The organism is Mesorhizobium sp. YR577 (genome assembly GCF_900116595.1).
Lineage (GTDB): Bacteria > Pseudomonadota > Alphaproteobacteria > Rhizobiales > Rhizobiaceae > Mesorhizobium_M.
This window is the reverse complement of the sequence record NZ_FPBI01000025.1, coordinates 1-56,115: the sequence shown is the minus strand read 5'-3', so window position 1 is coordinate 56,115 and position 56,115 is coordinate 1. Positions and strand designations below refer to the sequence as shown.

56 protein-coding genes and 1 riboswitch (1 of these 57 only partly in view) are annotated in these 56,115 nt (G+C 59.8%); of the genes, 21 read left to right on the top strand and 35 right to left on the bottom strand.

Features of this window, described 5'->3' with window-relative positions; genetic code table 11:
- Window positions 1-1,069, top strand: partial view of a 3-hydroxyacyl-CoA dehydrogenase NAD-binding domain-containing protein gene (locus tag BM413_RS26780; protein ID WP_091917920.1) — the 3' end only. The gene continues 1,154 nt to the left of window position 1, outside the view; only the last 1,069 of its 2,223 coding nucleotides appear in the window; its start codon lies off the left edge, out of view; its stop codon occupies window positions 1,067-1,069.
- A gap of 21 nt (window positions 1,070-1,090) precedes the next feature.
- Complete coding sequence (locus tag BM413_RS26775) at window positions 1,091-1,633, top strand: thioesterase family protein (protein WP_091917919.1); 543 nt, start codon at window positions 1,091-1,093, stop codon at window positions 1,631-1,633.
- Between the two features lie 11 nt (window positions 1,634-1,644).
- On the opposite strand, the gene BM413_RS26770 is transcribed toward BM413_RS26775, so the two are convergent.
- Window positions 1,645-2,223, bottom strand: a complete 579-nt coding sequence (locus tag BM413_RS26770; RefSeq protein ID WP_091917918.1) for a Fic/DOC family protein — start codon at window positions 2,221-2,223, stop codon at window positions 1,645-1,647.
- Between the two features lie 357 nt (window positions 2,224-2,580).
- On the opposite strand from BM413_RS26770, the gene BM413_RS26765 reads away from it, so the two are divergent.
- Window positions 2,581-3,228 (top strand): S24 family peptidase, encoded by a 648-nt coding sequence (locus BM413_RS26765; RefSeq protein WP_091917937.1) that lies wholly within the window; start codon window positions 2,581-2,583, stop codon window positions 3,226-3,228.
- A 10-nt stretch (window positions 3,229-3,238) separates the two neighbouring features.
- Window positions 3,239-4,159, top strand: coding sequence for a thermonuclease family protein (locus tag BM413_RS33265; protein ID WP_175544451.1), 921 nt, complete (start codon window positions 3,239-3,241; stop codon window positions 4,157-4,159).
- Here BM413_RS33265 and BM413_RS26755 read toward each other — a convergent pair.
- On the bottom strand, window positions 4,122-5,774 hold the full coding sequence (locus BM413_RS26755; RefSeq protein ID WP_091917917.1) for a lysine--tRNA ligase: 1,653 nt from the start codon (window positions 5,772-5,774) through the stop codon (window positions 4,122-4,124). The two genes, BM413_RS33265 and BM413_RS26755, sit on opposite strands and share 38 nt — an antisense overlap.
- A gap of 150 nt (window positions 5,775-5,924) precedes the next feature.
- On the opposite strand from BM413_RS26755, the gene BM413_RS26750 reads away from it, so the two are divergent.
- Together BM413_RS26750 and BM413_RS26745 are read left to right on the top strand one after the other, a co-directional pair.
- Entirely contained in the window at window positions 5,925-6,338 is a 414-nt protein-coding gene (locus BM413_RS26750; RefSeq protein ID WP_091917916.1) for a tellurite resistance TerB family protein, read from the top strand.
- A gap of 13 nt (window positions 6,339-6,351) precedes the next feature.
- A complete protein-coding gene (locus BM413_RS26745) occupies window positions 6,352-7,167 on the top strand; it encodes a sterol desaturase family protein (protein ID WP_091917915.1) in 816 nt (271 codons plus the stop codon).
- A gap of 1 nt (window position 7,168) precedes the next feature.
- Here BM413_RS26745 and BM413_RS26740 read toward each other — a convergent pair whose 3' ends face one another.
- A complete protein-coding gene (locus tag BM413_RS26740; RefSeq protein WP_091917936.1) occupies window positions 7,169-8,011 on the bottom strand; it encodes a transporter substrate-binding domain-containing protein in 843 nt (280 codons plus the stop codon).
- A 317-nt stretch (window positions 8,012-8,328) separates the two neighbouring features.
- On the opposite strand from BM413_RS26740, the gene BM413_RS26735 reads away from it, so the two are divergent.
- Both BM413_RS26735 and BM413_RS26725 read left to right on the top strand, forming a co-directional pair.
- On the top strand, window positions 8,329-9,861 hold the full coding sequence (locus tag BM413_RS26735) for a glycosyltransferase family 2 protein (protein WP_091917914.1): 1,533 nt from the start codon (window positions 8,329-8,331) through the stop codon (window positions 9,859-9,861).
- Window positions 9,862-10,695: 834 nt separating this feature from the next.
- Window positions 10,696-11,670, top strand: coding sequence for a hypothetical protein (locus tag BM413_RS26725; protein WP_210188980.1), 975 nt, complete (start codon window positions 10,696-10,698; stop codon window positions 11,668-11,670).
- A gap of 211 nt (window positions 11,671-11,881) precedes the next feature.
- Here the strand turns inward: BM413_RS26725 and BM413_RS26720 are convergent, their stop codons facing one another.
- The 8 genes from BM413_RS26720 to BM413_RS26675 all read right to left on the bottom strand — a co-directional run bounded on the left by BM413_RS26720 (window position 11,882) and on the right by BM413_RS26675 (window position 16,632).
- The gene (locus BM413_RS26720; protein ID WP_091917912.1) at window positions 11,882-12,232 is read right to left on the bottom strand and encodes a helix-turn-helix domain-containing protein; all 351 of its coding nucleotides are present in this window, start codon (window positions 12,230-12,232) and stop codon (window positions 11,882-11,884) included.
- Entirely contained in the window at window positions 12,210-12,605 is a 396-nt protein-coding gene (locus BM413_RS26715) for a type II toxin-antitoxin system RelE/ParE family toxin (RefSeq protein ID WP_091917911.1), read from the bottom strand. The genes BM413_RS26720 and BM413_RS26715 overlap by 23 nt, the downstream gene beginning before the upstream one ends.
- Before the next feature lie 451 nt (window positions 12,606-13,056).
- Window positions 13,057-13,269 carry a hypothetical protein gene (locus tag BM413_RS26710; RefSeq protein ID WP_091917910.1) on the bottom strand — a complete coding sequence of 71 codons (213 nt, stop codon included), beginning with the start codon at window positions 13,267-13,269 and terminating at the stop codon, window positions 13,057-13,059.
- Between the two features lie 496 nt (window positions 13,270-13,765).
- Window positions 13,766-14,023, bottom strand: a complete 258-nt coding sequence (locus tag BM413_RS26700) for a hypothetical protein (RefSeq protein WP_139238663.1) — start codon at window positions 14,021-14,023, stop codon at window positions 13,766-13,768.
- Window positions 14,020-14,679, bottom strand: a complete 660-nt coding sequence (locus BM413_RS26695) for a hypothetical protein (RefSeq protein ID WP_091917908.1) — start codon at window positions 14,677-14,679, stop codon at window positions 14,020-14,022. Before BM413_RS26695 ends, BM413_RS26700 begins: the two co-directional genes overlap by 4 nt.
- A complete protein-coding gene (locus BM413_RS26690; protein WP_091917907.1) occupies window positions 14,676-14,996 on the bottom strand; it encodes a hypothetical protein in 321 nt (106 codons plus the stop codon). The genes BM413_RS26695 and BM413_RS26690 overlap by 4 nt, the downstream gene beginning before the upstream one ends.
- On the bottom strand, window positions 14,993-15,331 hold the full coding sequence (locus BM413_RS26685; protein ID WP_091917906.1) for a hypothetical protein: 339 nt from the start codon (window positions 15,329-15,331) through the stop codon (window positions 14,993-14,995). Before BM413_RS26685 ends, BM413_RS26690 begins: the two co-directional genes overlap by 4 nt.
- 365 nt (window positions 15,332-15,696) lie before the next feature.
- The gene (locus tag BM413_RS26675; protein WP_091917904.1) at window positions 15,697-16,632 is read right to left on the bottom strand and encodes a hypothetical protein; all 936 of its coding nucleotides are present in this window, start codon (window positions 16,630-16,632) and stop codon (window positions 15,697-15,699) included.
- A gap of 553 nt (window positions 16,633-17,185) precedes the next feature.
- Between BM413_RS26675 and BM413_RS26670 the strand changes: the two genes are divergently transcribed.
- The gene (locus tag BM413_RS26670) at window positions 17,186-17,854 is read left to right on the top strand and encodes a hypothetical protein (RefSeq protein WP_091917903.1); all 669 of its coding nucleotides are present in this window, start codon (window positions 17,186-17,188) and stop codon (window positions 17,852-17,854) included.
- Window positions 17,855-18,139: 285 nt separating this feature from the next.
- Here BM413_RS26670 and BM413_RS26665 read toward each other — a convergent pair whose 3' ends face one another.
- From BM413_RS26665 to BM413_RS26645, 5 genes are all read right to left on the bottom strand, one after another.
- Window positions 18,140-18,472, bottom strand: coding sequence for a hypothetical protein (locus BM413_RS26665; RefSeq protein ID WP_091917902.1), 333 nt, complete (start codon window positions 18,470-18,472; stop codon window positions 18,140-18,142).
- 262 nt (window positions 18,473-18,734) lie between these two features.
- Entirely contained in the window at window positions 18,735-21,173 is a 2,439-nt protein-coding gene (locus tag BM413_RS26660; RefSeq protein ID WP_139238662.1) for a hypothetical protein, read from the bottom strand.
- The gene (locus BM413_RS26655; RefSeq protein ID WP_139238661.1) at window positions 21,170-22,495 is read right to left on the bottom strand and encodes a hypothetical protein; all 1,326 of its coding nucleotides are present in this window, start codon (window positions 22,493-22,495) and stop codon (window positions 21,170-21,172) included. Before BM413_RS26655 ends, BM413_RS26660 begins: the two co-directional genes overlap by 4 nt.
- A 10-nt stretch (window positions 22,496-22,505) precedes the next feature.
- Entirely contained in the window at window positions 22,506-23,255 is a 750-nt protein-coding gene (locus BM413_RS26650) for a hypothetical protein (RefSeq protein WP_091917899.1), read from the bottom strand.
- A gap of 2 nt (window positions 23,256-23,257) precedes the next feature.
- The gene (locus tag BM413_RS26645; protein ID WP_175544450.1) at window positions 23,258-23,413 is read right to left on the bottom strand and encodes a plasmid mobilization protein; all 156 of its coding nucleotides are present in this window, start codon (window positions 23,411-23,413) and stop codon (window positions 23,258-23,260) included.
- A 348-nt stretch (window positions 23,414-23,761) separates the two neighbouring features.
- Here BM413_RS26645 and BM413_RS32770 point away from each other — a divergent pair, with 348 nt between their 5' ends.
- A complete protein-coding gene (locus BM413_RS32770) occupies window positions 23,762-24,112 on the top strand; it encodes a DUF6932 family protein (RefSeq protein WP_139238660.1) in 351 nt (116 codons plus the stop codon).
- A complete protein-coding gene (locus tag BM413_RS26635; protein ID WP_091917896.1) occupies window positions 24,109-25,059 on the top strand; it encodes a hypothetical protein in 951 nt (316 codons plus the stop codon). The genes BM413_RS32770 and BM413_RS26635 overlap by 4 nt, the downstream gene beginning before the upstream one ends.
- Here the strand turns inward: BM413_RS26635 and BM413_RS32765 are convergent.
- The 6 genes from BM413_RS32765 to BM413_RS26610 form a co-directional block, all read right to left on the bottom strand.
- Window positions 25,049-25,255 carry a MerR family transcriptional regulator gene (locus BM413_RS32765; protein ID WP_139238659.1) on the bottom strand — a complete coding sequence of 69 codons (207 nt, stop codon included), beginning with the start codon at window positions 25,253-25,255 and terminating at the stop codon, window positions 25,049-25,051. The two genes, BM413_RS26635 and BM413_RS32765, sit on opposite strands and share 11 nt — an antisense overlap.
- Before the next feature lie 266 nt (window positions 25,256-25,521).
- Window positions 25,522-25,986 carry a hypothetical protein gene (locus BM413_RS26630; RefSeq protein WP_139238658.1) on the bottom strand — a complete coding sequence of 155 codons (465 nt, stop codon included), beginning with the start codon at window positions 25,984-25,986 and terminating at the stop codon, window positions 25,522-25,524.
- 220 nt (window positions 25,987-26,206) lie between these two features.
- The gene (locus BM413_RS26625; RefSeq protein WP_091917894.1) at window positions 26,207-26,503 is read right to left on the bottom strand and encodes a winged helix domain-containing protein; all 297 of its coding nucleotides are present in this window, start codon (window positions 26,501-26,503) and stop codon (window positions 26,207-26,209) included.
- A 529-nt stretch (window positions 26,504-27,032) separates the two neighbouring features.
- The gene (locus BM413_RS26615) at window positions 27,033-27,209 is read right to left on the bottom strand and encodes a helix-turn-helix domain-containing protein (RefSeq protein ID WP_091917892.1); all 177 of its coding nucleotides are present in this window, start codon (window positions 27,207-27,209) and stop codon (window positions 27,033-27,035) included.
- Between the two features lie 169 nt (window positions 27,210-27,378).
- Entirely contained in the window at window positions 27,379-28,170 is a 792-nt protein-coding gene (locus BM413_RS32760) for a hypothetical protein (RefSeq protein ID WP_139238657.1), read from the bottom strand.
- 195 nt (window positions 28,171-28,365) lie between these two features.
- Window positions 28,366-29,622, bottom strand: a complete 1,257-nt coding sequence (locus tag BM413_RS26610) for a tyrosine-type recombinase/integrase (protein WP_175544449.1) — start codon at window positions 29,620-29,622, stop codon at window positions 28,366-28,368.
- A gap of 123 nt (window positions 29,623-29,745) precedes the next feature.
- Between BM413_RS26610 and BM413_RS26605 the strand changes: the two genes are divergently transcribed.
- The gene (locus BM413_RS26605) at window positions 29,746-30,243 is read left to right on the top strand and encodes a hypothetical protein (RefSeq protein WP_139238656.1); all 498 of its coding nucleotides are present in this window, start codon (window positions 29,746-29,748) and stop codon (window positions 30,241-30,243) included.
- 167 nt (window positions 30,244-30,410) lie between these two features.
- Here BM413_RS26605 and ppk2 read toward each other — a convergent pair whose 3' ends face one another.
- On the bottom strand, window positions 30,411-31,331 hold the full coding sequence (gene ppk2, locus BM413_RS26600; protein WP_091917889.1) for a polyphosphate kinase 2: 921 nt from the start codon (window positions 31,329-31,331) through the stop codon (window positions 30,411-30,413).
- A gap of 103 nt (window positions 31,332-31,434) precedes the next feature.
- Between ppk2 and BM413_RS26595 the strand changes: the two genes are divergently transcribed.
- Complete coding sequence (locus tag BM413_RS26595; protein WP_091917888.1) at window positions 31,435-32,712, top strand: ATP-binding protein; 1,278 nt, start codon at window positions 31,435-31,437, stop codon at window positions 32,710-32,712.
- Window positions 32,713-32,810: 98 nt separating this feature from the next.
- Here BM413_RS26595 and BM413_RS26590 read toward each other — a convergent pair whose 3' ends face one another.
- From BM413_RS26590 to BM413_RS26575, 4 genes are all read right to left on the bottom strand, one after another.
- Window positions 32,811-33,284 carry a hypothetical protein gene (locus BM413_RS26590; protein WP_133304777.1) on the bottom strand — a complete coding sequence of 158 codons (474 nt, stop codon included), beginning with the start codon at window positions 33,282-33,284 and terminating at the stop codon, window positions 32,811-32,813.
- Window positions 33,274-33,939 (bottom strand): acyl-homoserine-lactone synthase, encoded by a 666-nt coding sequence (locus tag BM413_RS26585; protein WP_091917886.1) that lies wholly within the window; start codon window positions 33,937-33,939, stop codon window positions 33,274-33,276. Before BM413_RS26585 ends, BM413_RS26590 begins: the two co-directional genes overlap by 11 nt.
- A gap of 89 nt (window positions 33,940-34,028) precedes the next feature.
- Window positions 34,029-34,754 carry a helix-turn-helix transcriptional regulator gene (locus BM413_RS26580; protein ID WP_091917885.1) on the bottom strand — a complete coding sequence of 242 codons (726 nt, stop codon included), beginning with the start codon at window positions 34,752-34,754 and terminating at the stop codon, window positions 34,029-34,031.
- A gap of 185 nt (window positions 34,755-34,939) precedes the next feature.
- The gene (locus BM413_RS26575) at window positions 34,940-36,718 is read right to left on the bottom strand and encodes a chloride channel protein (protein ID WP_244538039.1); all 1,779 of its coding nucleotides are present in this window, start codon (window positions 36,716-36,718) and stop codon (window positions 34,940-34,942) included.
- Between the two features lie 262 nt (window positions 36,719-36,980).
- On the opposite strand from BM413_RS26575, the gene phoU reads away from it, so the two are divergent.
- Window positions 36,981-37,706: a phosphate signaling complex protein PhoU gene (gene phoU / locus BM413_RS26570; RefSeq protein ID WP_091917884.1), complete on the top strand. Its 726-nt coding sequence runs from the start codon at window positions 36,981-36,983 to the stop codon at window positions 37,704-37,706.
- 97 nt (window positions 37,707-37,803) lie between these two features.
- Window positions 37,804-38,811 (top strand): magnesium and cobalt transport protein CorA, encoded by a 1,008-nt coding sequence (locus BM413_RS26565; protein ID WP_091917883.1) that lies wholly within the window; start codon window positions 37,804-37,806, stop codon window positions 38,809-38,811.
- Between the two features lie 110 nt (window positions 38,812-38,921).
- Here BM413_RS26565 and BM413_RS26560 read toward each other — a convergent pair whose 3' ends face one another.
- On the bottom strand, window positions 38,922-39,440 hold the full coding sequence (locus tag BM413_RS26560) for a GcrA family cell cycle regulator (protein ID WP_091917882.1): 519 nt from the start codon (window positions 39,438-39,440) through the stop codon (window positions 38,922-38,924).
- A gap of 357 nt (window positions 39,441-39,797) precedes the next feature.
- Here BM413_RS26560 and BM413_RS26555 point away from each other — a divergent pair, with 357 nt between their 5' ends.
- The 3 genes from BM413_RS26555 to BM413_RS26545 all read left to right on the top strand — a co-directional run bounded on the left by BM413_RS26555 (window position 39,798) and on the right by BM413_RS26545 (window position 43,125).
- Window positions 39,798-40,982 carry an aspartate aminotransferase family protein gene (locus tag BM413_RS26555; RefSeq protein WP_091917881.1) on the top strand — a complete coding sequence of 395 codons (1,185 nt, stop codon included), beginning with the start codon at window positions 39,798-39,800 and terminating at the stop codon, window positions 40,980-40,982.
- Window positions 40,983-41,009: 27 nt separating this feature from the next.
- Complete coding sequence (gene argF, locus BM413_RS26550) at window positions 41,010-41,927, top strand: ornithine carbamoyltransferase (RefSeq protein ID WP_091917880.1); 918 nt, start codon at window positions 41,010-41,012, stop codon at window positions 41,925-41,927.
- Window positions 41,928-42,132: 205 nt separating this feature from the next.
- Window positions 42,133-43,125, top strand: a complete 993-nt coding sequence (locus BM413_RS26545; protein ID WP_091917879.1) for an Hsp33 family molecular chaperone — start codon at window positions 42,133-42,135, stop codon at window positions 43,123-43,125.
- Window positions 43,126-43,274: 149 nt separating this feature from the next.
- Here the strand turns inward: BM413_RS26545 and apaG are convergent, their stop codons facing one another.
- Window positions 43,275-43,667 (bottom strand): Co2+/Mg2+ efflux protein ApaG, encoded by a 393-nt coding sequence (apaG, locus tag BM413_RS26540; RefSeq protein ID WP_091917878.1) that lies wholly within the window; start codon window positions 43,665-43,667, stop codon window positions 43,275-43,277.
- A 140-nt stretch (window positions 43,668-43,807) separates the two neighbouring features.
- On the opposite strand from apaG, the gene BM413_RS26535 reads away from it, so the two are divergent.
- A complete protein-coding gene (locus tag BM413_RS26535) occupies window positions 43,808-44,413 on the top strand; it encodes a CDP-alcohol phosphatidyltransferase family protein (RefSeq protein WP_091917877.1) in 606 nt (201 codons plus the stop codon).
- 182 nt (window positions 44,414-44,595) lie between these two features.
- On the opposite strand, the gene BM413_RS26530 is transcribed toward BM413_RS26535, so the two are convergent.
- The gene (locus BM413_RS26530) at window positions 44,596-45,786 is read right to left on the bottom strand and encodes an O-succinylhomoserine sulfhydrylase (protein ID WP_091917876.1); all 1,191 of its coding nucleotides are present in this window, start codon (window positions 45,784-45,786) and stop codon (window positions 44,596-44,598) included.
- A gap of 44 nt (window positions 45,787-45,830) precedes the next feature.
- Window positions 45,831-45,908: riboswitch (SAM riboswitch) on the bottom strand.
- 76 nt (window positions 45,909-45,984) lie between these two features.
- Here BM413_RS26530 and BM413_RS26525 point away from each other — a divergent pair.
- Window positions 45,985-47,079, top strand: a complete 1,095-nt coding sequence (locus BM413_RS26525; RefSeq protein WP_091917875.1) for a 2'-deoxycytidine 5'-triphosphate deaminase — start codon at window positions 45,985-45,987, stop codon at window positions 47,077-47,079.
- A gap of 41 nt (window positions 47,080-47,120) precedes the next feature.
- Here the strand turns inward: BM413_RS26525 and BM413_RS26520 are convergent, their stop codons facing one another.
- The 5 genes from BM413_RS26520 to BM413_RS26500 form a co-directional block, all read right to left on the bottom strand.
- Window positions 47,121-48,413, bottom strand: a complete 1,293-nt coding sequence (locus tag BM413_RS26520; protein ID WP_091917874.1) for an HlyD family type I secretion periplasmic adaptor subunit — start codon at window positions 48,411-48,413, stop codon at window positions 47,121-47,123.
- Complete coding sequence (locus BM413_RS26515; RefSeq protein ID WP_175544448.1) at window positions 48,410-50,119, bottom strand: type I secretion system permease/ATPase; 1,710 nt, start codon at window positions 50,117-50,119, stop codon at window positions 48,410-48,412. Before BM413_RS26515 ends, BM413_RS26520 begins: the two co-directional genes overlap by 4 nt.
- A 298-nt stretch (window positions 50,120-50,417) precedes the next feature.
- The gene (locus tag BM413_RS26510) at window positions 50,418-51,782 is read right to left on the bottom strand and encodes a DUF2793 domain-containing protein (protein WP_091917872.1); all 1,365 of its coding nucleotides are present in this window, start codon (window positions 51,780-51,782) and stop codon (window positions 50,418-50,420) included.
- Window positions 51,783-52,020: 238 nt separating this feature from the next.
- Window positions 52,021-53,424 carry a mannose-1-phosphate guanylyltransferase/mannose-6-phosphate isomerase gene (locus tag BM413_RS26505; RefSeq protein ID WP_091917871.1) on the bottom strand — a complete coding sequence of 468 codons (1,404 nt, stop codon included), beginning with the start codon at window positions 53,422-53,424 and terminating at the stop codon, window positions 52,021-52,023.
- A 107-nt stretch (window positions 53,425-53,531) separates the two neighbouring features.
- Window positions 53,532-54,422: a glycosyltransferase gene (locus BM413_RS26500; RefSeq protein WP_091917870.1), complete on the bottom strand. Its 891-nt coding sequence runs from the start codon at window positions 54,420-54,422 to the stop codon at window positions 53,532-53,534.
- A 221-nt stretch (window positions 54,423-54,643) separates the two neighbouring features.
- Between BM413_RS26500 and BM413_RS26495 the strand changes: the two genes are divergently transcribed.
- Window positions 54,644-56,002 (top strand): phosphohexomutase domain-containing protein, encoded by a 1,359-nt coding sequence (locus BM413_RS26495; protein ID WP_091917869.1) that lies wholly within the window; start codon window positions 54,644-54,646, stop codon window positions 56,000-56,002.
- Window positions 56,003-56,115: the final 113 nt, after the last annotated feature.

Genomic DNA, 56,115 nt, shown 5'->3' with positions numbered 1-56,115 from the left:
GGAAGACAAGGACAGACTGCTGTCGCTCATCACGCCGACGGCCGACTATGCTGATCTCGACGGCTGCGATCTCGTCGTCGAGGCGGTGTTCGAGGATTCCGAGGTCAAGAAGGGCGCGACCGAAAAGGCCGAAGCCGTGCTGAAGCCTTCGGCGGTGTTCGCTTCCAACACCTCGACCATTCCGATCACGTCGCTGGCGCAGAATTCGAAGCGGCCGAAGAATTTCATCGGCGTCCACTTCTTCTCGCCTGTCGACAAGATGCTGCTGGTCGAGATCATCCTGGGCAAGAAGACCGGCGACAAGGCGCTGGCGGTCGCGATCGACTATGTCCGCGCCATCAAGAAGACGCCGATCGTCGTCAACGACACGCGCGGCTTCTACGTCAATCGCTGCGTGCTGCGCTACATGTCGGAAGCCTTCAAGATGCTGATCGAGGGCGTGCCGGCACCGATGATCGAGAATGCCGCGCGCGCTGCCGGCATGCCGGTCGGGCCGCTGGCGCTGACCGACGAGACGGCAGTCGACCTCGCCCAGAAGATCATGAAGCAGACCATTCGCGATCTCGGTGAGAAGGCCGTCGATCCCGAGCAGATGAAGCTCATCAACACCATGGTCGACGACCATGGCCGCTTCGGCCGCAAGAACGGCAAGGGCTTTTACGATTATCCGGCAAAGCCCGCCAAGAAGAAGCTGTGGCCGGGCCTGAAGGACCTCTACAAGCAGCGCAACCCCGACAAGATCGACTTCGAGGAGCTGAAGCAGCGCTTCCTCGTCGTGATTGCGCTGGAGGCGGCGCGCGTCATGGAAGAGGGCATCGTCACCGACCCGCGCGAGGCCGATGTCGGCTCGATCCTCGCCTTCGGTTTCGCGCCTTATACCGGCGGTACGCTGTCCTATATCGATGGCATTGGCGCCCAAAAGTTCGTCAAGCTCGCGAAGTCGCTGCAGAAGAAATATGGCGTCGAGTTCAAGGCGCCCAAGCTGCTGCATGACATGGCCGAGAAGGGCGAGACGTTCTATGAGCGCTTCGATCCTTATGCCAAGGCGGAGGCGAAGAAGGCGGCCTGACGGCCGCTTTCAGCGAAAAGCATGTATGTCTGGGCACGGCTTCTAAAGACCGCGGTGACGGCGCGTCGCCGCGGCATCTATCGCATGGGCAATGAAAGCAGGCTGAGCTTTCGCTGCCTGCCCACCGACATCGACACCAACATGCACCTGAACAATGCCCGCTACATGATGCTGGCCGATCTTGGCCGCATCGATATCTTTCTGCGCGCAGGCCTGATCGGGTTGGCGCGCAGGAATAGCTGGGCGCCGATGATGGGCGGGCTCCAGTCCGTCTTCGTGCGCGAAATCAGGCTGTGGCGGCAGTTCGATGTCGTTTCCACGGTCGAGACCTGGGAGGGAACCCAGGTCATAGGCCGTCATGAATTCATCCTCGACAATGGCGTCACCGCAGCGCTGGTGCTGACGACCGCCGGCGTCTACGACGCCCGCAACCGCCGCTTCCTCGAAATCGACGAAGTGATCGCAGCACTCGGCAGCGAGGCGAAAGCCCGCGCGCCGAACGAAGCCGAGCGCATCTTCATGCAATCCCACGACGGCCTGCGCTCGCTGGCGAAGAAGGGCTGAGGGAGCGCCCTTCAGGGCGATACGATATCTCGGATCAGATCGGATAGCGGCGCTTCGTTTCCCGAAAAACTGTCGACCATCGCCTGGATCACGCGGTCGCGGTCAAGCTTGTCGTCATCGAAGGGGAAGCCCGCATGCTCGGCGAGAATTGACAGAAGCGCCAGTTGAGTGCGGCCGTTGCCTTCGCGGAAAGGGTGCACTGCATTGATTTCGGCCAGGACATGCGCAGCCGCTTTGGCAAATTCATCGACAGATAGGCCGATCAGGTGGTTCTTGTCCGATAGAACTCCAAAAACGCGATCCATCTCCTGGTCGATATAGTCCGGATAGCAAAACCAGTTGCCGTTTTTGCCTATGCGAATCGTGCGTCGCTTGCCCGCCCATTCATAGACATCCTGAAAAAGGTGATGATGCAGGGCCTTGTAGTGTTCGTAATCGAGTTGTCCCGTCGGCCAGTCCTCATCGGCGCGCGTCAGGAACACGGCGAGTTCGTACTCGTCCAAATCTGACTGGCTTCGAATATCGAGCTTGTTCTTGAGAACGGTTGTACCCGGATAGCAAAGCGGGTCGTGCTCTGCCGTATAACTCACGCTCAGCCAGTTTTTTTGCTGGTGAATGCGGCCCGGATGAGGGCGCGGCTTTCTTCGCCGCTCAGACCATTGCGCTCCGCATGTGCCAGGATTCCACTCATACGCGACGACAGCGCCAAGCCCTCGACTGCGCTGATTTTTTCCCCCCGCAAGCGGGTCAGCTTACCGGGTTGGAGCTGTTGAGACGCGGGGCGGTGAGTGTTCTTCATAGGCGTAAAAGTATCATGGTTGGGATAATTGGGGCAAAGCGAATTTCGTCCGAGATAATAGGCTTGCTTCGAGCATCGATCGTCTGGACAACCTCTCGCACCCGCGCTAGAACATAGAGGTATTTTTTCCTGTTTCGGGACCATGACGATGCTTTCGCACGACCGGGTCTGGGCCGCCATCGATGCGCTGGCCGAACGATACTCGCTCTCGGCTTCCGGGCTGGCGAAGCGGGCAGGGCTCGATTCCACTGCCTTCAACAAGTCGAAGCGTGCTTCCGCCGACGGTCGTCCGCGCTGGCCTTCGACCGAGTCGCTGGCAAAAATCATCGAGGCGACGAATTCCTCGCTGGACGAGTTTCTCGGGCTCGTCGAGGGACGATCCAAGGATGACCGGCCGCTACCGGTGCAGAAATCCTCGGTGCCGCTGCTTGGTTTTGCGCAGGCCGGTGCTGGCGGCTTCTTCGACGATGCCGGCTTTCCGGCCGGGCAGGGCTGGGACCTGATCGAACTGCCGGCGCAGTCGACCGAGAACTCCTACGCGCTGCAGGTGCAGGGCGATTCCATGCTGCCGCTCTACCGCAATGGCGACGTGCTGATCGTCGAGCCGGGCGCGACGGTGCGCAAGGGCGACCGCGTGGTCGTCAAGACGCAGTCCGGCGAGGTCATGGCCAAGGTTCTGGTACGCCGCAGCGCGCAGGAAATCGAGCTTTTGTCGATCAACCCCGAACACCCGGTCCGCAACATAGCGATGGGCGATGTCGATTGGCTCGCCCGCATCGTCTGGGCAAGCCAGTAGGCGCCGCCTGATGCGTCCCGGCATATTCGCGCTGACGGTGGCTGCACTTTTCGGCCTGAGCTTCGCCATCGTTGCCGGCGGGCACGCGATCACGGCGAATGATGCAGCCTACGATCCGTCGAAGATCGAAGTGCCCGACGAAACCGATCTCCCGCCGATGGATGAGGATTCCTCCCCCTCCGACGACACGCAGCAGAGCTCACCGGCCGACGACAGCGTCTTGCCGGTCGCTCCGGAATCCCCGACGCCTGCGCCGGAAAACAACGCCGCGCCATCGACCAAATCCGGCGAGCTGGAGCGCATCGCGCCGCGCGAGCCGCTGAGCCAGCTCGGCCTCGCACTGCCGCCCAAGCCGCCGAAGCCGGTAGCCCCCGAAGACTGGAAGGGCACGCCGCTTTACCAGCCGGTGGCGAGTTCGGCCGGGCAGATCGAGGCCAAGGGCTATTCGATAGCCATTGCCGGCATCGAACCCGTGCCGGCGAGCGACGAGTGCAGCTTCGAGGGCACGTCGTGGCCATGCGGCGCGCGGGCGCGCACGGCGTTCCGTTCCTGGCTGCGCGGCCGCGCTGTCACCTGCACGGTTCCGCCCGAGCCCGACCGCGCCGTCATTTCCGCCGATTGCCGCGTTGGCAAGGAGGATGTCGGCGCCTGGCTGGTGGCCAATGGCTGGGCGCGCGCCGCCACCGGCGGCCCCTATGCGGAGGCCGGCGAAAAGGCCCAGTCGGACAAGAAGGGCATATTCGGTCCGCCGCCGGCGCGCGTCAGCGTGACGCTTTCGCCCTCGACCACAAGCGCCTTGCCCGCGCCGCTTCCGCCGCCGGATGAGTCACCGGTTATCCCGGTCGAGCCACAGGAAACTGTTCCAGTGGCTCCTGGCGCTTTCCCGCCTGCGCCTACGCCGCCAACTGGCCAGCAAGCGCCTTTGCAATGAGCGCGCGCGTCTCGGCAATGCCGTAGAGCGCGGCAAACGAGCCGAAGCGCGGGCCGCGTTCCTGGCCGATCAGCACCTGATAGATCATCTGGAAGAAGGCGACCGAAACGCCGGGCCCGCCTTCCGGGCTCTGCTTGGAATGATCCTGATAGCGCTCGATCTTGCGGGCGACATTGAGCGATGCGTTCTGGATCGCCTCGCTGCTTGCATCCGCCGGCAACTGGCCGAGCGCGTCCGACAGCGCCTGAAGCGCTGCGTTCTCGACCTCGTCCGGGCTCCGGAAGGACTTCGTCGGCTTCACGAAATCGTCGAAATAGCGCACCGCATAGGCCGCCAGCCGGTCGAGCTCGGGATGCGACTTCGGCGTGACATCCTTGGCGTGGCGCGAGATGAAGCCCCACAGCACATCCTTGCTGTCGGCGTTCGAAGCACTCACCAGATTGAGCAGCAGCGCAAACGTCACCGGCATGTCGATCGCCGGCGGGTTGCCGTCATGCATGTGCCAGACCGGATTGCCCAGCCGCTCCTTCCACTCCTGCTTGGGGTAGGCGGAAAGGAAGGCGTAGTATTCGTCCACCGCCTTGGGAATGACGTCGAAATACAGCTTCTTGGCCTGGCGCGGGCGCTGGAACATGTAGAGGCCGAGGCTCTCGGTCGGCGCATAGGTCAGCCATTCGTCGATGGTCAGGCCGTTGCCCTTCGACTTCGAGATCTTCTGGCCGTTCTCGTCGAGGAACAGCTCGTAGACGAAATGCTCCGGCGCGCGGCCGCCAAGGATGACGCAGATGCGGTCGTAGATGGTCTGGTTGGTCTGGTGGTCCTTGCCGAACATCTCGAAATCGACATTGAGGGCGGCCCAGCGCATGCCGAAATCCGGCTTCCACTGAAGCTTCACGCGCCCGCCGGTCACCGGCAGGGTGGTTTCCTGGCCGTCCTCGTCGTCGAAGGTGATGGTGCCGGCCTTGGCGTCGACATTCTTCATCGGCACGTAGAGCACGCGGCCGCTCTTGGGCGAGATCGGCAGGAACGGGCTGTAGGTTGCCTGGCGCTCTTCGCCCAGCGTCGGCAGCATCACCTTCATGATGTCGTCATACTTGGCGGCGGCGCGCAGCAGCACCTCGTCGAAGCGGCCGGCCTTGTAATATTCGGTGGCGCTGGCGAATTCGTAGTCGAAACCGAAGGTGTCGAGGAAACGGCGCAGCATCGCGTTGTTGTGGTCGCCGAAGCTGGCATAGTCGCCGCCGAACGGATTTGGCACGGCGGTCAGCGGCATGTGCAGATAGGGCTCAAGCGCGGCGCGGTCCGGTACGTTCTCGGGGATCTTGCGCATGCCGTCCATGTCGTCGGAAAAGCACAGCAGCCTGGTCTTGACCTTGTCCTGCGTCAGCACGCGGAAGGCGTGGCGCACCATGGTGGTGCGCGCCACTTCGCCGAAGGTGCCGATATGCGGCAGGCCGGACGGGCCGTAGCCGGTCTCGAACAGGACGGTCTCGGGAAAATCGCGACCTTTATAGCGCGCGACGATTTTGCGCGCCTCCTCGAACGGCCAGGCTTTGCTTTCCGTCGCGGCCGCCAGAAGTTCGGGGTTGAGATCGATGATGTTTGATCCCGTCATGTCGCCATTCCTGCATAATTTGCCGGCACAGTCCGGCGATGCCTGCTCTAAGGCGCGCGGCAAGAAGCGTCAACGATTGCGGGCGTTTTTCCTTGCGGTATGGGTGGCGCCTTCCTAACTTCGAAGCCCATTGCAACCCAAGGACAGCAAATGCCCGGCCCCACCGCCCATGAAGCCCTGATCTACCTGATGGTTGTTACCTCCGCTTCCGATCGCGACATGACCGATCTCGAACTTGCGCGCATCGGCGACGTGGTTCGCTCCTGGCCGGTGTTCGAAGGGTTCAACGACCAGAAACTCGTCCGCATCGGGCAGGACTGCCAGAAGCTGCTGCACGAGCAGGAAGGTCTCGACGGCGTTCTTGCGGCCGCCGCCAAGGCCATACCAAAGCGCCTCCACGACACGGCCTACGCCGCCGCGCTCGAAGTCGCCGCCGTCGATCTCGAAATGCGGCTGGAGGAGGTGCGCGTGCTGCAGCTTCTGCGGCGTCATCTCAGCGTCGAGGAAAAGATGATTTCGGCGATCGAATGGGCGACCAAGGCACGCCACCGCATGCTGACGTGACCGGCAGCATGTGATGGGCGATGCCGCAGGGTCCGAGGCCTTCGTCCGCACGGCCGCCTTCCTGGTGATCTTCCTCGCCATGGCGCTGTTCGAACTGTGGTCGCCGCGGCTGGAACGTCAGGAAATGGCCGGGGCGCTGAAATCGCGCCGCTGGTTCGCCAATCTGTCGATGCTGGTCATCTCGTCGCTGATATTGCGTGTGGTCTTTCCGGCTGCAGCTGTCGGTGCGGCAGCCTTTACCGAGATGAAAGGCTGGGGGCTTTCGCGCGCTGCCGGCCTCGACGGCGTGCTCGGCGGCATCATCGCCTTCGTCGCGCTCGATTTTGCAGTCTGGCTGGAGCATGTCGCCAGCCACAAACTGCCGGTTCTGTGGCGCATCCACCGCGTCCACCATGCCGATACGGGCTTTGACGTCACCACCGGCCTGCGCTTTCACCCCCTGGAGATAATGCTGTCCATGGTTTGGAAGGCAGGTGTGGTGATAGCGCTTGGCGCGCCGGTGTTGTCTGTGCTGGTGTTCGAGATCGTACTCAACGGCTCTGCGATGTTCAGCCACTCGAACGTTCGGATTTCACCCTCGGTCGATCGCTGGCTGCGCAAGGTGATCGTCACGCCGGACATGCACCGCGTTCATCATTCAACAGACCGGCCTGAGACCGACTCCAACTACGGCTTCAACTTCTCGTTCTGGGATCGGCTTTTCAGGACTTACGTCGGCCAGCCGAAACGCGGCCATGACGGCATGGCGATCGGCCTCGAGGAGTGGCGCGATGAAAGACCGTCGCGGCTTGGCTGGCTGCTGGCGTTGCCGTTCAGGGCAGGGCGCTGACTCAGTAAAAGCCAACCGGAAAATAGCGCAGATACAATTCGGCGAAGGTGCCCTTCACCGATATTTCGTGCAGCGCATAGTTCAGGGCATCCGCCAGTTGCGGATTGTCGGCCTTGGTGGCGATTGAAAGCCCGGTGCCGAGATATTCAGGGGCGAGATAAGGGCCTCCGGCGAAGCGGCAGCAGCCGGCGGCTTCCGATCCGCCCAGCCAGAAGCCGAAGCGCATGCCGTCGCCGAAAGCGCCGTCGAGCTTGTTGGCCTTCAGATCGTCGAACAGCCATTCCTGCTTGGCATAGGTCACCGCCTTCACGTCCGGGAAATAGCTGCGCAGCAGGCGTTCATGCGCCGAGCCGGCGAGAACGCCGATGCGCTTGCCTTCCAGCTTGGCATAGATCGGCTCGGCGACGGCGGACGATCTCGGCATGATGAAACGCGCCGGAAATTGCAGGTAAGGCCGCGAGAAAGCATATTTCGCGCGGTTTTCCTGCGTCACCGCAACACCGGCGATGATTGCTTCACCGTCGCCCTTCTGCAAAGCCGCGTCGAGCTCGCCCCATGGCAGGGCCTGGATCTGGCACTTCGCCGCGATATCGAGTTCGGCGCAGATCGCGCGGGCAAGGTCGACATGAAAGCCCGATAGCCGCCCGTTTCCATCGAGGAAATTGAACGGCGGAAAATCGGTGGTGGTCAGGAAGCGCAGTCTCTCAAGCGTCGAAAGGTCCGGCTTGGGCAAGCGCTCCTTGGTGTCCCAGAAAACCGGAACATCAGGTCCTGCCGCACGCGCCGGTGCGCTCAGCGCTGTCAGCGCGCAACAAACGGCAATCAGGATCGAACGTGCTTTCATGAAACGCCTGGCAATGCGAACAAGTGCATAGACCTTTAGCCTTCCCGTGGCCGGCAGGCAAAAACATTGTCGAAAGGCCTCATCTCGTTTGGCCGGCTGATAAATTAGCACTTGCTTTTTTACCATGGCAGCAGGCGTCAGGATGTGCATTAATGCACGCGGGGATTGCAACATGGGGGTGTTGCGATGGCGCATTTTGTGCCGACGCGGGGTTACTGCGGTGGAGGGCATGGGGCACCTGCATTGAGCAGGCCGCCGGATTTGTGTGCGCGTTGTGAATTCGGCGCGGGCGATCGGCAAATCCGGACCGGTGTTCGATGGCTGCGCTAGAATCCGAGCGCGTCCGCGGTTTTTCTTTTCATGAGGCCGAACGGCCTGACGAATTCCATGCCGAAATTGAGGCTGCGAACGGCAGCATAAGTCTTTTTGCGGTTCTCGTGCTGCCAGAGGTGGCGGAATGGCGGCCTGTGCTCGATCGGCTGGGCATTTCCTTCGACGATAGCGTCGTCATCGCCTCGCGCGCGGGTATCAATGGCACGACTTTCCAGGCCGAACTTCTTGTGTCCGGCCTCGTCACGGAAATCGCCTTCTATCGCGCCATCGCCGACGAGCTTGGGATGAGGTTCGAGACGAGGATCAACCCGCACAGCCTGATGCTGCGGGAAGAGCAGGCGCTGACGATGCTGCGGCAGAAGCCGGCAAAGGGCGCGGCGCGGATCGAGGATGGTTTCGGTCGCATCGTCTTTCTCATTGCGCCGGATCTGGCCGGCTGGAAACGCCTGCGCCGTTTCCAAGGCAGCGAGCTCTCCCGGCGTGCGAGAATCGTGGCGCCTGCGGTTCTGCGGCAGGCGGTGTTGCGGCGGTCGCGAAAGACACTGACCGAACGCGCCCTGAACGGTCTCTACGAGCAGCGACCCGATTGCTCTGCCCGCAATGTCCTGAGCGCCTGGCAGGCTTTCTTCCTCGGGGCCTTCGCGGTCACCGTGCCGACCGCGCTGCTTTTGAGATCGACGGCTTTTTTCGTCCTGCTGCATGTCCTGTTCTCGGTATTTTTCCTGGCCTGCGTGGCGCTGCGCATTGCCGCCGCCTTCTGGTTTGAGAAGCGGCCGCCGCAGAGGCCATCGGCGGCGCTGTCGCCTGAGATGCCGGTCTATTCGGTGCTGGTCGCGCTCCACCGGGAAGCGGAAGTCGTGCCGCAGCTTCTGGTCGGGCTGAGCAAGCTGCAATGGCCGCGCAGCAAGCTGGAGATCAAGCTGGTTTGCGAAGAGGATGACAAGGAGACGGTCCAGGCAATCCGGGCGCACCCGCTGCGCAGCTATGTCGAAGTGGTGTCGGTGCCGGCGTCGCTGCCGCGTACCAAGCCGAAGGCGCTTGCCTATGCATTGCCGCTGACGAGCGGGGAGTTCGTGGTGCTCTACGATGCCGAAGACAGGCCGCACCCAATGCAACTGGTGGAGGCCTGGCAAAGGTTCGAAGCCGCAGATGCGGAACTTGGCTGCCTTCAGGCGCCGCTCGAGATTTCGAACCGCCGGGCAAGCCTCATCTCGAATATGTTCGGCTTCGAATATGCCGGCCTTTTCCGGCGGCTCCTGCCATGGCTGGCCGCGCACCGGCTGGTGCTGCCGCTCGGCGGCACCTCCAACCATTTCCGCCGCTCGGCTTTGGAAGAAGTGGGTGGCTGGGACCCCTACAACGTAACCGAGGATGCCGATCTTGGCCTGCGGCTGGCGCGCTTCGGTTACCGGGCCGACACCCTGTCATGCCCGACGCGCGAAGACGGGCCGGAGGATTTCAACACCTGGCTCGCCCAGCGCAAGCGCTGGTTCAAGGGCTGGATACGAACTTTTTGATAGTCTATTATCCAGTTGTAATATAAAGGGAATTTGCAAAAATTGAGATTAGAAAATCGAATATAGCAACAGAATAGCAACAAATATGTGGTGAATGTTTCAACAACAGACGCGTTTGATGCATGAGTGGACGTACATGAGGCCGAATCGACTTAGTCCCGAGTTATCTCGCCAATTACAGCATGGTGGCTATGCGTTTATCCCCCAGTGGCAGCGCAGTCAGGCAACACGCGAGGTAGCAAGCCTTGTTGGTACAGTTTTGGACCTCGACGCCTTTCTCCCGGGAAGCGGAATTCCCACGGTCCAGACGCTGAAGCCGAAGAAGGAATGCGAGGCCCCTAAAAGCCAATACAGTGGAATGTTCGGTCTTGAGGAGTTTCCACTCCACACCGACCTTGCTCACTGGGCGAAACCGCCGCGATACTTGATGCTTCGATGTGTACTCGGTACCCCTCATGTTGGTACAAGATTACTTCCGGCCTCCGCTATAGTTAACGCCGTAGGCCTGCAAGTCCTTCAACGAGCATTGGTCAAGCCTCGGCGTTCCAGTCGCTACGGCAAGGCGGGTTTGCTGACGTTGGCGTTTTCCTCGGGCTCAACGCTTGGACTGAGATGGGATTCGCTTTTTCTCACGCCTATGAACGCTGCAGCTCGTGCGGTTACAGATTTTATGACTGGTGGTGACATGAAATGGGGTGATGGTAAGGAAATTTTCCTGCTTCAGCCTGGCGATACATTGATAATTGATAATTGGCTAATGCTGCATGGCAGAAGTCGCGCCCTTGCCGGACGAGAACGGATTATCGAAAGGATATATTTATCGGAGGCAGCACTATGACAACGACAGTTAGGGTGGCCAACGGTCCCTGGTCTGAAGAGGCCCTATTTGCCAAGTCTCAACTTTTTATAGAAAGAATGGAATCGCATTCTGCCGTGGATTGGCAATTCGGCCTTTGGTCCACATTCGCACTTGAGTTGGTCGCAAGGGCCACCTTGGCGCATATTTCACCAGTTCTATTGGCTGATGCTAACAATTGGCGAAATCTGGCATACGCGCTGGGGAAGGAGCCTACAGCGAAGAAGTTTACGCCCGTCTCTATCACCACAAACGAAGTGATTGCGCGCCTTACCGAACTTGTGCCGGAGGTGACTCCCGAAATTGCTGGCTTTTGCACACAGCATCTGAAGCGGCGCAATGCCGAGCTGCACAGCGGAGAACTAATTTTCTCCGAATTGGGCACTTCGAAGTGGCTGCCCAACTTTTATCTAGCTCTGAGGATGCTACTCGCTGTGATGGGAAAGGAATTAAAGGACATTCTTTCCGACCCAAGCAGTGCCCAATCGATGATCGAAGTGTTGGAAGATGAGGCCGCAAAGGCTGTCGAGCAAGACATAAAGGCTCACCAAAAAGTTTGGTCGAATAAGTCTGACGAAGAAAGACAAATTGCCCTCACGCAGGCCACAACCTGGGCAACCCGCCATGCCGGCCATCGCGTCGATTGCCCGTCTTGCCGTTCACCAGCACTCCTTCAGGGTAGTCCAAATGGGCCGGTTTCAACCGAAGTCGACGAAAGGGAAGGGGAAGTTATTCAGCGGCAGACAATGCTTCCGGCATCTTTTGAATGCATTGCGTGCGGGTTGCGGATATCTGGGCTGTCAAAGCTTGCCGTGTGTGAATTAGGTGACGCCTTCACCGGTAAATCTGTCTACACAGCAGCAGAATTTTTCGATCTACACACTTTGGACGAGCTTGAACAAGCCCGAGCGGAGGCAGCCCCTCAGTTCGAGGAAGATTTCAATGAATATTGAGGCAGATTCTTTGGGCATGTGCTGCGTCCAGCGTAGCGACCGGGGCAATCTTTTATTGACGGTCGGACCGCCGCCGGCCTGACCTAGTCGCGTCGAGCGGTTGCTAATACAAGCAATAAGAAGGCCCGCCGCTTTGAATGGTGCGGGCCAACTTTGCATTCGGGAAAGAAAACTCCGCTCAAGCAGGGCTTAACGTTTACCTAGATGTCGTCTATCCGCATGCGGCCATGGGTGCATGGACTGTGACACGTCCTTCTCGATCGCGGTTTGTCGAAAGGTGGACGTCGACATTGATGCCAAGCGAAAGCAGAAAACGAATTAATCTCTCCGCGGAAAATCCCGAAAGGCGACCACGGGTGATTTGCGACACCTTGGCTTGGTCAGTGCCAAGCATCTCCGCTACCTTCTTCTGAGTATAGCCGCGGGCGGTGATTAGTCGCGTAATCTCCTTCGCTATTGCATTCTTAAATTCCTCCTCGGCATTGAGCTCAATGCCGAGGTCGTGAAAAACATTTCCAGAGCTTTCAACGACCTGATCGTTATCGCCCCTGTAGATTGGCATTTCTTTTCCTCTTTGCGTTCTTTCCGAAGTGCTCTTCATAGTGAGTTTCCGCTGCCTTTAGGCGCTGCCTCACCAAATCGATTTCTTTCTTCGGCGTTTCGCGACCCTTCTTCGACTTCTTCTTGAAGGCGTGCAGGACATATACAGCCTCCTTAAATTTCACAGTGTAGACGGCCCTGAAAGTGTCACCGTCGTGATCAACTATAACTTCGGGAACCATCGCGCTCCCAAATCCTGCCAGCGGCACCGCATTAATGGCCCGGTCGCCACCCTCTGCAAGATGTAATGCAAATCCGATTTCGCGCCTTACTTCTTCCGGGAATTCCCTAATATCTTGTAGACTAGATCCGATAAAAAACGTCTTCCGCGACATTCTCGCTCCCTGGGGGATTCCCCGTAAAAGTTAATTTCATGTGCACGCTCCTCTTTTCCCTTATCCCAGCCAAACTGAGATGGTGGCTATATATGCCAGGACTGGCATATTGTCAAGGTTGACTTCTCGTCGTTCCCGTCTGGGTGGGAATTTCATCTGCCTCACCATATCCCGCTCTTTACCAGGGAAAGCAGCTGGCCGGTGGCGTCCCCATAACTCACGGCAGATAAGAAGCCGCCCTCACTGCCATCGCGAAGGCGAGCTGTTGTTTGCGTCTTTTTCGTGCCGCCTGCCTTGGAACAAACTCGCGAGTCAACTGTTTAGCAGGTGCCAGCCATTGAGTTTTCGACGGGCAGTTTTAACTGGCTCCACGGAAAGCAGTGGATGGGCAAACGGCCCGCTTCGATCACTTCGAGGTGGGCCTTTTTGCACCTCAAGATTTCGAAGCCACTTATTCCGATTTCCGGCGGTGCCAGCCGCGCGAGAAGCCGGACGATACGGCAACCCGTGTCAGCTCAAGCTCGCGCTCCAGAAAGTCATTTGCGACCAACAGGCCGATGATGGCGGCGCGGGCGTCGCCGCCACACGCTTCAATGGCTTCATCAGCGGCTATTTCCAATGCGGACATAGCTTCGCCGTCCGTCGCCGGCTTCGGTTCGGTCATGTGAAAATTCCTTGATGAAGGCAATTTCTCTCATGAATCCACTTGCCGATGCAAGGGATTTGTTCCTATTTCGTTCTCATGCCAGAACAGTATCGAGATAGGCGAGGGGATAGCCCGACGCTTTCCAAAGCCCATGACGACGGAGGTCTGATCCGCGTGTATTGCTCGGTGTGCCGGCTAACGCGCGCGTCTATCTCCCGTCTGACCTGATTAAGGTTGCGGGCGACATTCCACCTCGTCGCCTAGAGTGCCAGATGCGATGTCAAAAATGTAAGTCGAAGGATTATCTCACCGCGACGAATTGGTGTCCGACTGCTCAGGAGAGGGAAGGGCTCCGCATAAGGCGATTGGCCGAAATCAAAATGGTGCGCAAGGTCATCTGGCGGGATGAAGACGGCTGAAAGAGTGGCCGGCGCGCTGGAGAGGGTCTATTGAGGGACAGCCCTGCGCGCCGGCCTTTGCGGCGATGCGGCAGCCGCATAGGGAGAGAATATCACTAACGCTTGGCGAGGGTATCAATCGAACGGTCTACAGCCTGGATGCCAAATGTAACGTTCGCCATGGCATGAGTTTCCGCTTCCCGATAGGCCGCAATCACATCTTCGCGCGGATCGTCGGTAAAGTCAGGATATGCCCGGTCGTACGCCACTAGAAGTTCTTCGAGGCTGGTTTTTTCCACAAAGCGAAACGAACCTCGTCCGGTCGGCGTCATTATCCTGCCGTCTAGCAGAAACATGGGGTGCAATTTGCTCATGACGCCGCACCCAGTATCGACCGGAGAAGCGTCCGCGCCTCACTGATTTCGAGCTCGCCGCCGTAAGCGCTAGGTGCCGACAGCATCAAACGGGCCTTTGTATGAACTTCATCGAGCGACTGGCACGGGTATTCCAAGAGAGCTGTGAACGCGGCGCAGGCGCGCTCGGATGCGGCTTCCTGACGCTCGTCCAGTTCGTAAAGGCCGGACGCCTTGCGGGATGCCGACTTCTCTTGGAGGTACGCAACGCCTTCGTCACGATATTCTCTCAAGCGATTTTGCTCCGCGCGGTGACCTCTCACAAGCGCGTTGTCAGCTTCGCCGCCGAACTGGTCGATAAGGTTCTGGTGGCTTGATATCAGCCGGTTGAAATAACTCGACACCCCATCCGAGTCAGTGAACTTGGTGCCACTCCACGCAGGGTCCTGGCGCGTTTTAGGCGTTGGCCTCCACACAGGAAAAAGAACATCTTCCGGCAAGGAGTTGAGAAGAACCGTCATGCAGTCATCGATCGCGCGATACTCGGCAACCGATGCCGTGAACTCGTCGGCCACGGCCTGGAAGGCTGGTGACATAGCCGGCTCGGCCTTGGCAGCTCCAGCAGTGGCGATGAGGGCGGCGGCCCCGGCGAAGGTTGAACGGCGGGTGACGTTCATGGCCGATCCTCCGAAACCCATCCTTCAGGCCGAAGCCGGTAGGAGGCGACGATGCGCTCTACAGGCATCGCCACCTTCGGATGGACCTGTTCTATTGAAGTCACCATAATTTCGGCGCGAACGTGCTTTGCGCCACCGAATATTTGAATGCGGCTTCCTGCCGGTGCGCGCTCCCCGAGCGAAGCGATAAACGCCGCCCAATGATCCATGGCCGGGTTGTTCTGCTGAGCAGTTTCCGCTGCGACCGGGGCAGCGGCGGTCGCAACCACTGCCGTTGCGGCAACGGTATTGCGAAGGAGAAGGCGGCGGGTAATCATGCTGCACCGCCTTCCTGGTCGAAATACGCGACGGCGACGGTCAACATCTTGTCGAGTAGCAGAGAACAGGAAGGACACTCTCTCAGCGCACACCTCAGAGCGGCAATTGCTTCTTCTTTGGTGGTAGCAGGCCGGTCCCAGGTGCTCAGAAGTTCGAGCGGAGGCCCGTATGTCTCGGCAACTGCCGCTTCTTCCTGTTCGTCGGTGTAACGAGACATCTTGACAATGGGATGCACCTCGTATGCGGCCTCGCCAGCCTGAAGCGCGGCTATGCTGTCAATCAGATTAGGGGCTGGCAAGCCTTCGGCGGCGGCCTGAACACTGGTGCTCAGCATGGTATTGCTCCTCAAGTTGCGATATGCGATACTTGAGGTATTAACCGATACTCAGGGGACTGTCAATACCTGAGGTATTAATATGGTTCCTGCGAGGCTAACCAAGAATGCCAATTTCGAGCGAACAAATCCGGGCCGCACGCGCGCTACTAAGATGGGAGCAGAAGGACTTGGCAGAGGCGTCAACAGTCTCTCTACCGTCAATCAAGCGTCTGGAGGGTCAACCTGGAGTGTTGGCAGCGCAGGCTAGGACTGTTGATGCGTTGAAGGGCGCGTTAGAGCGCGCTGGCGTACTGTTCGTGGAGGAAAACGGCGAGGGCGCCGGGGTCAGGCTCAAAAAGTCACGGCCATGACAGATCATGCTGTCAATCTGGGTAGGCTCGTTTTTCCCATTCAAGATCGGTCATCAGCTCCGCCTCGACCGTGATGTAATCACCGAATTTTTCCGCATGCTGAGCGAGCAGCCGTCTTGCGGCGATAACCGCTTGATTCCGATTTTGACATCGCTCGTAGTGACGCTCCGCAGCCTCGCCGACATTATCCTGCCAGTTCATCACCTCTACAACTGCATACCAAATACCCTTGCCGGTTCGTCTGCGACTTTGAACCTCAAGTTGCCATTCGGACATTTCCGCTATGGCACGATAGAGAGGCGCGTAATCTGGGTCGTAACGCGACCGCTCACGTGCTTCAAAGCCAAAGCCCTTCTGGCTTGGCTCCTTCAACTGCTCAATAGCGTTTGAGATTTTCCAGAACAGGCTCGAAATTTCATTTATTGCGTGTCGGGCATCATAGGTGAGAGGCGGCTTGCGCTTCGTGACGCCCTTAGTGACTTTGAGTCGATCCGTTTTCTTTTTTGGCCAGATGTCCGCAACCATCAGATCGATTTCGGCCTGTCCTGGCTCCCAACGAAACTCCGCATCATACTGTTTCTGGTCCAGCTTAGGACGAAGTGCCACAACTGTCTGATCGGTCTCCCACGAAGGCGAAATGGAGCTCATCGCCAGGCCAAGAGCTCGCTGTAATCCTTCCCGAATGCCCCCGTCCTCGTCAAACTCCCATATGGCCCCTTCTGTACGTACGAGACGCGTTGGCTTGCCCTCTTCAGTAGCCACGACAGCCGTAACTGCCGTCTGCCGCGTCCCAGCATACTCGGGTAGGAAGTCCCTGCCGGAGATTAGGCCTTCTACTAGTCGATGAGAAAGTCGGAGCGGGTTGCCGTCTGAGGGAAAGAGATAATAGCGGAGTGATATGCTCATGGTGCCCTTTAAGAATTCCGCCGCCCGTACATAAAAGCGCATCGGCGATTCCTTGGCAATTACTGCCTACGGGGCACCCGTCATATCGATCTGCTGATATTGGAACGTTTGACGGTGCGAGGATTTTGCTTCGGTTCCGATTTATCTCGGAAGTGCTTGCTCGGAAGTTGTTCAGGTGCTTACCTGCCATGGGGTTAAAACATGGGGGGTTATATGAAAGCGATTCTAGCGCTTCTTGCCGTTATGACATTTACTTCGTCTGCGCTCGCGCATGGAGGCGGGTGCCGGAAGAGCTCGCCACCAGGTCAATGCTGCCATATGGATAACAGCGCTGGTACGGTGCACTGCCATTAGCTGCTGGCCCACCTAATGCGGCTAAATCATTGAACTAACTAGAGATAGACAGGTTAACTCCTCAGCATATTCCCGCCTACTTTAGCACCGCAAGAACGGCTGCAATGTCAGGTTTTGTCAGGTTCTCGGAAATATTGGCAAGCGGGTCCAGGAATATTCGGTTTCACTGGACCGTACTCATACGGCCCGTTCACAGAACTGCGCAGGGATGTAGCGAGGAATTCGCTATCAGGGGGAAGCGATGGAAACATTTTGGTACGCGTTGACAGAAGCACAAGCTCTCTTGCTGTCAGGGTTTCTCACGGTTTTTGCAGCAGTTGTCGGCGTTCTTATTGGTTGGTGGTTCTTCCGGGGAGAGGTCAATTCCCTTCAAAAAGCTGTTGGAGACGCAAAAAAGATCGTGGAGAATCATAAGTCCGAAGTGGAAAGCGCGCTTGCTAACATACGGAACGGCCTAGAAAACTTGGACGAGCAGTTCGTTTCTGCTCTCGAAGGTATTAATCAGCTTCGCAATGGCTTCGTTGAAGCGGCTGAGGCGACGAATGGTGCGAAAGAAACCGACAATCAGACGAATACACGGGAAGAGCTCAAGAACGATTGGCGCGCGATACAAAATCAGATCGAACATATTGCTGCGAGCGTTTCCGACGGGCGCACCCGCGCAAAATATGCTCGCATTGACCGTCGGAGATTTGGCGATCTAATTGAAGCGCTAGACCGGGATGGCCAACTGCAAAACACCGCTCAGGATTACGTGGCGGCGCTTGATATCTGGATGAAGTACAAGAATGGCCGCAAGGTGCCAACCGCTTCCGACTGTACGGCCATGGCTGAATTGAAGCGAAAGCTTGCTGAGAATGAATCAGAACGTACTTCACGGACAGCCTTTGAACTGGCTAGACACAATTAAATCTTTGATTTTTAACTGCTTAAGAAGCTGACTTATCTGGCCGAAGCCAAAAAATGCGGCTTGGGCAATTTAAAAATCACTAAACGCTTGTTTTCAAAGCGGCCCGAGCGCTTCAGCGAACGATTTTCTGTGCTCTCTGGAACTCGGTGTCTTGATGATTTCGTCTACGCGCAATGTGATGCCCGAAAAATCTTCGTTTGCACAAGCGCAGGTCAATTGTCACTTCACTGTTCTGCCACTGTTTTCAGCGGGGTTTTCGTCTGATATCCGTCTGTTTTCAGGCGCTTAATGGATGGTCTCTCCCGAAATGTACCGGTCCAGGGCGGCGAATTCCGCAATGACGGCAATCGTCTTCGCCAAGATGTCTTGACCCATAGCTGAAAAGCCTTCCGCAATCGTATGCTTGCCCTGCCGGTGCAACTCCTGAGCGGCGGCATGACAGCCACGAGCCACAGCCACGTGTTCAAAAATATCGGCGTGAATTGAGAGTGGTTCGCATAACATCTCGCAAACGATAGCGAAAATGGGTTCTGAGATATCTTCTCCTGCAAGTCCTGCGACCAAGGTTGCTTCGATTTGATCCATTCGCTCGGGAAGGGTGGGGATTGGCTGGGTCATCTGACTTCTAACGCCCTCAATTTTCGAGTATTCTTCGGGGTATGAGCCAATTCGATCATTTCCGCCCGCCTGAACATTTCTCGCCCACGGGCAAAGTAGTGTTTCGGATTACGTGCGTGATAGGGACCCTTCTGGTTATGGGGCTGCTTTTCTATCTCTTCGCTCCAGTTATTCATCAGAACGTGTCGCTGCCATTTGGCGATTGGGTCTACGAAACCGTCAGGGGATGGACCGGCGAGCCTTACCAGCCTCGTTGACGCGCTCACCGCTGTGGCCTCCCTACAGTAATTTGAAGTGGCTGCCGTTTCTCTTGACCGAGAACGAGTGGGACCGAACCCCCACGGAGCGTTGCGCCGCCCAACCCGGATGGATTGACTGGAACAGGCAGACGGGTGGCGGTGCTTGCGCGAGAGGCTTGAGCAACGCTGTTGACGCCACGTAGGAGTCCGGTAGAGACGGCTCCAACGCCCAAGGCCTCTAAGGGGCCCAAGCCGCTCCACATGCCTCCACCGCCAGCGAGAGCGCCGACAATTGCCGTTCCGTATTTTTGCAACGCCGGCATTAGACGATTGGCTGTATTGGATCCATTTATGCCCTGACGAGCGGGGGACAGGTGCCGCATGACGCTGGCATATTTCCACATCAAGTCGCGCTCGGCTGGACTGAACAAAATCATGGCCACGCCCTTACCGTTGCCGTTTAGCAGCCCATCGAGGTTTTTCGTAATCTGAGTAGGATTCAGGGCTTCATCCCCAGCCCGAGTGGCGCGGAGCCAGAAAGACTGGCGAATGCCGTTCCATTCTGGGCTATCAACTCCCAACGTCTTGCGGAGTTCATTTGCCGTCATGAGGGAAGCGTTCTTTGGGCTGGCGACCGAAGAACCCCACAGGTATTGCCCAATCTCTTCCGGCGAGAAATCTTTATCCATGATGTTACGAACCTTGGCCTGCGCCTCATATTGAGGATTAAGCCTGCCGCCTTTCTTTGGCTTTGGATCGGCCATGGACATGTATTCCGACCACTTGGAGCGGGCGGTTTTCAATTCGGACAAGACATTGTCACTGGCGCTGACGAGCCCCTTGTCAAAAACATCGTCGGTCCAATCATCGATTGCGCTACTGATGGCTTTGAGGGCAGGGGCGTCCTGGCCGATCGGCGGGAAGTTCTTGCGAATGCCGGCACGCAGGTTCTCAATCCAACGCAATTGGGCCTGAACGCCCTTCACGTCGCCACCTACTGCGGGCATGCGCCCGATATAGTCATCAACGAAGGACATCGCCCGCGCCGCGCCCTGGTGGTACATCGGATCAATCAGGATATCGTCGGCGGAAAGCTTGCTGCGAATGAAATCCGGTATTGAGCGAACTGCTTCGCCTGAGACAAGCACATCCGGGTTTACCGAGGCCTCATAGGCATCCTGGCTTGCGGATTTAAGAGCATCGCGTTTACCGCGAAGAGCACCGGGAACGCCTTCATAGGCGGACGCTTGGCCTGGGATAATGGGAGCGCCGGATGCAAGCCGGCTCTGCACATCGCTAATTGACTGTCCAACGGCTTCCTTTTGAGCTTGGTCGAAGGCTGACATCGCACCTTGGCTCCGAAGCTGGTTTTCGATGTTTGCCTGTGGGACAGAGCGCGTAGCTTGTGCCCGAGAAAGAGGGATGCCGAACTCTTGCGCCAGCGAGACATTTGCGGCCGGGTTCGCTCCGGGAGCGACATTATCAGCTCCACTGAAGATGCGACGCGCAGCGGCACCCAGACCTGTAGCAACAGCCTCGCCACCTGCTCCAAAGGCCAATCCGAGAGGGACATTGTCGGCGGCGTTTCTCAATCGCCCTGCTGTGCCTTCGCCGCTGCCTGCACCATATGCGAAAGCGGCAATGCCGCCATCAGCAGCACCGCCGAGCATGCGGGCAAACCAGCCTTTACCGCCTTGGGCCGCTCGTGCTGCGAGAGACAGGCCACCGCGCGCCAATCCAAAGCCGCCGCCAACGCCACCCGTCACCATGCCGGCTACGTTGGCAATAGGATGCTGTTCCGCGCCGGCTTTCTGCCTACTGCGAATATCGTCAAGTATGCTGGTGTAACCCTCACCATGTCCGCCAGGAAGCATATCGGCCAAGGTTCCGATACCTGCGGCGATTTCATCTCCAAATCCAAATGTACCGACATCAGCTGCGCCATTAGCAAAAGCTTGGGCTGCGCTGAGGCTGGGGGCAGGTTTTGTTACAAGCCCTGTTGCTGGATCATACCCTTCAACGCCCGGAGGAACGAACTGAGGTACACCGTGACCGAGGTCGTTCATCTCCAACAACTCAAAACCAGGTGGCGGAGGAATCATCCCTGCGTCACCCTGTTCTGAGCGTGACCGGGCGGAGGTTTCCGCATCCTGAAGGCTATTGAAGCGCGGAAATGTCTGGCCGCGAGCTTGTTCATAGTTCCGGGCAGTGGCGGTAATGGCGTCTTCATCGTCCGGGTTGAACTGCGTCGGGCCATTCGGTCCCATCCAAAGCGACGGAATATTGGTCCACTGGCCGTCTGGCTGCTGCCAGGTGGTAGATACCTCCGTCGAGTACGATCCATCCTCATTGGGGCGCGTTTCCCCGCTCTTAAACGGGCGATACATCGGAGGCCCCTGCAAATCGCGGGGTGCTTCCTCGATGACAAAACCGGGAGGTGGTGCCGGAATCTTGCTGGTCATCGTACCGGCCTCCACTGCGTGCCGTCCCATTCGACGGTTTCCCCGGTCTTGGGGTTTCGGGCGCGCTGACGCCCTGTTTCATTTCCTGCGCCCCGGCCTGTGGAATCTCGGGGCGTATTGCGAAACAGCGGATTCTGCTCTGACCATTTCGCTAGATAGTCGTCAAACCCGGCGTCAATCCTGCCGTCGTTGCGGGACGCATAGTCTCGGGCAATGCCGGCGATATCCCGCTTGCGCTCATTCAGTTTGCGCTGGATATCGACCAGCTTGCGGTTGCCCTCCGGGGTGTTTCCAAGATTCGGAACCTGATCAATTACGAAATCGCGGTCAGCATTCGAGAAGCCGGAGCCGAGCGAGCCGCCCATACTGTCCAAAGCCGCCTGTTTCGACATGGCGTTGAACTGCTCCATGGAGGTGATGCCGTCGGGGTTCATGCCAAGGGAGGCACCGAACCGCTTCAGTTGCAGCACCGAGTCGCCGCCCGCGCCCGAATAGAAACCGGGGTCGGAAAGAGAGCTTCCCATCACATCAAGGGAGTTGAGCGCCCGCTGTGCCGTTGAACCTTGCTCCTGCAAGTCGAGGAAGCGCTTGCCGTAGCCCTCGCCTACGGTTTTGTCGAAACCCTTTTCGGCACCAACACTGACATTGGTTTCGGCTCGACCTGCCTGCGCAATCCTAACTTTCTGCGCCTCCGCCTCTGGCGAAAGAGTATCTGACTGCGATCCGCCCAGCACGTTGTAACGTGACGGGTCGCGCTTGTCGTACATGACTTTCTGGGGTCTGCCGGCTTGATCGTAAATCTCTGAAATTGCCCAATCTGGCTTGTTTCCTGCTTTCCACTCCCCGTACCAGGAGCGCAACGCGTCACGGTCAGCGGCAAGATAATGCGCTTCCTGCTCACCCATACCCTGAGACTGCAACCATGCAACCGTCTGGTTCTGATTTGCTGTATCGCGGGCGTCTTTCTTCTTGCCCTGCTGCATTTGCATCATTGCAGCGGCCATCGTGTTGTTGCGGCCCATCGGGTCCATCATGGCGATGATAGGGCCGAGTTCAGCGAGCTTTTCGCCAAGCCCTGTCATGGGCGATGGAGCGGCGGGCATAACGGCACCCTGTTGCTGCCCGCCAATGCCTTGCTGTAGGAGGCCGAGTAGCCCGCCTGAATTCTGCGAGTTGTCAGCCAGAAGAGGCGGTGTACCCACCGTTGCCGATGGGCTGGCAAGGTAATTACCAGCGTCCCCGTAACGGGCATTTGCGCCAGAAGGCCTAATTACCGATTGTGACCCTCGAAGGACCTGGCTGAAAATATCGGTGAGGTTCATCTTGGCCCCGCTAGAAACTGATCTGGAAATAGCCGGCTGCAAGCCCGTTACGGTCGCCGGCTTGGGTCATGCTGACGGTGTGATTGGAGGCCGTCCCCTTGTAACTCTTGTAGCCGGTCCGAGTGGCGCTGGCAGCGTTCGCACTATCGAAGGCTGGCGACGATGAAAACGTATTGACAGTTCCTCGTGAGGCGGCAAATCCCAGCACGACCAGAGGTGTCGAGCCGCCAGACGCGGGGACACTGATATTGCCGGGAGAGTTGGCCACGACCGTGATATTGCCGTCCCAGCCGCCAGACGTGGCCGTGGTGACCGGCTGCCTGCCGCGCAGAACTCGCATGACCTTGCGATTGATATCGTCGCCGTTCATGCCCGTGATCGTATCCCCGGGGTCACCACCGGTCAGTATTCTGTAAGAGGTAATGCCCCGGGTATCACCATTGCCGTTGTTGGTAACCGCCGTCCAACCGGGCGGAGTAACGGTGGGAGGGGCACTGAGTGTTCCCACTGCAAAATCATACATCACAGCCAGGTCGCCCGCCTGAGAATCTGCGGGAATTGTGATCGTGGCGGCATTTGAACCGACGACTGCAACGGATGTGAAAAGGGCAAGGAAGTCTGAGAACGATATCGGGCCGGTGGGCTTGCCAGCCAAAGCCCTTTCTTCAGCCCCGGTAATGCTGAAGGGTGCATCGGGCGCGCGCCCGAGTTCGACGTTGATCTGTGAGGCTGAGATAGGGGGAGCGGATGGAAGGGTCATGACTACGCACCCACCCGCTGCGCGGTTTCACTAACGGCCTCCCGGAGGAATTCGCTCAAGGTTTTGCCCCGGCGATCGGCGGCGGCGGTGAGTGCGCGCTTTTCTGCGGGTGATACCCGAAACCGGATGTTGTCGATCATAGCGGCGCTGAGGCGCATAGCGCGGTCTCCCATTACGATAAGGAGATAATCTATCTAGTTCTTCTCTTGCGTGCGTTCCGCATCATCGGCAAAGTACAGTAAATTCCGCAGATGGGTCTCGCCGGGGTGGGGATGCCGATACCCTCGTTCACAATTGACGGTGTGTTGCCGCCATTCGTCGGTCCAAATGGGCCAGGCGGTGCCCCTGAGGATTTGAGCCCCTATGAGGCGTCAGCGGTCGAGGTAGTTACTACGTTCGGTACAACACCGAACCGCCAAGATATTCTTCGAAAATGGCTAGATCACCGCGCGCAGTTGCGTGGTATAGGACTGTCCCGAGGCTTCCAATGGCTTGACGGAAGCTTCGTGGAACAGAAAGTTCCCAATGACCTCGACCTCATAACCTTCATTTATCGGCCTCCTCACGCAATGCAGGTCTTGAATTGGCAGGGGTTGGTAAATGCGAATTTAGCGATACTGGAAAGGGGGCAAATAAAGCATACATATCGATTGGATGCACTTTTTGTGGACCTTAATGGCGATCCAGAGTTTACCATTGAGATGGCGAGATATTTCGTGGGTCTCTTTTCTCATCGCCGGGGTGATAACCTCTGGAAGGGTATGTTAAAGGTAAGGCTGGAGAATGCAGCCGACGATGCTGATGCGTCGCTAATTCTGGGCCTTGACCCAGATGTGGGTGGAGTTGCAGCGCCATGAATTCGCTGAAAAAATTGGACCGCGACTACGTGAAGGCTGATCGAGCAGCCGTTGTTGGATTGCTTGACCGCGTCACCGAGGCAGATTTTCTTACACGAATGGGACTAGAGTCGCGTTTACGGGAGATTGATGAACAGATTGCGGGTCAAGCTGAGGAGCCCGAGGAGGCGCATGCCTCTGCGGCGCTGTTCTTCGGTGGACGCCCTGTGGTCGGTTCTGTGGGGATAGAGGCGGAATTCGGAAGCGGGGCCATATCAACCTTTCAGGATTTGGTCACGAAGATTTTGGCTCGAAACACGACGGGTTTGGGCGTTAAGGGGCCAGTGGCCAATAAAAGCGCTGCTGCAATGCACATCACCAATATTGTCCGAGGGTCGTTTGGGTTTCTGCTGGAGGAGGTTCGTGACCAACACCAGATATTCGAAACGAGCTTGAAGAAGGCTGTGGAGCAAGCTTCTGAATTGCTCGAAGCATTTGGGAAGGCAGACGAAGAAGAATTCCAGACAGCAGTTGTCGAGGTTGACCAGCGAATATTATCCACCGCTCGCGATTTCTTTGAGCTCATGCGTCAAAACGGAGCAACATTGAAAATGATTGCAGGCGACGATGAGTATCAATTCGGCGCGGACGCTGTGGCAAGGGGGGCCGACCGTGCAAATGCTACCTCATTGGAAGAGATGGACCGCGAACTCAGAGGACAACTGGCTGGAGTCCTTCCGGGGGCGCATCAGTTCGAATTCCGCGTTGCCGGTGCCGAGACAATCAAAGGCAAGGTGGATTCAGCTTGGACTTCAGAAGACCTGGAAAGGTGGAATCGAGAGCTGGTGGGCGTTGACGCCGTTGCTATCACGGCGGTTAAGCGAGTGGTGCGGAATGGCCAAGTAGCCCGTGAAACTCATTCGCTTAAACGCATCGATAAAGCCTTGAATCGACAGGCTACTGGTTAGAGCCTCCATATTCTTTCAGCGCTGCGGCATCGCCAGCAGCGACGATTGCCAGCCCATCAGGATCAACTCGCCAGGGTGCTTTCGTATGAAGCTGCTTGCCAATCCCGTAACGCTTGCACCAACGGGCCACGGTATCCGGCGAGACGCCAGCGATACCGGCTGCCTGTTTGAGGGTGAGGGGCTTTTGATTAGGCATGCGGCGTACCTCCTTGGCAAAATGGTTCTGCCGCCCGTTTCCTAGCGGTTATTTCGAGTGATGAAAGTTGGGTGCCCACGCTCCTGACTGCTCTTTTTTCCAAAGCCGAAGAACGGTGATGAAGGGCACAACCTGTCAAGCTTCGCACGCCCGCATCAGGTCTAGGTCTTGGTCTAGGTCTTGGTATGTACCCACCGTCACTAGACTGTGTGGACAGGGTGTATAGGCACAGTGGGGACACGGTGTAGGCAGGGTGTGGAGACGGTCTAAGCACGCTCGCCTCCCATCATTCTCGTTTTCATAAGATTGGACGTAACGCCCACCATCGAAGCCGTAATCTTTGTCCGCTCAGCTGCCTTTCGTTCCTGATCGGCGCGCTTCTCAGCCGCCTTTTCGCGCCGCCTTTCGTTTGCTTCGTGAAACGCCTCTACGGCCTTTTCTCGAAGACGGTCGCTCTCAATCGTATTGAGAAACCGCATGGTTCCGGTCGCGTGGTCTTCGCTCATCGGGCCATTATGTTTGAACCAGCGTTCGACCAGGATCAGGGAACATTCCTCGTCCCAATCAATCATCTTGGCGTCTATGAGAATGGCTCGGTTCCGCCGATACTGCTCCAAATCGCATCGAAGATCGGCGCAGGCGTAGCCATCCGGGAGATGATAAACCCCTGACGAGTTCACATGCGCGTTCGTGATGAAGTAGAGGAAATGTACCTTCGCGACGTCATCCAAGGACATAAACCTCGCTGACCGCCATAGAACCGGGGAAACTTTCGAGAAATCGCGAGCGCTCATCAGTGGGCCCTCGCTAGGATCAAATTGGATTCCCTTATCGCTTCGACGGCCTCTTGGGCACTCAGATCGAAGCGACGGCGAAGATACGGCAGGAGATGCTTGGGCGGAGATTGCTCCGCCGCAAGCCATTCTGCCGCTTTTTTGATTTGCGGCTGGATCACGCGGCTGCCCTTTCCTCTGAAAGGACCACCACCCTCGAACGCAGGACATATCGGGCATGCGTGCCAGGGAAGGGGCCGCTATGGTTTTCATGGATAGTCTCGACCACAAGGCCGGCACGGCGCAGTTTGTGGACATAGCCGCTCCAGCGAGGTCCAGGCGTTGTGAGCGGTGTACAGCCTTTTTCACCAGCCTCGATCAGGTTCACCAGGGCCCATGCATCTCGGCCTTTTATGGTGAAGGGTGATCCGTCGGGCTCAACACGCACAACAACGCTATAGCTTGGCTTGCTCATGATTGAACTCCAATCATCTCGGGGAGTGTGGAGAGGGCCGACAGGGCAATGGGGTCAATTTCGCCCAGATTGGTGCGGCAGACTTGGATCAATGCGTCTCGGTCTCGGAGATAGCTCCGACCGACCCATCGCGTTCTGCCGTGCCTCTTTCCATCAATGCGCTGCAAAATCCATTGAATTTGGTCCTTGCAAACAATGACGCGCCACTCTGGACTAAGGCGAGTAACAACATCGGAATAGTCGTCCGCGCTTTCCCTGTTGGAATCGCCGTTAGGACACCGCACGTACAGGGCCGTTTCGTGGGGAGCTGTCATCTGAGCCTCCCGCCGATGCCGGCCATGCGGCAGACTTCCCGAGCTGTTGAAGTCGGCAGCCGAAAACGACTGGCGATTGCAAAGGCCGGATAATCAGAGATTGAAGTTTCGAGGGTGGTGCGATAAATCTGAGGCGTAGAACCTTTCGAATTACCGCTGCCGTTCCCGATGCCAGTCGGGGCGGCAGTTTCTCTATGTAGGGTCATGGCTGCACCTCACGATGCAGCCGGAAGGTTTTCGACGTACCGCTTCAAGTCCTCGACAAGGAGCAGCGTTCGCTTACCGCTTTTTCGCGGCCGAATCTTACCTTCGCGAAAGAGGGTATAGAGGGAGGAGCGCCCGATGCCGGTCATCTGCACGGCCTCAGGGATGGTGACGGATATCTTGGTCATGGTTGCGTTCACCCGCGTGTGTTGTTGACTACGCGGACAAAATACGTCGTTCGCCTTTGCTCCCCTAATTACGCCACGTAATCAGTGGCTTAGATGGTGGCGTAAGGTGGCGCAAGGTGGCAGTAACTGGCACGGATGTGGCTTAAGGGTGAGATTAGTGGCCGAAACTTTAACTGCCCTTTGCAGCCCTTCGGTTCCAAGTTTTCGGCCTTGTAGGCCAAACAAGGCTTCGAACTATGGGAATCGATACATCGGGAAACTTGTCACGAAATTTCGAGACAAACTCATCCCGAGTGGGCGGTTCGCTTTCTCCGCGCTCCACAGCCTCGTAGATCGTTTGGGCGTATGGCAATAGCTTTTCTTCAAGCGAATAGGCCTTCTTTGGCCCTCTATCGGGCTTCGAACTCTGAGACGTCACTCGCGAGGCAAGAAATCGGTCAAGGGTAGCCCGTTCGATAAAAATGGACTGAAATCCATCTCCCCCGACAGCAACCCCGAACGGGTTCTCTCTATTCATCTGACACCAGTAGAAGCGGGGCGAGATGCTCTCAGTATTCCACAAATCCGGCGAGCAGAGGGTAGAACTGATCGTACCTCCCCGAGCATCCCGTAATGCGTATTTAAGTATGCCGTCAGCGATCTGATTGGCAATTTCGCGCACAACAACGTCAAATCGCCTGCGCGATACTAGGCGTTCAGCGTCCAAACGTTGTGCTGTTTGATGGGCAGCCTGCCATTCTTCCGCAGTGAACGTAAGTCCTTCTGGTCCAAACTTTCCATGCCGAGTTGGAGGTCTTTTGAATTCTGGATGGTGGCGTAAAATAAGCCGATGAACGGTGTCCTTTTGCCACGGCTTAGCCGTGGACTGGGGCAAGGCCGATGTGATGCCGTTAATTGCCAAATTCAGCCGGTACGGCTCCGGGGTTATCGGCTCACCTTCAGTCCACTCTGTTGGGAACATGGACTTTCCCACAATATGAACGGCGCGCGCCAAAAACACATATATGGGAGTATCTCTAGGCCACGCTTCCTGCCGGCTCCAAAATACTATTCGCTCGTCCATCGCAGCACCTTCGCGACCGCACCTTGGGGACCGCAGGGAAACCGGTGGTGCAATACCGGCTTGTCGGATGGCCGTCCTATCCCTACGGAGCTGTTATCCGCGCAACCTCACCAAATTGTCGCCCGGCTGTTCCTTTAGGCCTTCAATGACACCCCGCAAACGGGCATCCCAAGACGTCAATGCCGCCTCGACGCGCTCGTTAAGGCGTGGGCGGCTATAATGTTGAACCAGCGTCCTCGTGTCCTTCGTTCCGCGCTGGTGGCCGACGACAGCTGCGATGGTATCGAGCGCGATACCCATCTCGTCCATGGCGCTTACGACTGTACGTCGCAGATCATGGGTGGTGAAATGCTTGCATGGCAAATCGCGATTTTTGAGCGCATGGCCGAGGTCGGTTGCCCGCAATGCCCGGTCGGATTTGGCGGCTCTGAATAGAGGTCCGCGTTTATGCCTTTCGTGGGCTTCCAGGATGATTTCCCGGGCAAGCCCGACCAATGGGGTGACGCGCTCGCTCTTGTTCTTGGAGCGTTCGGCGGGAAGCGTCCAAAGCAGCCGTTCGCCGTCATCCTCAATCTCGGATGCGTCCATGCTGGCGATTTCTCCGACCCGCGCCCCCGTGCATAATTGCACGCGAAGGACCGCGATGCAGTCGGGCGTCATTTCATCAGCTCCGGCATCCAGCCAGTCCCAGAGGGTTTTCATCTCGTCAGGCGACAGCACTCGGTTTCGTGGATCACCCCTGCCATACGATTCTGTGCCGGCTGTGGGGTCGGTCGTTACATAGCCTTTCGCCAGTCCCCAACGATACATCGCGCCAATGACCTGCCTGCGTTTCTCAGCTTCACGCGGGCGACCGTCTGCAACAGGTTCGAGTAGGTCACTCACTTCGCCACGTCGAAGGCCGTCGGCGGCGCTGTCAAACTTGGTGCGCAATGCCCGCTTTAATCGACGATCTATGTCATCGGCGGTGCGGAGGGCGCCACCTTTACGGTGAGGGCTCTTGATGTGTTTGGCGTAGCGCCCGATGAGCTCTTTCACGGTAAGCCGCTCTTGTTTGGCTTTCCGCGCTTCGTCTTCTTCTTCCAAGAGGTCCCGGCCTTGGCGAGCCGCCTTTATGATTTCGGCAGCCCTTTCGCGAGCTTCTTGCAACCCGAGCCCATTCTTCCCGTTTGGATCGCACACACCAAGCGAAGCACTCTTTGCAACCGGCTCGCCCTTTATCCGGTAGACGAGATTCCAGGTGAGAACACCTGAGGGTGCTACCCGAACACGCAAGCCCGTCTGCTGATTGTCGGACACGTAATAGCCGCTCGCCTTCGGTTGAAGCGATGCAAGGACTACGGCGGTCAATCTCTTCTTCACTGGCTGGCGTTCCCTGCCGGCTTGTTGCTATGCGCGACTCGTAGCAACACTATAGCAACATTTTCGCTGGAAGTACGCGAACATGCTCGAATAGCTGTGGATCATTAAGCTTTGATTCTGCTCGTTAATTCCAGCCCATTGTGGACGATGCTAAACAACCCTGAACGCTGGTTCAAGGGCTGGATACAGACCTGGTTTGTCCACATGCGCAATCCCGTCAGGCTCGCCCGCGAGGTGCGTTTCGCGTCGTTCTGCATGGCGCAGATCCTGTTTGCCGGCATGGTCATGTCGGCGCTGATGCACCCGTTCCTGATCCTGTCGGCCCTGGTGCTGACCGTGCAGGTCAGCGGCGGTATTCCCCTGCGAATTTGGCAATGGGGCCTGCTGGCGTTCGATTCCACCACCGTGGTGCTTGGCTATGCATCCTTCATGGTGCTTGGCCGAATGACGCTCAATGAGCGGGAAAGCCGGGGTTTCTGGAAAGTCTGCATGATGACGCCGGTCTACTGGCTGATGCTGTCGCTGGCGGTATGGTGCTCCGTCTACGAGCTGTGGAAGCGCCCGCATCACTGGCACAAGACCCCGCACCGGCAAGCGCGACGCCGTTAGAGACCGCTTGCTAACTCTACCCTGCCGGTCATCTGACGCGGTTTTCTGCGCTTCCGGTGCTCATGGACCTAAATGTCCACTCCGCTCCGGTTCTCGAAAACCACGCCATATGCCTCGGCAGGGCGAGTTATCAAACAGTCTCTAACCCGGCGTTGCAGGCTTTTCGCTCAACCCTTCAGGAACTTCGGCCCTTCGCCGATGATCTTCTTGTCAGGCTTGCCGATCACGTCGAGATCGCGTCCCGTATAGGGCAGTGCGAGCAGAATGTGGCGGATCACCGCGATACGCAGCCGCCTTTTGTCGTTGGCCTTGACGATCGTCCATGGCGTTTCAGCAGTGTGGGTCCGCTTCACCATCAGGTCGCGCATTTCGGTATAGGCATCCCATTTGCTGATGCCGGCGACATCCATCGGCGAGAACTTCCAGTTGGTCAGCGGGCTGTGGCGGCGATCGTGAAAGCGCTTGAGCTGGATCTCCTGGCTCGTATCCAACCAGAACTTGAAGAAATGGATGCCTTCACGAACGATCTGCTTTTCGAAACGCGGCGTCTCCTGCAGAAAATGCTCGTGCTCTTCCGGCGTGCAGAAGCCCATCACCGGCTCGACGCCGGCGCGGTTGTACCAGGATCGGTCGAAGGTGACGAACTCGCCTGCCGTCGGGAAATGCGAAATGTAGCGCTGATAATACCATTGGCCGCGTTCTGTTTCGGTCGGCTTGGTCAGCGCCACGTTGCGGGCAGTACGCGGGTTCATGTATTCGCGCACCGCGTTGATCGTCCCGCCCTTGCCGGCGGCGTCGCGTCCTTCGAAAAGGGTCAGCACCCTGTGGCCTGTCGCCTGCATCCAGGCCTGAAGCTTGACCAGTTCGATCTGCAGCCGCTCCAGCGTTTCTTCGTAGTCCTTGGAGGGCATCTTGTCGTCATAGGGATACCCGCCCGAACGCAAGGCCTTCTTGTCGATCCAGTCGGGCAGTTCGGGATTGTTGATGTCGAAAAGCCGATCCTTGCCGCCGACCTTGAGTTTCAACGGTGTGAGGCCCGCGGTCTCCTTGGCTGCTGCGGTCTCAGGCGCGTCGTCGGCGTTTTTCATTTCGACAAACCTTTCTTGGTTTCCCTTTCATGCTATTGGGTGCGGCCAGACTGGTCCAGCGTGAAGTTTTACCCCGAAGTACAAGGCATCACGGGATTTTCGCATGAGCGATCAAGGCCGCGAACAATGGATACGCCGCGCGATGCGGCTGGTTGCCCACCGGTTTCGCCAGAATCGCTGGATGCTGGCCGCAGCCATCGCAGCCGTGCTTGCCGTCCACATCTGGGCAGGCGGCGACACCCGGACGGTCGCTGCCGTGGTGGGCGCGCTGATCGTCGTGGCGGGCCTTGCGCCCAGCCGCACGGCGGGGCTGCTCGCGACCGAGGCCGAGGAGACCGCCAATGGTGGCACGCGCGGCCTCTCGGGCGAAAACCTGGCCGCCGCCGTCACCGACCCGCTGATCGTCTTCGACGGAGCCGGCGCGGTCGTCCATGCCAATGATGCCGCCGTCAACGCTTTCGGGGCGCTGCGTCCCGGCATCCTGCTGCTGCTGAAATTCCGGGCGCCGGAAATGCAGGAGATGATACAGGCCGTGCTGTTCGGCCATGCCGCGTCGCGCCAGATCGACTTCATCGAGCGCGTGCCGATCGAACGCGTCTTTCGCGTCACCGCGTCTGCCGTCGGAAGGGGCACCGGCCTCTATGTCATGGTGTTCAAGGACCAGAGCGAGACGCGCCGCATCGACCGCATGCGGGCCGATTTCATCGCCAATGCCAGCCACGAGCTGCGCACACCGCTGGCTTCCATTTCGGGTTTTGTGGAGACTCTGCGCGGCCCGGCGCGCGACGACGCCAAGGCACGCGATCATTTCCTCCAGATCATGCAGAACCAGACCGCGCGCATGGCCCGGCTGATCGACGACCTTTTGTCGCTGTCGCGGCTGGAGATGAAGTCGCATCTGCGGCCCGGCGTGAAAGTCGACCTGCGCGGTGTGGTGGAAAGCGTCATCGATTCCCTCAGCCCGCTGGCCAGGGAGTCCGGCGTCACCGTCGAGCGCGACTTCCCGACCGGCACTTTCGAGGCGCTGGGCGATCGCGACGAACTGTTCCAGGTCTTTGAGAACCTGCTGGAAAACGCCTGCAAATATGGAGCATCGGGCGGCCGTGTCGTCGTCTCGATCGGCGGCCCGGACACGAATGCCGAGCGTGAAACCACGGTCACGATCCAGGATTTCGGTCCCGGCATTCCCGAAGAGCACATTCCGCGCGTGACCGAGCGTTTCTACCGGGTGGATGTGGAAACCAGCCGTTCGCAGAAAGGCACGGGCCTCGGCCTTTCCATCGTCAAGCATATCCTGACACGTCACAACGCCCGCCTGTCGATCCGCTCGAAGCTGGGCGAGGGTGCGGCCTTCACGGTGCATTTTCCGGCGGCGGAATGATATCCGCCGCCGGACGAGCGGTATGTCCGGGGAGGCCGAACCTGTTTATCGCGACGCGCGTACAAGGGTGCGCAAGACGCGATCTATTCCTTGCTCGGCTAAGCCGATTTCGCGACCACCAAACCATCTTCGCCGAGATCGGCTCGCGCGATGTGACCATTGCGCAAAAGCCAGCGGCTGAATCGGTATCGGGTGGAGAAGGCCGTGCCGGTAATGATGACCGGCTCGCGGCACCTCTCTATGTCGTCGTCGATACGGTTGAGCAGATCGGGCACACCGCCTGTGCCGATCCTGCCCCACAGGATGTAGTCGGTTCCGCTCGGCGTTTTCCGGAGGCTGCCGCCTCCGGAAATATGCGCCTTGTCCGCCTGAAGCAGCCGCGCCTCCTCTGCGCGGGCTGCTTGCATCTCCTTTCGTAGTTCGCTCACGAACTGAGCGAAATATTCCTTGCGGGGCATTTCGGGCACCGCCAGATCGTCGTTGTACCCGGTGTTGGCGAGTGCTGCCCGAGATCCGTTCCGGTGCCGCACCGGGTGCCCCCCGTGTTCGTGTTGTCCCATTTTAAGCTGCACGAGCGCCTCCTGTCCGGCTCGAGCTGAACTGCTGCATGAACGGCTCGTAGGGGCCGCGATGCACCAGAATGGAATGGTCGAGATTGCCCCTGGCGAGCGCGCGGTCGCGTGCCTCCTGCGTGACGTCGAAATAGGCGGCGACACACCAGCGGTCGTCGATCAGAATAGGATTTCCGATCTGTCTCACCGTCCAGCCGAACCGCTTCCACAGCGGCAGCCAATACAGGTCCTGAATACCGCCGATGCGGGTGATGCCTTCGTTCAGGCAGTATTCCATCACCGTCCCGCAGAACTGGCCCTTGATCGGGCCATGGCCCTTTTCGCGGAAGGAAGGCACGATGAAGCCGCGCGTCCATTCGGCGACGTCCGGTTGCCGCGGGACGCCGGTGAAGTTGCAGCTGTGCGGAAACACCTCGCTCAGCATATGCGGTTCGGTGGTCGGCAGAAGCCGGGTTCCGGTCATCACCTGATCGTCAACGATCCCGATCATGTACGTGGCTTCGTCGGTGTCGAACTGGTCGATTTCCATGCCGCTCCCGTCGTCGTCGCGCCATTGCTTTTCTTCGACATAGATGGCGTGGCGGGCACGAAAGAAGTCTTCGAGTTCGGCGGTATAGAGGTGACGGTTTGCGGCATTAACGACGTGGATTTGCACGGCTACTACCCCCTGCGGTTGATTCTCGCAGAAGGATGAACCGTAACGGGCCTGTCAGCTATCGTCGGAATCGATGATTGACCGGCAATTTACACGTGAATAATGTGTTGCCTGATTGCTTCCATGACCGCCTGGGTTGTGTTGGCGGTATCCAGCTTTGCATTGATATGCCGCTGGTGGGTGCGCGTCGTCGCCTCGGAAATATTGAGGATGGTCGATATCTCCCAGGCGGTCTTGCCGGCCGCCGCCCATTTCAGGATTTCCTGCTCCCTGTCGCTCAAGGTAGGAGGCGGAGGGGCCTTCTGGGACGCCAGGTCATTTGCGGCCATCTGGAAATAGACGGCGGCGCAGTAGAGCAGGCCTTCGTCCTTCTTGTCGATGTCCATCCTGTGGTGGCTGGCAAGCGACACGACCGCCTGCCACCTTCTGGCGGTCCGCAGCGGGAAGGCGATGCCGTCGACCAGGCCAAAAGCAGCGGCCTCGCCGTTCAGCTGCTGGACGCGCTTGCTGACGGGAAATGCGTTCCAGGCTTCCCGCCAATGGAAAGGCCGGTCTTTGGTAATCGACCATTTCGAGACCGGATCGTCGGGAAAATACACCTGCTCCCTGTAACGATCGGACCAGGCTTCCGGCCAATGGTTGGCGATGACCATCGGCTCGACGTCGATCCCGGCCGAAGGCAGGCCGGTCATGATGAAAGCGTTGAAGCCCTGCCGGTCGATGACCTGGGAAAAGTCGTCGACGAGGAGAGACATCGAGGGGTGTCTCTCTGCCCGCTCGATGAAGTCGAGCAATTCGCTGTGTGCATTCAGCATTGCCGTTCCTCGGTGCGATTGCCTGTCCGCAACATGAGTATCAATAGCTATATCTATGAATCTAACGATGTAAATCGGTAATTTAGAACTATTGCGGTGTCGCCAGGCAAAGTTTTTTGTTTCAAATCTTATCGATTTCTGTCCTGTTTGAAAGTGAGGGCGCGGGCGAGCTTTGCCAAGGCCGCTCAGCTTTCGCCTGAAAGATCCTTGCGCGCCTTGTCCAGTTCCTCGGCATAGCGGCGCAGCAGGTGGGCCTCGGTCAAAAGCCCGACCACCCGGCGGTTGGCGAAGTTGTCGACGACCGGCAATTCCTCGCTGCCCGACCGGGCAAAGATATCCGCCGCCGCCTTGACGTTCATGGACGGCACCAGAAGCGTGTCCTGATATTTCGCCAGCGTGCGAATGGATTGGGTTTCCGCTTCAGCACCCGCATCGAGGCCGTAGACTTCGGCGACAAGCAGCATCCCGGCATATTTCTTGTCGGCGTCGGTGACGATTACGCGCTGTGCCGCACCCAGCGGGACCTGCTTGCGGAATTCCTCGATCGTGGTCGTGTCGGGCAAGGTGCGAACGTCCTCGCGCATCATGCGCTCGACGGTCAGGTTGCGCGTCCAGCTCACGTCATGGGCGCTTCGGATCGTCTCGCCGCGCAGATGGAACCGCCAGGTCGAGAAGGAGTAGCCGAAGGTTTCGCGCACCAGCACCGCCGAAACGATCGATGCCCCGAGAACAACGCCGGTGAGCGCGAGGTTGCCGCTGGATTCCAGCGCCAGGAATGTCATGGTCAACGGTGCCCCGACGACGCCGACGGCGAGCGAGGTCATGCCGACGACGGCCGCGATCATCGGATCGACCCCGGTTTGCGGGAGTAGGAAAATCATCGCCTCGGCAAAGATCTTGCCGAGCAGCGCGCCGAGGAACAGCGAAGCGAAGAACAGGCCGCCGCGAAACCCCGAGCCCAGCGATACGGCAGATGCGATCAGCTTGAGGACGAAGAGTTCGGCGACGACATAGAGGCCGTAATTCATCGCCAGTTCGCGATGCAGCGCGCCATGGCCGCTCGAAAGCACCTGCGGCGTGATCAACGCCAGTGCGCCGATCAGGCACCCGCCGATCGCCGGACGCAGTGCTGCGTCGATGGAAAGCCGCGAAAAGCCTTTCTCCACGACCGTCACCAGCTGCATGATGGCGATTGACGCAGCACCCGCCACAAAGCCCAGAAGCAGATAGGGCAGATACTGCATGGCCGTCATCGCCGGCACGGGGCCGACTTCGATGGGAAATTGCGCGCCGCCGAGATAGCTCGCCGTCAGCGAGGCGGTGACGGCGGCTGCCATCACCGGCGCGACATTGGCGACGGAATAGACACCGATGATAAGCTCGAAACCGTAGAACGCGCCGGTCAACGGCGCGCCGAAGGCAGCGGCAATAGCGCCGCCCGCGCCGCATCCCACCAGTATCCTGACGTCATTGCGGCGCAGCCGCAGAATGCGGGCCAGCCGGGACGCCAGCCCCGAACCGCTCTGGGTATAGGCCGCCTCAAGCCCGACCGACGCGCCGAAGCCGCTCGAGATGATCGTCTGCACGGCAACGATGGCGGTGTCCGTGGCCGACAGCCTTCCGCCATAAAGCGCGTTGGCCTCGATCGGATCGATCGGCGTGCGATATTGCCGGCGCCGGAGATAGGCGATCGTCAGCCCGAGCAGCACGCCGCCCATGACCGGCACCAGCGCCTGGGAAGAGCTGGACAGCGAAAACATGGCCGACAGCCGCGCGCCGCGCTCCAGCCCGAAAAGCAGCCAGTGCATCTCCTGAACGATCCAGCTCATCGCCGTGACAGTCACCGCCGCCAATGCCCCCACGACACAGGCCACGCCGACGACGGCTATGCCGCGCGCGTTGAGAAGGTGAAGAGCCGTGTGAACTTGCGCGCGGTTCTTCCAGGAGGAAAGGAGCTTTGTGATCGTGCCGTGGAACACCGCGCGGCCTTTTGCAGTCAAGAGGATGGACGTCACGGGAACGCTAGACCACTTTGCGCGCCGGCTAAAATAATAACCGCTGCTCGTTGGAGACTATGTTTCCGGACCCCTCGCGCAGGCGCTATCAGCCCGAATTGTGGCGTCAGCGTGCCGCCAATCCAAGCTTTCTTTTTTCCGTCATGTCGTTAGCCTATATGCATGGATTCAGGGATCGTGATTTGCCGGTTCCGAAGAGAGATGGACCTTCATGCAGTCGCACCACATTGTCAGTGCCTATGACGACGAGCTGAAATACCTGACCCGCAAGGTTGCGGCGATGGGCGGCCAGGCTGAGCGCCTTGTCGATCAGGCGATCGCGGCACTCGTCAATGCGGATCTGGCACTGGCCAAGAAGGTCATCGCCGACGACACCATCCTCGACGAAGCCCAGCGCGAGATCGACGACAAGTCGATCGTGCTCATCGCCAAGCGCCAGCCCGTTGCAGGGGATTTGCGCGAAATCATCGGCGCGATCCGCATTTCGGCCGATCTCGAGCGCGTCGGCGATCTCGGCAAGAACGTCGCCAAGCGCGTGGTCGCGGTTTCGGAAGGCCGCCAGCCCGTCAGCCTGTTTCGCGGCCTGCAGGCGCTGGCCGAACTGGCACTGACGCAGCTCAAGGAAGTGCTGGACGTCTATGCCTCGCGCTCGGTCGAGCGCATCGAATTCGTGCGCGCCCGCGACAACCAGATCGACGCCATGTACACGTCGCTGTTCCGCGAGCTCCTGACCTACATGATGGAAGACCCGCGCAACATCACACCCTGCACGCATCTCCTGTTCTGCGCCAAGAACATCGAGCGCATCGGCGACCACGCCACCAACATCGCCGAGACGATCTACTATGTCGTCACCGGCGACCAGATGCCGATCGACCGTCCCAAGGAAGACAAGACCGACAAGGTCGTGCTGCCGGTGGAAGTCTCGGCGAAGTGAGCGGGGTCCGCATCCTCGAACTTTCCGCAAAATTGCGCTAGACTGGCTGACCTGCGCATTCATCACGCAGTGAAGGTTCTGCCTTCGGGAGGTGGTGATGGATCATGTTCGCAAATTCGCGCCCGCTCCGGCAGAAGCCGGGATCGTTGCCTCGAGCGTCTATGCCGCAGGCAAGCGCGTTGCCGATATTCCGGTCGAGGAAGCCGGCGAGTGGGCTGGCAAGGAAGGCCATGTCGTCTGGATAGGCCTTCTCGAGCCCAGCCGTGAACTCCTGCTGCGCGTACAGGCGCAGTTCAATCTTCATGCGTTGGCGATCGAGGATGCCGAGCATCCGCACCAGCGGCCTAAGATCGAGCAATATGGCGATGCGCTGTTCATCGTTGCCCGCACCGCGCAACTGATCGATCGCCGCGTCACCTTCGGCGAAACGCATCTGTTCGTCGGCAAGGGCTATATCGTCAGCGTCCGGCACGGCCCGTCGACCTCCTACGCCACCGTTCGCCAGCATTGGGAAAGCTGTCCGCATTCGCTGGCCAAGGGCGAGGACTTTGTCCTCTACGCCATCCTCGATTTCATCGTCGACAACTACATGCCGGTGCTGGAGCAGATCGAGGACGAGGTCGAGGAGATCGAGGACAAGGTTCTGCTCAAGCCGATGCTCGCCGCCGAGATCGAACGGCTCTACATGCTCAGACGCGATCTTCTGCGGCTGCGCAACGCCGCCCTTCCGCTGGTCGAGGTCTGCAGGCGGCTGACAAGTGCGGACCTGCCGCAGATACATGCCGCAATGCACCCGCTGTTTCGCGACGTGACCGATCACATCCGTACCGTGCAGGAAAAGATCGACAGTCTGCGCGAGGTGTTGGCGTTCGCCTTCGAGGCGAGCCTTCTGGTCGGGCAGAGCCAGGAAACGGCGATTTCCAAGAAGCTCGCCTCATGGGCCGCCATTCTGGCGGTGCCGACGGCGCTCGCAGGCATCTACGGCATGAATTTCAGCGACATGCCCGAGCTGAGGATGGAATACGGCTATCCGATGGTGCTGACGGCAATCGCCGCCACTTGCGCCTTCCTTTACTGGCGGTTCCGCAAGAACGGCTGGCTGTGATGAAGGGGGAAAGAGAATAGCGAGTAGAGAGTAGATTAGGCGATTGCGCTTCGCGAACCGTCGCACTGCTTTCTATTCACTATTCACTATTCACTATTCACTATTCACTATCAGCGGCTTCTGCGCCGCTCCGATGCCGGCTGGAAAGCGATCTTCGAGTGGTACTTGCAATAGGGGCCGCTCTCGGCAGCGTCGTTGCCGCAGAAGTGGAATTCTTCCGTCAGCGGGTCGCCGTTCGGCCACTTGCAGGTGCGCTCGTTGAGCTCGACGAGCTGAAGATGCCGCGAGATCGGGACGACCACATTTTCGACGGGGCGCAGATAGTGGCGAGCCACCGGCTCGGCATCGAACTGCGTCTGCAGCGCGGTTGCGCCGATCGAGGTCGTCACTGTGCGCGTGGTGGTCGTGGCGCGCGGCGCGGTCTTGACGCCGGTCGACGCGTGCACCGTCTTTTTCTGGCGGGCCGGCGCTGCCGTCGAGCGGCCGCGGCTCGAAAGCTTCAGGCGGTGGACCTTGCCGATGACGGCATTGCGGCTGACGCCGCCAAGCTGGGCGGCGATCTGGCTGGCGCTCAGGCCTTCGGCCCACAATTTGCGGAGGGTTTCCACTCGCTCGTCAGTCCAGTTCATGAGAGCATGCTCCTGCTTGTGCGTGCGACCTCCCGGAATCCATTCCCGTCCCGACAAATGCTCGGGGTGACACCACATATATTCGGGTGATTGGGTTTGCCGCACCAAATCTGGTTATTTCTAGACTTCAAACTACCTTATCGGCTGACTCGGTGACAAGAGTCCGGGGTGCCACACGAATCGGTTTTTTGGGTTTTCAACAACTTGCCGCAATAAAGGTGGCTTATTGGGCCAAGTTGTCCGCCGCGCGCTTCTGCGCGACGTTTTCGTTGACTTTGTGACCGGAAACGAAATATGCCCGTTAAGGCCGCCGCTTGAGGCGGCTTTTTTGGTTTTCCGGTCCCGGAGACGCATATAATGAGCGGTTCGGCGCTTTACGAGACTTTCGCACGTGCACCCCTGGCTTTCGACAGGGGCGAGGGCACCTGGCTGGTTGCGGATGACGGCCGACGCTTCCTCGATTTTGCCGGCGGCATCGCCGTGAATTCGCTCGGCCATGGCCACCCCCAGCTCGTCGCCGCTCTCACCGAGCAGGCCGGCAAGCTGTGGCACACCTCGAACCTTTATGAGATTCCGGGCCAGCGCCGCCTTGGCGAGCGGCTGGTCGCAGCGACCTTCGCCGACAAGGTGTTCTTCACCAATTCGGGCGCGGAGGCGCTGGAATGCGCCATCAAGACGGCGCGGCGCTATCAATATGTCAGCGGCCACCCGGAAAAGTTCCGCACCATCACCTTCGAGGGCGCTTTCCACGGCCGCACGCTGGCAACCATCGCTGCCGGCGGCCAGGAAAAATACCTCGAAGGCTTTGGTCCCAAGGTCGACGGTTTCGACCAGGTTCCGTTTGGCGATATCGCAGCGGTCGAGAAGGCGATCACGCCGGAGACGGCGGCGATCCTGATCGAGCCGATCCAGGGCGAGGGCGGCATTCGCGAAGTGCCGACGGCGTTTCTGAAGCGCCTGCGCGAGCTTTGCGACCAGCACGGCCTGCTGCTGATTTTCGACGAAGTGCAATGCGGCATCGGCCGCACCGGCAAGCTGTTTGCCTATGAATGGACCGGCGTGACGCCGGACCTGATGGCAATCGCCAAGGGCATCGGCGGCGGCTTCCCCGTCGGCGCCTGCCTTGCCACCGACGAAGCGGCTGTCGGCATGACGGCCGGCGTCCACGGCACCACCTTCGGCGGCAACCCGCTCGCCATGGCGGTCGGCAATGCCGTGCTCGACGTGGTGCTGGAAGACGGCTTCCTCGACGAGGTCAAGCGCAAGGCGCTGCTGATGAAGCAGGGGCTGGCCGCGATCTCCGACGAATTTCCCGAAATCATCGAAAGCGTGCGCGGCACCGGGCTGATGCTCGGCCTGAAATGCAAAGTGCCAAACACCGCAGTCAACGGCGCGCTGCGACAGGAAGAAATGCTGGCGGTGCCTGCGGGCGACAACGTCGTGCGCCTGCTGCCGCCATTGACCGTTACGGACGATGAGATCCGCGAAGCGCTGTCGCGCATCCGCGCTGCCGCCAAGGGCTTGTCCGAAGCCGCCGCATGAGCTGAAACAACACCTCCGGGGTTTGCTATGACCAGTGGTATCCGCCACTTCACCGATCTTTCCGCCGTTTCCGAAACGACGCTGCGCGGCATTCTCGACGATGCCGTCGCGCGCAAGGGACGCCTGAAGGCCGGCGAGCGCTCGCGACCGCTGGAAGGCAAGGTTCTGGCGATGATCTTCGACAAGCCGTCAACCCGCACGCGCGTTTCCTTCGATGTCGGCATGCGCCAACTCGGCGGCGAGACGATCATGCTCACCGGCACCGAAATGCAGCTCGGCCGCTCCGAGACCATCGCCGACACCGCCAAGGTGCTGTCGCGCTATGTCGACGCGATCATGATCCGCACCACCTCGCATGAACGCCTTCTCGAACTCACCGAGAATGCAACGATTCCGGTCATCAACGGTCTGACCGACGACACCCACCCGTGCCAGCTCATGGCCGATGTGATGACCATCGAGGAACATCGCGGCCCGGTCGCCGGCAAGACGGTGGCCTGGGTCGGCGACGGCAACAATGTGCTGCATTCGCTGCTGGAAGCCTCTGCACGCTTCCGCTTCAACCTCAATGTCGCGGTGCCGGAAGGCAGCGAGCCGGAGCAGAAATATGTCGACTGGGCCAAAGGCAATGGCGGCACGGTCAATTTCACCCGCAGCCCCGAACAGGCGGTGGAAGGCGTCGATGCGATCGTCACCGATTGCTGGGTGTCGATGGGCCAGGAGCATCGCGCCCGCGGCCACAACATCTTCCAGCCTTATCAGGTCAACGAAGCACTGATGAAGCGCGCCAAGCCCGACGCCCTGTTCATGCACTGCCTGCCGGCGCATCGCGGCGAGGAAGTCACAGACGAGGTCATCGACGGGCCGAACTCGGTTGTCTTCGACGAGGCTGAAAATCGCCTGCATGCGCAAAAGGCTGTGCTTGCCTGGTGCCTCGGCGCTTAGAGACCGCCTGCTAATTCTACCCTGCCGGTCATCTGACGCGGCAGGACGGGTTATCAAACGGTCTCAGGGCCGCGAAGCTGTGAAAGCTTGATCCTGAAGGCTTGCATGCCTATCTGGGGCAGATCACATTAAACTGTCGTTTGAACGAGCGGTTTCCGGGCGATGAGTCTTGCCTGTCCGGAGACTGTAAAAGGGATTTGGTCTGGTGGCTGACACGGAACGCAAGCTTGGCGAATTCGGCTTTGCCGGTGATGACAATGTCGTACCTTTCGAGGTCGGCCCGCTCGACGTGCGCGGTCGCATGGTCCAGCTCGGGCCGCTGCTCGACCGGATACTGGCGCGGCACGACTATCCCGAACCCGTCGCCCGGCTGCTGGCCGAGGCGGTGGTGGTCACCGTTCTGCTCGGCACCTCGCTGAAGTTCGAAGGCAAATTCATCCTGCAGACCCGCACCGACGGGCCTGTGGACATGCTTGTCGCCGATTTCACCACGCCGCATTCGCTGCGCGCCTATGCGCGTTTCGATGCCGAGAGGCTGCAGGCGCTGCTCGATGCCGGCGAAGACAAGCCCGAGACGCTGCTCGGCAGCGGCGTTCTGGCGCTGACCATCGACCAGGGCACGCATATGCAGCGCTACCAGGGCATCGTCCAGCTCGACGGCACGACGCTGGAAGAGGCTGCGAAAACCTATTTCCGCCAGTCGGAGCAGATCCCGACCGACGTGAAGCTGTCTGTCGGCAAGCTCGTGCTGCCGGCCGAAGGCGGCCGCCGCGAGCATTGGCGCGCCGGTGGGCTCTTGGCGCAGTTCCTGCCCAAGGCACCGGAGCGCCTGCGCATGCCTGATCTTCACGGCGGCGACGGCGACCCGGGTGCGGACGCGCAGGAAGTCACCGACAATGCCTGGCAGGAACTGCTGGCGCTGGTCGCGACCGTCGACCACACCGAACTGCTCGACCCGACGATCGGGGCCGAGCGGCTGCTCTATCGCCTGTTCAACGAGCACGGCGTGCGCGTCTTCGAGCCTATCGAAATACGCGACGAATGCTCCTGCTCGCGCGAAAAGATCCGCGGCATCCTCGACGGCTTTTCCGCCGAGGAGATCACCGACAGCGTCGAGGACGGCGTCATCCGCGTGAACTGCGAATTCTGCTCGAAGGCGTATGAGTTCGAGCCGGCGGAGTTTTCGACGGAGGCTTGAGGGCGGCGCCGCCCCTCACCCTTACCCTCTCCCCGTGAAGGACGGGGAGAGGGGGTCGTCAGCGTTGGAGCTTCATCCTTCTCCCCGTCGCTATACGGGGAGAAGTGCCGGCAGGCGGATGAGGGGTAGCGCAAACCTGCCCGGATAACCTAATTCACCGTCCGCTTCGTCCCCGGCAGATCCAGCGAAAACGCCGGTATATCCACGTCGAACATTTCGTCGCGCGCGTTGCGCATGGTGTAGCGGCCGACCATGATGCCGGATGGCGTGGTGAGCGGGCATCCGGACATGTATTGATAGCTGTCGCCGGGGTTCAATTCCGGCTGCTCGCCGACGACGCCTGCGCCGCGCACTTCCTCCACGCGCCCGAGACCGTCGGTGATGTGCCAATAGCGCGACAGAAGCTGCACGAACTCGTCCGACTGGTTGGCGATGGTCACGCGGTAGCCCCAGACAAAGCGGCTCTGCGCAGGGTCCGAGCGTTCCTCCAGATAGAAAGGCTCGACACTCACCTCGATGTCGCGCGTGATGGCGCTGTACATATGTCTGCTACTCCAACTCGAACAAGACTCCGCCGACATGGCCGGCAGGTCAACAACCCTAAGCGATAAACCGCGCGATTGTGATTTCCGCAAGGCGGCGTTTCGCGTCTATTGGGTAAATCGGAGGCGGAGATTCCAATATGCTGGATGGCTGGGCGCGCAAGCGCATCGATCCCGCGCTTGAGGCGATCGGCGGCAGGCTGGCGCAGGCTGGCGTCTCGGCCAATGCGGTGACGATCGCCGCCTTTGCCGTCGGTGTCGCCGCGGCGATAGCCATTGCCCAAGGCCATTTCCTGGCCGGCCTTGCCCTTCTGCTCGTCAGCCGCCTTGGCGACGGGCTCGACGGTGCGGTGGCGAGGGTGCGCGGGAAGACCGACCTCGGCGGCTATCTCGATATCGTGCTCGATTTTGCCTTCTACGGCGCGATCCCGCTCGGCTTCGTGCTGGCCGATCCAGCAGCGAATGCGGTTGCAGGCGCAGTGCTGCTCTTGTCGTTCTACGTCAACGGCTCCAGCTTCCTCGCCTACGCGATCATGGCCGAGAAGCGGAAATTGGAAGGCGAGGCGAGGGGAGAAAAGTCGCTGTTCTTCACCACCGGGCTGGCGGAAGCGACGGAGACGCTGGCCGTCTTCGTCGCCTTCTGCCTGTTTCCGGCGTGGTTTGCGGTCATCGCCTATGTCTTCGCGGCGGTGACGTTTTATACCGCCCTGTCGCGCGTTGTGCTGGCAGGGCGGGTGTTTCGTTAAGGCGCGCCTCTTGCCTCGCCCCGTTTAGGGGGAGAGGGAAGGCGAAGCCCGGCTTACCGGGCGGAGCAGGGTGAGGGGCAGCGCCGACGTTGATCGTTAGTGTTCGACGTTGGCACTGCCCCTCATCCGCCCTTCGGGCACCTTCTCCCCGTAAACGGGGAGAAGGAAAGATGGCGTCGACGTTACCCCGCCGCCTTCAGCGCCTTTTCGATATCCTCAAGCAGGTCATCGGCGTCTTCCAGCCCCAGCGAAATGCGCAGCGTGCCGTCGCCGATGCCGAGCTCAGCGCGCGCCTCGTCGGTCAGGTTCTTGTGCGTGGTCGTGGCCGGATGGGTGATCAGGCTCTTGGAATCGCCGAGATTGTTGGAGATCAGGATGATATCCAGCGCGTTCTCGAAGGCGAAGGCCGATTTCTTGCCGCCCTTCAAGTCGAGGCAGATCAGGGTCGAGCCGCCCTTCATCTGCTTCTTGACGATGTCGGCCTGCGGATGGTCGGCGCGGCCCGGATAGATGACGCGCGAAACTTCCGGCCGGCCGGCGAGGAAATCGGCGACTTTCGAGGCGTTCTCGCTCTGCTGGCGCACGCGCAGTGGCAGCGTTTCCAGGCCCTTCAGCAGCGTCCAGGCGTTGAATGGCGACAGGCTCGGCCCGGTGTGGCGGAAATAGTCGTGCAAATTCTCGTCGATCCACTCCTTGTCCGAGAGGATGACGCCGCCGAGACAGCGGCCCTGGCCGTCAATGTGCTTGGTTGCGGAATAGACGACGATATGCGCGCCGAGTTCCAGCGGTTTCTGCAAGAGGGGCGTGGCGAAAACATTGTCGACCACCAGCTTTGCGCCGATCGAATTGGCAAGGGCTGCGACCGCTGCGATGTCGACCACTTCCAGCGTCGGGTTGGTCGGGCTTTCCAGGAAGAACAGCTTGGTGTTGGGCTGGACCGCCTTTTCCCAGTTCTCGATCTGGGTGCCGTCAACCAGCGTCGCCTCGATGCCGTATCGCGGCGCCAGCGTCTCGACCACCCAGCGGCAGGAGCCGAACAGCGCGCGCGCTGCGACGATATGATCGCCGGCCTTCAGGCTGCACAGCACCGCGGCGGTGACGGCGGCCATGCCCGACGCCAGTGCGCGCGCGTCTTCAGCGCCTTCAAGGGCGCACATGCGCTTTTCGAACATGTCGACAGTGGGATTGGCGTAGCGCGAATAGATGAAGCCGGGCTCTTCGCCCTTGAAACGGGCCTCGGCGGCTTCCGCCGTGTCGTAGACATAGCCCTGCGTCAGGTAGATTGCCTCGGCCGTCTCGCCGAAACCGGAGCGCAGAACGCCGGAATGAACGAGTTGCGTTGCGGGCTTCCAATTCTGCTTCTTGTTCGTCATAGCCTTGATCCAAACACAAAAAAACCGGCCGCGAAAAGTCGCATGCCGGTCCACAGACGGCCCTTTAGCGACTTGTTTAACGTGGCTGCAAGCCGACCGGCCAAATCACCACGGGATAACGGTCCTTTAGACCCCGTGCCTTCTTGCGTCAATGCCGGACATCGTTAAACCTCGCCCCTTCATTGCAGGAGTAGAGGTTTGCGGCAGTCGGGTATTCTTCCGGATCGGGACATCGCAGCGCTTTTCCAGTCGGGAGCGCTGGTTGCTGCGCGTCCACTCGACAACGACCAGATCCAGCCGGCGAGCCTCGATCTCAGGCTCGGCGAAAAGGCCTGGCGGGTGCGCGCCAGCTTCCTGCCCGGTCCCGGCCACAAGGTCAGTGAAAAGCTCGACCGGCTGCGCCTGCACGAGATCGACCTGACCGCCGGTGCTGTGCTGGAAACCGGCTGCGTCTACATCGTGCCGCTGCTGGAGCGCCTCGCTTTGCCGACGACGATCTCGGCCTCGGCAAACCCGAAAAGCTCGACCGGCCGGCTCGACATCTTTACCCGGGTCATGACCGACAACGGCCAGGAGTTCGACAAGATACCGGCCGGCTATTCCGGCCCGCTTTATCTCGAAGTCAGCCCGCGCACCTTTCCGATCATCGTGCGTACCGGCTCGCGCCTGTCGCAGATACGCTTCCGCACCGGCAATGCGCTGCTTTCGGAAGCGGAGCTGCAGGAGCTGCACCGCACCGAGACGCTGGTCGCTTCCGACACGCCCAACATCTCGGGCGGCGGCATTGCGCTTTCCATCGATCTCAACGGCGACAAGGATGGGCTGGTCGGCTATCGCGGCAAGCATCACACCGGGCTGGTGGACGTGGACAAGCGCGCCGCGCAGGACGCGCATGATTTCTGGGAGCCGCTCTACAAGCGCGGCGCGGGCGAACTGGTGCTCGACCCGGATGAATTCTACATCCTCGTTTCGCGCGAGGCCGTGCATGTGCCGCCTGGCCATGCCGCCGAGATGACGCCTTTCGATCCGCTGGTCGGCGAATTCCGGGTGCATTATGCCGGTTTCTTCGATCCCGGTTTCGGCCATTCCAACGCCGGCGGAACCGGCAGCCGTGCCGTGCTGGAAGTGCGCAGCCACGAAGTGCCGTTCATCCTCGAACATGGGCAGATCGTAGGCCGCCTCGTCTATGAGCACATGCTGTCGCGGCCGCAGGCGCTCTACGGTACCGATCTCGGCTCGAACTATCAGGCGCAGGGCCTGAAGCTTTCGAAGCATTTTCGCACCGATAGCTGACGGCGCAGCCTGCGCATAACACGCAGCCGCGCCATCAGGTATTATTCGCGAAACGCGTGCTGCAGCTGCTCGGTGAACGGCTTGGTCAGATAGGATAGCGCCGTGCGCATCCCGGTCTGGATGAAGGCCTCTACCGGCATGCCGGGCTTCAGCTGGATGCCTTCGAGCTTCTTTATCTCGCCATCGATCAGCGTGATTTCGATCGGGTAATAGACCTCGCCGGTGGCCTGATCGGTGGTCACGTCGGGCGCGATGGTGGTGACGTCACCCATCAGTTCCGGGGTGACGCGCTGGCTGAGCGAGGTGAAGCGCAACCGCACCTCCTGGCCGATATGGATGTTGTCGATGTCGCGCTGCCCGACCCGCGCCCTGACGATAAGCGCGTCGCTTTCGGGTATGATCAGCATCAACGGCTCGCCCGAGCCGATCACGCCGCCAACGGTGTAGACGTTCGACTCGTGGACATAGCCTGAAAGCGGGGCCGTAATATCGATCCGCTTCAGCTTGGCGATCGCCGCCGTGCGCTGCTCTTCGAGCGTCGCCAGCTTGGCGCGGACCTCGCCCAGCGTGGTCAGCGCCTCGCTGCGCCACTCCTCGTCTTCCTGGATGATGCGGAGCTTGGTTTCGCTGATCGTCCCGCGCAGGCGGCCGATTTCGGCCTGAATCTGGCCCATGTCGCCGTCCAGCATCGCGCCCTGCCGCTCCAGTGCCAGGATACGGCTTTGCTCGACAAGACCCTTGGCGCGCAGCGTTTGCAGCGATTCCAGTTCACGGCCGAGAATTTCCACCTGCCGCTGCTTGGCGGCGAACTGGGACTCGAGGCCGGAAATCTGTCCGCCGATCTGCTCGACCTGCTCGGCAAGTTGCTTTTTCTTGCCCGCGAGCGCGTCCAGCTTCGATTTCAGAAGCTTCTGCTGCCCCTCGAGAATGGTCTGCAGCCGACCGCTGTTCTGGTCCCCCGCCAGGCTCTCGGGCAGGTCCAGTGCCGGGCGCATGTCACGCTCTGCTTCCAGGCGCGCACGCTCGATCAGGAACTCGTCCCTCTGCGATTCGATGATGGCGAGGTTGGCCCTTGTTTCGGTGTCGTCCAGCCGGATGAGGAGATCGCCGGCATTGACGTGGTCGCCGTTGCGCACCGCAAGCTTGGCGACGATGCCGCCTTCAAGATGCTGCACCTTCTTGGCATTGTTCAGAACCGACATCTTGCCGCGTGCGATGACGGCGCCGGCGATATCGGTGGTCGCAGCCCACCCGCCAACGCCTCCGACGAGGAGGAGGACGACGAGAACGCCGAAGAGCTGCGTCATGCGCAGCGATTTTTGCGTTACGCTCATGATACGCGCACCGGACCTACGCTGAATTTGGAGATGTTCTGCGCGGCTGGCTGTGGTTGGGACTGAGGCTGTGGTTGCGGAGTGGCCACACGGGTCACTTTCTTCAGAACCTCTTCCTTGGGCCCGAACTCGACCTGCGCGCCGTCGGCCATGAACAGCAGCTGGTCCACCGCATTCACGGCACTCGGCCTGTGGGCCACGACGATGACGGTGGTGCCGTTCTTGCGCAGCGACAATATGGCGTTGTGGAGTGCGGCATCGCCGATGGAATCCAGATTGGAATTCGGCTCGTCGAGAATGATCAGCGCGGGGTCGCCATAGACGGCCCTTGCTAGGGCGACACGCTGCCTCTGCCCCGCCGACAGCTGCACGCCGTCGATGCCGAGATGGGTGTCGTAGCCATTTTCGAAGCCGAGCGACAGTTCGTGAACGCCGGCAAGCTTGGCTGCGGCGATGATCTTGTCCGGCGTCGCATCGGGATCGAAACGGGAAATGTTCTGCGCCAGCGTTCCCGGCAGCAGGGCGGCGTCCTGCGGAAGATAGCCGATATGCCTGCCGAGCGTGTCGCGGTCCCACTGGTCGAATTTGGCGCCGTCCAGCCGAACGTCGCCCTGGGTATGCGGCCAGATGCCGAGCAGGGCCTTGGTCAGCGTCGTCTTGCCCGAACCGGATGGGCCGATAATGCCCAGGCCGGCACCGGGCTCGAGCGAGAACTGCACGCGCGAAACAAGCGGCTTTTGTTTTCCCGGAGCGAGGCAGGCAAGTCCCGAAACGCTGAGCCGTCCCACCGGCTTCGGCAGGGCCATCGGCGAATGGCCGGCCTGCGCGTCGGCGCTCAGCAGTGCCTTGAGGCGTGCCCAGGACCGCCGTGCACCGATCATCATGCGCCACTGGCCGATCAGCTGGTCTATCGGAGCCAGCGCGCGCGACATGATGATCGAGCCTGCAACCATCGCACCGGGCGTGATCTGCTGCTTGATGGCCAGCCATGCGCCGACCGCCAGGATTCCCGACTGAAACAGCAGGCGCAGCGATTTCGAAAGCGACGACAGCATCGTGGCGCGATTGCTCGTCGCGCTGTGAAGTCCCATCGCCTTGGCCTTCTGCACGAGCCAGCTGTCGTTGAGCGCTCCGCTCATGCCCAGCACTGTGACAATCTCGGATTGCCGGCGTACTTCCTCGGCAAAGCGATGAGCGTCTTCGGAAGCCGTTGCGGCAGACATCTGCCGCTTGCTGGTCAGGAGTTCGGTCAGCACCGCCAATACGACAAGAACGATGGCGGCCGCGAGCGCGAAGGTGCCCATAACCGGATGGAAAATATAGATGGCCGCGATGTACACCGGAACCCATGGCACATCGAAAAAGGCAGCGGGTCCCGCGCTGGAAAGGTAGCTGCGCACCGTGTCGAGGTCGCGCAGCGGCTGAGCGCCGGCCTTGTCGGGCGAGCGCCAGGTCCGTCGCACGACCGCCAGGAAGGTGGGCGCCTGGAGCACCTCTTCCATCCGCTCGCCTATCCGCGAGAAGACGCGTGCCCGCACGGCGTCTATCAGCGCCATGAAGGCGAACAGCGCGCAGATCAGGATGGTTAGAGCGACGAGCGTCGGCACGCTTCCGCTCGAAAGCACGCGATCGTAGATCTGCAGCATGAAGAGCGGGCCGCTCAACATCAGCAGGTTGATGACGCAGCTGAACAATGCGAGCGACAAGGTGGCCTTCCAAAAGGTCCCCTTGGCCTCCTCCATGCCGTCGACTTTTCGCATAGTTCCCCGATGATAGATGCTTGCCAAAAAGGCGATCCGTTCGCCGAACTCTACCGCTGGTCGCAGTAATACACGATCCGTATGAAATCAAAAGAAGATGCCGCATATCGAAATTAGCTGACAGAAAGATTACTTCAACTGTCACCTGAGGACATCATTACTAAACAATGGTAGCCGGACGCAGCCGTCGTCCCGCCTGCGTCCGGTCGCACGCAGGCGGTTGATTTGTGAGCCGATGATTGGGTCAGAACTCGGCGCTGGCAAATATCTTCAATTGCACATTCGCCGAGGCGCTCGTTGCCGAGGAGACGAAGTATACGTGGGCGCCGGTGATCCGGCCGAAGCCGCTGAAGGTATAGGAGGAGACCGTCGTGGGCGCGTTCAAGGACAATTCGATCTCCTGGATGGTTGTTGTCGGCACGACCCGCTTCGCAACGGTGTAGGGCGCGATTGTACGGAAGCCGCTGCCGCTGACCACCGCTCCGCTGAAGAGCGCATAAGCGACCTCGAAATAGCGCCTGCACAACATTTCCTCCAGCGCCGCAGGGCGGGTTTCGAACGGTGTCGGCCATGGCCCATGTTCAACCTGGACGTCGGCGAATGTGGTTTCCAGCCCCGCCGAGATGGTGAGCTTCAGGTCGTCGGCTTCTGCACTGCCAAGCGTGAAGGTGGCGTGGCGGCGGCCGGTACCGGACGGGATGGTGCCTGTCTGCGTGCCGAGCGTCACGGTCAGGTTCCGGCTGGGCGAGTCGACCGAAACCGTAACGACCGAACCGGTCAGGCCGGATTTCTCGATGGTCTGGCTGATCGCACCGATGAGTGAAAAGCGTCCGGCCGCGACAGTGACCGAACAGCCGGTGCCTTCCGCTTTCCAGCGGTCGTAGCCATAGCCGGTGAGCGCGCCGCCGGCAAAACCGCGCTGATTGATTGTGCCGCGGCCGTTGATGATGGCGTTGCGCAATCCGCCCAGCGGGCCGGAATTCAGGCTGCGCAGGCAAGTGTCGCCCGTCGCATTGTTGATGCGGACCGCTTCCACGAAGGTGCTTCCGTCGGCACTGACCTTGAACAGCAGGTCGTTGTTGCCGATCAGGCCGATTTCGGCGCGGCCGGAATAGGCCGCCTGAAGCATCAGCGTGGCACGCGCGCCAGCATTGGCCTTGTTGATCGTGAGCTGGTGGTCGCTGCCCTCATGGCTGAACAGCGATGCGGCGCTGACGATTGCAAGCCGGTTCGTCGTGTCGGCCGTCGCGTTGACGCCGAGCGACAGGAAATTCTCGACGACGCTTTGCCACGCCCCGCCCTTTCGCACCATCAGCTTCGCCTCGTCGGTCAGCCAGGCCAGCCAGCCGTCCCGCGGGACGAAGAACCGCCAGCCGCCGTCGAGAAAGCAGGCGATCTGCCCGGCATGGCCGGCCCACTCGCCCGTAGCGCCGGATGCCACGATGTGGCGGGCACCGTCCGCCGGCGAGCCTGGCGGTGAAGTGCGGTTCCGGTCCGCGACCGCCAGCTGCACGATGGCATCGAGAGCGGTCAGCGCCTCGTTGTGGGTAACGTGCTTCTGCGCCTGGGACGGCATCAGAAGCGGAAGATTGAGATTGCGACTTTCCATGGCGAAGGGTCCCGATTGTTGAGACCCGAAGTATCGGCCGTGCACGAAAGACGGGGAAAAAGACGCCCCGTTTTTGTTCCGTCAACGGAACGGTCACTTTGCCGAGGCTGGATGACGGAAGTAATTAATCAACAAAAACAAGGTGAAAGGCGTATGCAGACGAAGTGGGAAGCTCCGGTTTCGAGCGACAGCAGCGCTTTCGCTCGAAATGTTCTTCCCCCATTCGCCAGGCCGGTGCTTACGACCGGCCGTATCTGTCCTCGAAGCGGACGATGTCGTCTTCACCCAGATAGGAGCCCGACTGCACCTCGATCAATTCGAGGTCGATCTTGCCGGGATTTTCCAGAGCGTGGATTTCGCCCAGAGGAATATAGGTCGACTGGTTCTCCGTGAGCAGGATCGTCTCCTTGCCCTTGTGGACCTTGGCCGTTCCCCGCACGACGATCCAGTGTTCGGCGCGGTGGTGGTGCATCTGGACCGAAAGCTTGGCGCCGGGCTTGACCGTGATGCGCTTGACCTGGTCGCGCTCGCCGAAATCGATCGAATCGTAGTGGCCCCATGGCCGATAGACCTGGCGATGGTTGAGATGTTCGTGACGGCCGTCGGACTTGATCTGCTCGACCACGTCCTTGACCTTCTGGACCTGATCCTTGTGGGCGATCAGCACCGCGTCCTTGGTCTCGACGACGATAAGATCCTCGACGCCGATCACGGCAACCAGGCGCCCCTCGGCGTGGACAAGATTGTTCGTGCTGCCGATGGAGATGACGTCGCCGCGGAAAGCGTTGCCGTCCGCATTCTGCGCCTGCACTTCCCACAGGGCCGACCAGGAGCCGATATCGCTCCAGCGCGCATCAAGCGGCACCACGACTGCATCCGAGGTTTTCTCCATGACGGCATAGTCGATGGAGTCGGCCGGGCAGGCCTTGAAGGCTTCCGCGTCGATGCGCACGAAGTGCATGTCCGTCTGCGTGTTCGATATCGCGCGGTCGCAGGCCGCGACCATTTCCGGATTATGGCGCTTGAGTTCCTCCAGATACCGGCTGGCGCGGAACATGAAGATACCGCTGTTCCAGTAATACTCGCCCGTCGCCAGATAACCCTCTGCGGTTTCCCGGTCGGGCTTCTCCTCGAAGCGGCTCACGGCGAAGCCCGCGCCGATTTCGCCGCCGCGCTTGATGTAGCCGTAGCCGGTCTCGGGACGGCTGGGCACGATGCCGAAAGTCACCAGCTTGCCTTGTTCGGCCAGCGGCACGGCCGCCCGGATGGCGTCCTGAAAGCGCGCGACATCCTGGATGAAATGGTCGGCGGCCAGCACCAGCAGAAGCGGGTCCTGCCCCTGGCGCGTCGCCAGCAATGCGGCAAGCGCGATCGCGGGTGCCGTATTGCGGCCAACCGGCTCGAGCAGGATCGTGGCCTGCTCCTTGTCGATTACGCGCATCTGGTCGGCGGCCAGAAAGCGATGCTCCTCGTTGCATATGAGCAGCGGGCTCTCAGCGCCCAGGCCTTCAAGCCGGATCACCGTGTCCTGCAGCAGCGTCCGTTCGCCGGTAAGAGCAAGGAACTGCTTGGGATAGAGGTGACGCGACAGTGGCCAAAGTCTCGAGCCGGAACCGCCGGCCATGATTACTGGCAAAAACATGAACTGCTATTTCTCCTTACCGGCCGAAGTCTTGCGGGCTCACCTATACTGGACGCGTTGGTGATGGCAAATCTGATTCCCGTTTGCTGTGGGCGAAGTTGTCCGCTTTACCAGCCTGAACCGCGCCCCCGATTATCGAGATAGAATGATTTGCCTCTGAGCCATGTGCGAGGCGAGGGGTGATTGCGAAAAGCCCTGAGAACGCTGCCAAGTGAAGCTGCTGGCGCCCCATTGAAGAATTCGGCGCGGGCGCGGGCAATCGTGGAAACCAGTTCGAACGCCGCGATCAGCTCGCGGTCGCCGTTTCCGGTCATCTCCTTGCGCAGCACCCGCACCATCTGCAGATTGGCGTCGTGGACATCCTGATAGGATTTCCAGGTCGCCCCCATCGTTCTTGATCCGCTGTGCGAATTGTATCGATAGACGGCCGAATTCAGGAATATCCGCTTCCGCGACAGGCCAAACAGCTTCAGCATCATGTCGCGGTCGGCGCCCAGGCCGATATCGCAGCGAAACGGCCCGGCTTCGCGCAGAAGTCCGGTGCTGATAATCCGGCTGTTGATGGTCGGCACGGCAAACAGCAGAGACGCAATGCTCATCTCACGGGCGTGATGATCGCTCTTCCAGTTCGGCTTGCCATCGACCGCGATCTCGGCCTCTCCTGTGCCGATGTCGGCAAGGCTTTCCTGCGCCTTGCGCCAAAGCTCGGTCATGCCGCCCAGAAGGAGATCGTCGGAGTTAAGCCAGACGAGATATTCGCCCCGCGCGCTGGCAATCGCCTTGTTCAGGCCCTCATAGAGCGACCGGTCCGGCCCTTCAATCAGCGTGACCGGTGCATTGCGCAGAAATTCCAGGGTTCCGTCGGTGGAGCCGCCATCGGCCACGACGATCTCGACATTTCCGGCGGGGATGGCCGACTTCACCGACTCGATCGCATCGCGAATGTGCGGCATGCCATTCAGGCAGGGCATGACAATGCTGAGGATCGAAGCCTCCATCGAGAGTTCCGAGTTCCACCTTCAACAGGCGGAAAGTGAAAGGGCGTGACCGGAGCCCCGCGGGAAGGCAACAATCACATTTCGGTTGGCCAGGTTATGCAAAGTCATGCGGCCGACAAAGCCAGTAGCCATGATTACTGGTTGCATCAAGCCTGCTTCCTTTCTAACACGGCTGGCCGGCCGCATTTGGCCGTTATGCGAAGGATAGTCGGGGAGACCACGTGAAATCACCTTTCAAGGCTTATGACGTTCGCGGACAAATTCCCGATGAGATCAACGCTCCCTTCGCCTATCGTTTCGGGCAGGCGGTCGCCAGCCTGCGCAACCCGTCTGCCGTGGTGGTCGGGCACGACATGCGCCAGGACAGCCCGGCATTTGCTGCAGCACTCGCGCAGGGCCTGCTCGACAGCGGCGTGAGCGTCCAGCCGGTCGGGCAATGCGGCACGGAAGAGGTGTATTTTCACACCGAGCACTCGGGCGCGGATGCCGGCATCATGGTCACGGCCAGCCACAATCCGGAAAACTACAACGGCTTCAAGATGGTGCTGGAAGGCGCGACCGCCGCAACGCGGGAAAATGCGCTGAATGCCATCGAAAAGCTCGTCCTGTCGAACACGGTCATTCCGGCTGTTTCAGATTACCGCTCGCGTGGAGCGCTGAAGCCTCTGCTCGATCGCGGGCCCTACATCCAAAGGCTGCTGCAGCAGGTCAAGGGCGTGAAGCTGAAGCCGATGAAGATCGTCTGCCACGCCGGCAATGGTTGCGCAGGCCCGATCATCGATCTCCTGGAAAAGCATCTGCCGTTCGAGTTCATCAAGATCGACCACGAGCCCGATCCGACGCTGCCCAACGGCATTCCAAACCCGCTGCTGCCGGAAAAGCGTACCCGCGCCAGCCAGGCGGTCATCGACCATGGCGCCGATCTCGGCATTGCCTGGGATGGCGATTTCGACCGCTGCTTCCTCTACGATCACAATGGCCGCTTCATCGAGGGCTATTATCTGGTCGGGCTGATCGCGCAGACGATGCTGCGCTGGGCGCCCGGCTCGACGATCCTTTATGATCCGCGCCTGACATGGAACACCATCGACGTGGTGACGGCGGCGGGTGGCGTGGCCAAGACCTGCCCGACGGGCCACGCTTTCTTCAAGCACATGATGCGTCAGGAAAACGCCGTCTATGGCGGCGAGATGAGCGCGCACCACTATTTCCGTGATTTCGCCTATTGCGATTCCGGCATGCTGGCCTGGCTGGCGATCGTCGTCGAGCTTTCGACCAGCGGTGCCACGCTTGCCGAACTGGTCGAGCAGCGCATTGCCGCGTTTCCCTGTTCGGGCGAGATCAACTTCACGGTGGCCGACGCGAAACTGTCGCAGGAAAAGATCGCCGAGCGTTTCCTGCCTCAGAACCCGCTGGTCGAATCCATCGATGGCCTGAGCATGGCGTTCGACGACTGGCGCTTCAATCTGAGAGCGTCCAACACCGAGCCGCTGCTGCGGCTCAATGTCGAGACCCGCGCCGACACCGCCCTTTTGGCCAAGAGGGTATCAGAGCTTTCGGATCTGATCCGGGCGGGCTGAACCGCTCCAGCGAGTGGGCGGCTCAGGCGACGTTGAGCCGCGCTTCGCCCTTCTCGACATGTTCGCGGAACCACGCATAGGCGTCTTCCAGGCCGGTTTTGAGATCGTATTTC

Bases quoted from the DNA above. Each gene is read 5' to 3' on its own strand.
- BM413_RS26720 (WP_091917912.1), bottom strand. From the start codon at position 12,232: ATGCCAATCTACAGGGGCGATAACGATCAGGTCGTTGAAAGCTCTGGA.
- BM413_RS26670 (WP_091917903.1), top strand. From the start codon at position 17,186: ATGGAAACATTTTGGTACGCGTTGACAGAAGCACAAGCTCTCTTGCTG.
- BM413_RS26560 (WP_091917882.1), bottom strand. From the start codon at position 39,440: ATGAACTGGACTGACGAGCGAGTGGAAACCCTCCGCAAATTGTGGGCC.
- BM413_RS26775 (WP_091917919.1), top strand. From the start codon at position 1,091: ATGTATGTCTGGGCACGGCTTCTAAAGACCGCGGTGACGGCGCGTCGC.
- BM413_RS26690 (WP_091917907.1), bottom strand. From the start codon at position 14,996: ATGATTACCCGCCGCCTTCTCCTTCGCAATACCGTTGCCGCAACGGCA.
- BM413_RS26580 (WP_091917885.1), bottom strand. From the start codon at position 34,754: ATGCTGAATGCACACAGCGAATTGCTCGACTTCATCGAGCGGGCAGAG.
- BM413_RS26765 (WP_091917937.1), top strand. From the start codon at position 2,581: ATGCTTTCGCACGACCGGGTCTGGGCCGCCATCGATGCGCTGGCCGAA.
- BM413_RS26660 (WP_139238662.1), bottom strand. From the start codon at position 21,173: ATGACCAGCAAGATTCCGGCACCACCTCCCGGTTTTGTCATCGAGGAA.
- BM413_RS32765 (WP_139238659.1), bottom strand. From the start codon at position 25,255: ATGCCTAATCAAAAGCCCCTCACCCTCAAACAGGCAGCCGGTATCGCT.
- BM413_RS26565 (WP_091917883.1), top strand. From the start codon at position 37,804: ATGGATCATGTTCGCAAATTCGCGCCCGCTCCGGCAGAAGCCGGGATC.
- BM413_RS26725 (WP_210188980.1), top strand. From the start codon at position 10,696: ATGACAACGACAGTTAGGGTGGCCAACGGTCCCTGGTCTGAAGAGGCC.
- BM413_RS26740 (WP_091917936.1), bottom strand. From the start codon at position 8,011: ATGAAAGCACGTTCGATCCTGATTGCCGTTTGTTGCGCGCTGACAGCG.
- BM413_RS26555 (WP_091917881.1), top strand. From the start codon at position 39,798: ATGAGCGGTTCGGCGCTTTACGAGACTTTCGCACGTGCACCCCTGGCT.
- phoU (WP_091917884.1), top strand. From the start codon at position 36,981: ATGCAGTCGCACCACATTGTCAGTGCCTATGACGACGAGCTGAAATAC.
- BM413_RS26505 (WP_091917871.1), bottom strand. From the start codon at position 53,424: ATGTTTTTGCCAGTAATCATGGCCGGCGGTTCCGGCTCGAGACTTTGG.
- BM413_RS26530 (WP_091917876.1), bottom strand. From the start codon at position 45,786: ATGACGAACAAGAAGCAGAATTGGAAGCCCGCAACGCAACTCGTTCAT.
- BM413_RS26745 (WP_091917915.1), top strand. From the start codon at position 6,352: ATGGGCGATGCCGCAGGGTCCGAGGCCTTCGTCCGCACGGCCGCCTTC.
- BM413_RS26700 (WP_139238663.1), bottom strand. From the start codon at position 14,023: ATGAGCAAATTGCACCCCATGTTTCTGCTAGACGGCAGGATAATGACG.
- BM413_RS33265 (WP_175544451.1), top strand. From the start codon at position 3,239: ATGCGTCCCGGCATATTCGCGCTGACGGTGGCTGCACTTTTCGGCCTG.
- apaG (WP_091917878.1), bottom strand. From the start codon at position 43,667: ATGTACAGCGCCATCACGCGCGACATCGAGGTGAGTGTCGAGCCTTTC.
- BM413_RS26500 (WP_091917870.1), bottom strand. From the start codon at position 54,422: ATGGAGGCTTCGATCCTCAGCATTGTCATGCCCTGCCTGAATGGCATG.
- BM413_RS32760 (WP_139238657.1), bottom strand. From the start codon at position 28,170: ATGTTCCCAACAGAGTGGACTGAAGGTGAGCCGATAACCCCGGAGCCG.
- BM413_RS26675 (WP_091917904.1), bottom strand. From the start codon at position 16,632: ATGCGCTTTTATGTACGGGCGGCGGAATTCTTAAAGGGCACCATGAGC.
- BM413_RS26715 (WP_091917911.1), bottom strand. From the start codon at position 12,605: ATGTCGCGGAAGACGTTTTTTATCGGATCTAGTCTACAAGATATTAGG.
- BM413_RS26750 (WP_091917916.1), top strand. From the start codon at position 5,925: ATGCCCGGCCCCACCGCCCATGAAGCCCTGATCTACCTGATGGTTGTT.
- BM413_RS26625 (WP_091917894.1), bottom strand. From the start codon at position 26,503: ATGAGCAAGCCAAGCTATAGCGTTGTTGTGCGTGTTGAGCCCGACGGA.
- BM413_RS26520 (WP_091917874.1), bottom strand. From the start codon at position 48,413: ATGAGCGTAACGCAAAAATCGCTGCGCATGACGCAGCTCTTCGGCGTT.
- BM413_RS26695 (WP_091917908.1), bottom strand. From the start codon at position 14,679: ATGAACGTCACCCGCCGTTCAACCTTCGCCGGGGCCGCCGCCCTCATC.
- ppk2 (WP_091917889.1), bottom strand. From the start codon at position 31,331: ATGAAAAACGCCGACGACGCGCCTGAGACCGCAGCAGCCAAGGAGACC.
- BM413_RS26645 (WP_175544450.1), bottom strand. From the start codon at position 23,413: ATGCGCCTCAGCGCCGCTATGATCGACAACATCCGGTTTCGGGTATCA.
- BM413_RS26535 (WP_091917877.1), top strand. From the start codon at position 43,808: ATGCTGGATGGCTGGGCGCGCAAGCGCATCGATCCCGCGCTTGAGGCG.
- BM413_RS26710 (WP_091917910.1), bottom strand. From the start codon at position 13,269: ATGACCGAACCGAAGCCGGCGACGGACGGCGAAGCTATGTCCGCATTG.
- argF (WP_091917880.1), top strand. From the start codon at position 41,010: ATGACCAGTGGTATCCGCCACTTCACCGATCTTTCCGCCGTTTCCGAA.
- BM413_RS26595 (WP_091917888.1), top strand. From the start codon at position 31,435: ATGAGCGATCAAGGCCGCGAACAATGGATACGCCGCGCGATGCGGCTG.
- BM413_RS26665 (WP_091917902.1), bottom strand. From the start codon at position 18,472: ATGACCCAGCCAATCCCCACCCTTCCCGAGCGAATGGATCAAATCGAA.
- BM413_RS26650 (WP_091917899.1), bottom strand. From the start codon at position 23,255: ATGACCCTTCCATCCGCTCCCCCTATCTCAGCCTCACAGATCAACGTC.
- BM413_RS26755 (WP_091917917.1), bottom strand. From the start codon at position 5,774: ATGACGGGATCAAACATCATCGATCTCAACCCCGAACTTCTGGCGGCC.
- BM413_RS26510 (WP_091917872.1), bottom strand. From the start codon at position 51,782: ATGGAAAGTCGCAATCTCAATCTTCCGCTTCTGATGCCGTCCCAGGCG.
- BM413_RS26685 (WP_091917906.1), bottom strand. From the start codon at position 15,331: ATGCTGAGCACCAGTGTTCAGGCCGCCGCCGAAGGCTTGCCAGCCCCT.
- BM413_RS26615 (WP_091917892.1), bottom strand. From the start codon at position 27,209: ATGACCAAGATATCCGTCACCATCCCTGAGGCCGTGCAGATGACCGGC.
- BM413_RS26735 (WP_091917914.1), top strand. From the start codon at position 8,329: ATGGCTGCGCTAGAATCCGAGCGCGTCCGCGGTTTTTCTTTTCATGAG.
- BM413_RS26635 (WP_091917896.1), top strand. From the start codon at position 24,109: ATGAATTCGCTGAAAAAATTGGACCGCGACTACGTGAAGGCTGATCGA.
- BM413_RS26655 (WP_139238661.1), bottom strand. From the start codon at position 22,495: ATGAACCTCACCGATATTTTCAGCCAGGTCCTTCGAGGGTCACAATCG.